Genomic DNA, 56775 nt, shown 5'->3' on the forward strand with positions numbered 1-56775 from the left:
GAGCGCGGGCGCACCATGACTTCGAACTCGGCAATGCGGCCGGCGTCGTCGAAGCGGATCATGTCGATGCCCTTGAGCGCCTTGCCATCCACGGCGGCGCTGAACTCCAGCACCACGCTATGGCCATCGTCGCTGACAAAGCTGCGGTGGTAGCGAAAGTCCTGGAACACCTGGTTCACCGTGGTCAGCACCAGCGCGATCGCGGCGCGGCCGGGATACGCGGTGTGCGCGACCGGGGAGCGGAACACCACCTCATCGGCCACGATGGCATCGAGCCCGGCCATGGAATGCGTGGCGATCATCTGGTGCCAGGCGTCGAGCGACGCCTGGGCGGCGGGAATCAGATTGGCGGTGGTGGTCACGGGGTCTCCTGGGCCGGCGCCGGTGCGCGGGCGTCTGATCTGGTTATCTGGTATCTCGTTTTATGCAACCAGTTGCATAGTGAGTCGAAAGGTAGCACGCTCCGCGGCACCATGCAAGGCATGCCCGTTCCCATCTGCCGCGCAGTGACGCGTTGTCTACAATAGGCGGGATTGCCCCCCAGGCCGCCGCCCCAACGCAGGAGAGTCAGTGATCACTAAGCCCAGCGCCGCCCATCCTGAGCAGGCGGCTTTGTTCGATGCCGACCTGGCCGCCTGGCGCGACCACCCGGAACGCGCGTTCGACGGCTGGCTGGCGCAGCATGGCTTTCGCCACGGCACCAGCGTGGTGTACCGCGCCATGTGGGGCAAGCTGCTGCGCTGGTCGGCCGAACGCGGCCTGCCGCCGCTGAGCTGGTCGGCCGAGCAGATCGGCGAGTTCCTGGACGCGCAGCAGTTGCACAAATCGCACCGCTATCGCTATACGCGGCTGATAGAACGGGTATTCCACCACCTTTCCCGGCTGCGCGAGGGCCTGCACAACCCCGGCAGCCAGGCGGTGCGCGCCCACTTGGCCGAGGGCGAGAACGATCCCACGGCGTTCCTGCTGCCCGGCGAGCGCGACCTGCTGGTGGCGCGCATCCTCGGCCCTGCCGGACTGCCAGGGGGGGATGCGGGCGGTGCGGCATCCCCCACGCAATGGAAGCGCGCGCGTGACGCGGCGCTGCTGGCCGTGCTGCTTGGCGGCGGGCTGAAGGTTGCAGAAGCCCGGGCACTGCGGGTCGACGTGATCGAGGATGGCGCCCCCGGCCGGATGGCGCTGCGCATGGTGCGCGCGGACAACGGCCGGGCCTATACCGTGCCGCTGTTCCCGCTGGCCCATGCGCCGCTGCGGGCCTGGCTGGCGCTGCGCGAAGCCTCGGGCACGCTCGGCAGCCTGGTGTTCCCGGCGATGCCGGCGGGGCGGCCGATGCATGCCGCCTCGGTCTACCGGCGCGTGGAGATCCTGCTGGACGAGGCCGGCGTGCTGGCCGGGCGCAGCGAGCGCGCGTCGCCACAGACGCTGCGCAATACCTGCGCGGCCATGCATTTCGAGGCCGGCACGGCGCCGGGTGAGGTGGCCCAGTGCCTGGGCATGCGCGACCTGGAATCGGGCTGGCGGCTGCGCGCCGCCTACGAGGCCTGGCAGCAGCGGGCGGGGCTGGTGGCCGAGGCGGCCGTGCGCGCCTGACATCACGTGCGCCGTCTGGCTGAGCGCTGCGGCACATCGTGGATAATAGGCAGTTGCGGCCGCCCGGCGCGGCAAGTGGTGTTCAAAGTATCAGTTGACACCGATGCCGGCCATGGCCTGCCCCTGAATCAGTGAATCAAATCCACGACGCCATTCTCCATGCCTGAAACCTTGCTCCTGACCGGTGCCACCGGCTATATCGCCTCGCATACCTGGGTCGCGCTGCTCAATGCCGGCTATCACGTGATCGGCCTGGATAATCTGTGCAACAGCAGTCCGGCGGTGGTCGACCGGCTGGCCACCATTACCGGGCAGACCCCGCATTTTGTGCGGGGCGATGTGCGCGACCGCGCGCTGCTGGACCGGCTCTTTGCCGAGCACCGTATCAGCGCGGTGATTCATTTTGCCGCGCTTAAAGCCGTGGGCGAATCCGTGAGCCAGCCGCTGGAGTATTACAGCAACAACCTGGATGGCTTGCTGACGGTCTGCGCGGCAATGGGCGCGGCCGGGGTGAAACAACTGGTGTTCAGTTCCTCGGCCACGGTTTATGGCAATCCGCATGCCGTGCCGATCCTGGAGGATTTCCCGCTGTCGGCGACCAACCCGTATGGCCAGACCAAGCTGATGGGGGAGCAAATCCTGCGCGACCTGGAAAAATCGGATCCGGCGTGGCGCATCGCCTACCTGCGTTATTTCAATCCGGTCGGCGCGCATGAAAGCGGGCTGATCGGCGAAGATCCGCAGGGTATCCCGAACAACCTGATGCCCTTTGTGGCGCAGGTGGCGGGCGGGCGCCGTGAAAAGCTGATGGTTTTCGGCGGCGATTACCCGACGGTGGACGGCACCGGCGTGCGCGACTATATCCATGTCTGCGACCTGGCCGACGGCCACCTGGCGGCGCTGGGCTATCTGCGTGAGCAGGGCCAGGGCATGACCGTGAACCTGGGCACGGGCCGTGGCTACAGCGTGCTGGAAGTGATACAGGCCTACCAGCGTGCCAGCGGCAGGCCGGTGCCGCATGAAATTGCGGCGCGGCGCCCCGGCGATATCGCCGCTTGCTACGCCGATCCGGCGCTGGCCAACCAGCTGCTGGGCTGGCGCGCGCGACATGATATCGACCGCATGTGCCAGGACTCCTGGCGCTGGCAGTCAATGAACCCGCAGGGGTTTGAGGCCTGACGGCCGACCGGGCTCACCGGTACCGCAAACAAAAAACGCCACGGATGGAATCCGTGGCGTTTTTTGTTTGCCGGAGCGCGCGTTTCAGCGGATCAGGAAGTCCTCGACCGATTTGCCCTGGGCCAGGGCCTGGGTCAGCCAGCCCGGACGCTTGCCGCGGCCGGTCCAGGTATTGCCGGCGCTGTCGCGATAGCGCACCGGCACCTTGCGGTTGGCCGCCTTCTTGCCGGCCGGCGCCTTGGCGCCAAAACCGAGGTCTTCCGCGGTCAGGCCATATTGCTCGATTTTCTCGCGAATATCCGCGATCACGGTGGACTGTTCACGCGCCTTGATTTCCTCGGCTTGCTTCTGCAGTTCGCTGATTTTCTGAACGATTTCCTGATACGTCGCCATTGCGTCCTCGGTTTCCGGTGGGTGAATTGCGCAGGAGTGCGCTGGTGTGCGGGGAGGTGAAAATACTGAAAACAATTATAACGAGGTCGCAGCCCGCTGCAAATCCTGGCGGCGTTATCCGTACCGGTTTTTGCGAAAATTCTTAGGCCCGGTAATTGTGTGAACTTTTGGTGTTGCTTCCGGTCGGCGCCGGATTTGCTGTTTGCGGGGGTTGGCCGGCGCCGGCCCACGGCCTGGGCACATAATTGGTGCAGTCTTACTCAATCCACGCGGGGCCGTCCACGAGATTGCCGGGAAATCGAATGCCAATAATCGGCCCGGCTAATCCATAAGGGATTTCCCCGGTACCACGGCAAGCGCGTGGCCTGTATCCGACATGGCGGTCAGTGCGGGGTGATTTGTCGCGCCAGCCGCCGCGACGGCTCAAGGAAGGGAGGGGCGCGCCGTTATCCGGGCAGGGCGGATCATCTCGGTATCGATCCTGCCGGACCGGGGCAAGGGGTGTGTCCCGCGGATTGCCAAAGTCTTCTTTCATCATGTCCTTGCACAACAATATTCAGATCAAGACCCTGTTACGGGGCGCCATGGGAATGCTGTCCCTGCTGCTGCTGCTGGTCGGCAGTGCCGGCCTGTACGGCATCTCGCAGAGCAATGAGGCACTCAAGGAGACTTACTCCAACCAGCTTGGCTCCACCATTGCGCTCAGCGAGGCCATGCTGGCCACCACGCGCATGCGCCTGGCGCTGGACCGCAACGTGATGCAGGGCGAGCCGGACGATCCCAAGGTCAACGTGGACCGCTCCAGGTTGTTCATGGAGGCGTCGGAGGCGGCATGGAAGCGCTATATGGGCCTGCCGCAGAATCCCGAGGAAAAGGCGCTCGCCGCGGAACTGGGCAAGCAGCGCCAGGCCTTCATGGAGCAAGGCGTGCTGCCGTTGCAAGCGGCCTCGCTGGCGGGCAACCAGGAAGAGGCGGTGCGGCTGGCGAAAAAGGTGTTGCCTGACCTGCAGCGCGCCATGGCGAGCGCACACGAGAATCTGCAGAAATTCCAGATGATCGCAGGGCAGGGCAACTTCGACGCTTCGCAGGCCGGCTTTGCGCGCATCCGCATGATGTCGATCGCGCTGATCGTGCTGGGCCTGGCGGTCGCCGTGCTGTGCACGTTCACGCTGAACCGCGCCATTGTCACGCCGGTGCAGGAGGCACTGGCCGTCTTTGAGCGCATCGCGCGCGGCGACCTGAGCTCGCGCATCACCAGCATCTCGAAGAACGAGATCGGCCGCATGATGCAGGCACTGGCCGCGATGCAGTCGAGCCTGTCGGGCATCGTTGCCGAAGTGCGCACCGGCGCCGATTCGATGGCGTCGGCCACGCAGCAGATTTCCACCGGCAACCTGGACTTGTCGCAGCGCACCGAGGAACAGGCCTCGTCGCTGGAGCAGACCGCCGCCAGCATGGAAGAGCTGACCACGGTGGTGCGCCAGAACGCGGACAACGCGCGCCAGGCCGGGGTGCTGGCCGGCGAGGCTTCGCAGATCGCGCTCAAGGGCGGCGACGTGGTGGGCCGCGTGGTCGAAACCATGAACGAGATCAACGGCGCCTCGCGCAAGGTGGTGGAAATCATCAGCGTGATCGAGGGCATTGCCTTCCAGACCAATATCCTGGCGCTCAACGCCGCCGTGGAAGCCGCGCGCGCCGGCGAGCAGGGGCGCGGCTTTGCCGTGGTGGCGGGCGAGGTGCGCAGCCTGGCGCAGCGCTCGGCCTCGGCCGCCAAGGAAATCGAGGCGCTGATCAGCGAGTCGGGCCAGCGCGTGGAGACCGGCACCAGGCTGGTGGCCGAAGCCGGCCAGACCATGGGCGAGATCGTCCAGGCCGTGCGCCGCGTGACGGACATCATGAACGAGATCGGTGCCGCGTCGCAGGAGCAGAGCAGCGGCATCGAGCAGGTCAACCGGGCGGTGACCCAGATGGACGAGGTGACGCAGCAGAACGCCGCGCTGGTCGAAGAGGCCGCCGCCGCCGCTGGTGCGCTGGAAGAACAGGCGCAGAAGCTCAAGAACGTGGTCTCGGTGTTCAACCTTGGTTCGGGCGCGCAAGCCATGCCGGCAACGGCGGCAGCGGCGGCGCCGGCCAGGGCCGCCGCCGCCGCTGGCCGGGTCGCGCGCCCCACGCCGGTGCTTGCCTCGGCGAAACCGGCCGTGTCGGCGCAGTCGTCTGCTCCGCCCGCCGCAGCGCGTGGCGAGGGCATTCGCCAGCCCGCAGCCGTGTCGGCAAACCGTCCGGCAACCAGGCCGGCAGCGCGGCCGGCGCTGGCCGCTGCCGGTGGCGAAGATGACTGGAGCGCGTTCTAAACCACTGTCCGGGACATTGTCTTGTTCACACGGCGACTGCAAGATGCCATGATGCGGGGTTTGACCCGCGTCCTGACCTTCTTCGCGCATTCTCTTTATCATCGCGCAGCCTAATGATTGCCCTGAGTTCCGTCCTGTTGCTGCTGGCTGCCCTGTTGGGCGTGGCCGCCGCCCTTGGCGTTCGCGCCGGGCGCGCGGACCAGTCAGCCGGCGGCCGCTCCCTGCGCGCACTGGCCTGGTCGGCCGCGCTGCTGTCGCAGTTGAGCATCGGCCTGCCGGTGCTGGTGGTGGCGCTGTCGGGCAGCGTCCCCGCCGTGAACGACTCGGCGCAGCTGGCGGCCAGTTTTGCCGCCGCGGCCGCCGCCACCACGTCGGTCAAGCTGCTGATGCAGTGGGTGCGCCAGGGCGTGCGGCTGTGGCGCGGCGCGGCGATCATGGCGGTCATTGCCGGCGCCGGGCTGGTGGCCGCGGCCGGCACGCATCTGGGCCGGACCTGTGGCGCCGGCACGGTCAGCGCGCGCGATTGCATCAACGCCGCCGGCCTGCCGCATCCCGCCTGGCTGGCGGGTGGGCTGACCGCCCTGTGCGCGCTGCTGTTCGCCATCCAACGGGCGCAGTCGCGCGGCTGGCTGCCGGCGCGCAGTGAATCGGGCCTGGCCGACGACCTGGCCGACGATCTGCCTGGCCTGCACCGCGCCGCCGAGCCGCGGCCATCGCGGCGCGGCGCCCGCATTCCCGGCCGCCCGGGCCGCCTGACCGTGCGCGCCGCCGCGCGCGGGCAGGGCACGGTAGGCGAGTACAGCGTGGCGACGGTGATGCCCGACCGCGTGGCGTTCGGCCGCTGGCTGGACCAGGCCATCGCGCAGGCCCGGCTGGCCGAGACCGGATGCGCCGTGCTGCTGATCCACATTGCCGATTACCGCGAGGTCGACGAGGTCTTCGAGATCCGCGCCGACGACATCCTGGCCCAGGACGCCGGCGCGCTGGCGCAGGCCGTGCTGGAGCCGCATGACTTCCTGGCCCGGCTGGCGCGCGACGAGTTTGCCGTGGGCGTGCCCGAACTGGTTCACCACGGCCGCGCGCAGGAACTGGGCTCGCGCATGCTGGGCTCGCTGGCGGAATTCATTGCCGCGCGCGGCCTGCAGATGCAGATCGGCGTGAATATCGGCATCGCCATCTATCCGCGCGACGCGCAGACCTCAGAGGCTCTGATGCAGGCCGCCCGCGTCAGCCTGGCCGAAGCCCGCGAGAGCGGCTCGAACCAGGTGCGCCTGTTCAATAGCGCCGCCGGCGAACGCGCGCGCCGCACCCGCGTGATCCGGCGCGACTTGTGGCTGGCGATTCAGGACGACACCCTGTCGCTGCAGTTCCAGCCCAAGTACGACGCGCGCCGCCGCACCGTGGTTGGCGCCGAGGCGCTTTGCCGCTGGCGCCACCCCGCGCTGGGCCAGGTCAGCCCCGCCGAGTTCATCGCCGTGGCCGAGCAGTCGGGCCAGATCGACAAGCTCGACGACTGGGTCCTGACCAGCGTTTGCCGCCACGTGCGCCAGTGGCGCGACGCGGGCGTGCCGACCGTGCCGGTGGCGATCAATGTCTCGGGGCTGCGGTTTGCCAGCCGCAATTTCCCGCAATACCTGCTGGAGCAGATCCACCAGCACGACATCCCGCCGTCGGCGATCACGCTGGAGATCACCGAGACCGCGGCGATGAAGGACATCGGCAAGTCGCTGGAGACGCTGGCCGAGCTGCAGTCGCTCGGCATCCAGGTGGCGCTGGACGATTTCGGCAGCGGCTACTCGAGCCTGGGCTACCTCAAGCGCCTGCGCGTGGGCACGCTCAAGATCGACCGCACGCTGATCGGCGGGCTCGATACCGATGCGCAGGGCCGCGCCATCGTCGGTTCGATGGTGGCCCTGGCGCATGAGCTGCGCATGAAGGTGGTGGCCGAGGGCGTGGAGTCGGCTTCGCAGTTGGAGATCCTTAATGAAATGGGGTGTGATGAGGTGCAGGGCTATCTGCTGTCCTTGCCGCTGGATGCTGCGAGTTTTGCTGAGGCATTGGGGGAGCGGGGGGAGGGGTGATGGCTTGGTTATGTCGGTCGGGTTTGATGTTGTCGTAGGTTTTGCGGCCTGGTTCCGCCCTGCTGGGCGGAACCGGGCCGTCGACCTACGACAACATTGACCCCGCCCTACATAACCAAGCCAACGAGCAGGAAGCCCGCCGGCTACGCCGGCCAATCAGCCCACGCCTGCCAAGCGCAACAACGGAACGCATGGCGCCAAGATCCCCCCATAAAGTCTCCCCGCAACCCTGCCGATAACTCCCTCTGGCAGACCGCCCGCACAGACGCCGCAGCCCCGTGCCGTCCTGTCCGTCGCCGGCCGCGCCACCCATGCTGTCCATCTCCCTGGCGGACCAACCAAGTTCCTGCAAACCGGAGGCGCCCATGTCATCGCCCAGCATCCTCGTCGTCGACGATTCCCCCTCGCTACGCCGCATGATCGGCGCCTGCCTGCGCGCGGGAGGGTTCGACGTGACCGAGGCCGCCGACGGCGACCAGGCGCACGCGCTGGCCGCCGGCTCCAGCTTCGGCATGCTGGTGACGGACCAGGTCATGCCCGGCATGGATGGCCTCACGCTGATCCGCAGCCTGCGCGCCAACGAGCGCTATGCGCGCATTCCCATCCTGATGCTGACCACCGAGCAGGACGGCAGCATCCGCGAACAGGCCCGCGCGGCGGGCGCGTCGGGTTTCCTGCCCAAGCCTTTCGATCCGGACGAGCTGATGCAGGCCGTGACCGCGCTGCTGCCGCCGGCGCCCCCTACCTCGGAAGGGTAGGCAGGGCCCGGCGTCGCCCTTCAGTCACGCCAATTCCTGCCGTAAACACTGGTGGGCGAGGTCATGCCCCGGTGCCAGCCAGCGGCCCTCGGCCGCTGCAGCGCCAGCAAATCAGCATGAGCCAAATTTGGGGGGCTAGACGATGAAGCACATCGACAAGGCAGACGGCACGGTAGAGGAGTTCCTGGCCTTTACGCTGGGCCGGGAGGAATACGGCGTCGATATCCTGAAGGTGCAGGAGATCCGCGGCTACGAGTCGGTCACCCAGATTGCCAACGCACCGGACTACATCAAGGGCGTGATCAACCTGCGCGGCATCATCGTCCCGATCATCGACCTGCGCATCAAGTTCCGCCAGCCGAATGTCAGCTACGACCAGTACACGGTCGTGATCATCGTCGACCTGAACGACCGCACCACCGGCATCGTGGTGGACGGCGTCTCCGACGTGCTGACGCTGACCGCCGCGCAGATCAAGCCCACGCCGCACTTCACAGGCGAGGTGGCGACGGACTATATCCGCGGGCTGGGCTCGGTCGAGCAACGCATGCTGATCCTGGTCGACATCGAGAAGCTGCTCAACACCGAAGAACTGGCCGCGCTGGAAGCGGTGTCCTGATTCCGCGGCCACGCCAACACCGTCCGGTGGGCGCACCATGCCTGCCGGACCGAACCCCGCCCGGGTGCCGCGCACATTGCCGCGCCACGGGCACGCAGTATTGTCATTGATGCGAAACAACCAACCCGTTACGCAGCGCGAGTACAAGCTCTCCCCATCGGATTACCTGATCTCGCGCACGGACCTCAAGGGCCGTATCACCTTTGCCAACCGCGCCTTTATCGAGGCCAGCGGCTTTGCGGCGGAGGAATTGCTGGGCGCGCCGCATAACCTGGTGCGCCACCCCGACATGCCGCCCGAGGCGTTTTCCGACCTGTGGCAGGACCTGCAGGCCGGCCGTACCTGGATGGGCGTGGTCAAGAACCGCCGCAAGGACGGCGACTTCTACTGGGTCAATGCGACCGTGACGCCCACGCGCGTCGATGGCCGCGTGGTCGGCTACACCTCGGTGCGCTCGATGGCGACGCGCGAGCAGGTGGAAGCCGCCGGCGCCGCCTATGCGCGATTCCGGGCAGGCCACGCCGACGGGCTGGCGATCCGCCACGGCGCCGTGGCGCGCACCGGGCTGCGCGGCCTGGTGCAGGGCCTGCTGCGCCTGAACCTGAAGCGCCGCATCCTGTGGGCGCAGGCTGGCGGCCTGGTGTGGTTCCTGGCCGCGCTTGTTGCAGTGGAAGCACTGGGCGGAGAAGCCACGGCCGCGCTGCGCCCGTGGCTGTGGGGCGGTTTTGCACTGGCGCTGGCGTCGTCATTCACGGCCGGCACCATACTGCTGGCACGCGTGAACCGGCCGGTGCGCGACATGCTGGACTTTGCGCTGCGCATGGGCGCGGGCGACCTGACCACGGGCTTCGAGCACCGCAGCGCGGACGAGATCGGCGCGCTGGCGCAGGCCATGCAGACCATGCAGCGCAGCCTGCTGTCGGTGGTGCATGAGATCCAGGAAGGCATGGCCAGCATCTCGACGGCGACGCGCCAGGTGGCCGCGGGCAACAACGACCTGTCGCAACGCACGGAGCAACAGGCGGCGTCGCTGGAACAGACCGCTTCGAGCATGGAAGAGCTGACCAGCACGGTGCGCCAGAACGCGGACAACGCGCGCCAGGCCAGCGGGCTGGCGGCGAACGCGTCGGAGACGGCGCTGCGCGGCGGCGAGGTGGTGGGCCGGGTGGTGCAGACCATGGACGAGATCAACGATGCGTCGAAGAAGATCGTCGACATTATCGGCGTGATCGAAGGCATTGCGTTCCAGACCAACATCCTGGCGCTGAACGCGGCGGTGGAAGCGGCGCGGGCCGGCGAGCAGGGCCGGGGCTTCGCGGTGGTGGCGGGCGAGGTGCGCAGCCTGGCGCAGCGCAGCGCCAATGCGGCCAAGGAGATCAAGGGCCTGATCGGCGACACGGTGGAGCGGGTGGACAACGGCTCGGCGCTGGTGGGCCAGGCGGGCAAGACCATGGACGAGATCGTGCAGGCGGTCAGGCGCGTGACCGACATCATGGGCGAGATCAGTTCGGCGTCGGCCGAGCAGAGCTCGGGCATCGAGCAGGTGAACCAGGCCGTGGCGCAGATGGACGAGGTCACGCAGCAGAACGCGGCACTGGTGGAAGAGGCCGCGGCCGCAGCGGGCTCGCTGGAAGAGCAGGCGATGCGGCTGCGCGATGCCATTGCCACCTTCCGCGTCAGCATGCAGGCCGAGGTGCGGCCGCAGCGCCAGCCCGCGCACGTGCGCGACGATGCCGTGCGGCCGCTGGCACGGGTCTAGGCCGCGCATCAGGCCAGTTCGAATCAGAAAGCGAAGGCAGGGGCGGAGCACCGCCCTGCATGCGTACAGAAGGGCGCGGCATGCCGCGCCCGAGGCTTCAGTTACAAAGGGGAGTTGCTATGCATTGGTTCAATCAATTGCGCGTCACGACCAGGCTGGTTGCCGGATTCCTGGTCGTTGCCGTGATCGGCGCCGTAATGGGGCTGCTGGGCGTCGTCAACATGGGGCGCATGGCGGACTGGACCGGCAAGATTTACAACGATGACTTGCAGGCGCTGAAGGCGGTGCAGGACGCCAACATCAACCTGGTCTATGCCAGCCGCGCGCAGATCGGGCTGCTGTCGGCATCGACCATGGGCGAGCGTTCGGCCGAGAAGGACCAGATCGTGAAGTCCCTCGGCACGATGGACGAGCGCATCCGTCAGGTGGCGGGCGCATTCGAGAAGCCAGAGGGCAAGGCCCTGGTCAGGCAGTACCAGGAACTGTCGCCGGCCTTCCGCGCGCGCATGGAAAAGTATGTCGAGCTGGTCGGCAAGCAGCCGCTGGATACCTCGCAGTTTGAAAGCCAGGTGTTCTCCGAGAGCGCCGAACTGCTCAAGGACAGCCATGCGCTGGAAGCGGTGATGTTCAAGATGGTCAAGCGCCGCGACGCCCGTGCCCGCGACAACATGGAAGAAGCACGCAGCGTCTACCACGCATCGCGCCTGTGGATGCTGGGGCTGGTGCTGGGCGGGCTGGCGCTGTCGGTGCTGCTGGGGGTGTTGCTGGCGCGCGCGCTGTCGCGCCAGTTGGGCGGCGAGCCGGGCTATGCGGCCGCGATCGCCGCGCGTATCGCCGAAGGCGATTTCTCGTCGCCGGTGAAGACGCGCGCGGGCGACAAGAGCAGTCTGGTCTTTGCGATGCAGCAGATGCAGCAGCAGCTGTCGCGCATGGTGCGCGATTTCAAGGCGTCGGCCGAATCGATCGGCAGCGCTTCACGCGAAATTGCCGCGGGCAACAACGACCTGTCGCAACGCACGGAGCAGCAGGCGGCGTCGCTGGAGCAGACCGCTTCGAGCATGGAAGAGCTGACCAGCACGGTGCGCCAGAACGCGGACAACGCGCGCCAGGCCAGCGGGCTGGCGGCGAACGCGTCGGAGACGGCGCTGCGCGGCGGCGAGGTGGTGGGCCGGGTGGTGCAGACCATGGACGAGATCAACGATGCGTCGAAGAAGATCGTCGACATTATCGGCGTGATCGAAGGCATTGCGTTCCAGACCAACATCCTGGCGCTGAACGCGGCGGTGGAAGCGGCGCGGGCCGGCGAGCAGGGCCGGGGCTTCGCGGTGGTGGCGGGCGAGGTGCGCAGCCTGGCGCAGCGCAGCGCCAATGCGGCCAAGGAGATCAAGGGCCTGATCGGCGACACGGTGGAGCGGGTGGACAACGGCTCGGCGCTGGTGGGCCAGGCGGGCAAGACCATGGACGAGATCGTGCAGGCGGTCAAGCGCGTGACCGACATCATGGGCGAGATCAGCGCGGCGTCGGCAGAGCAGAGCTCGGGCATCGAGCAGGTGAACCAGGCCGTGGCGCAGATGGACGAGGTCACGCAGCAGAACGCGGCACTGGTGGAAGAGGCCGCGGCCGCCGCGGGTGCGCTGGAAGAACAGGCCGGCCGCCTGCAAGCCGCCGTGGCTACGTTCCGCCTGGCGGCCGAGGATGCGCGCGCGGAGCGCTTCGACGTACTGCCGGCGGCGGTTGCGGCGCCGGTGCCGGGCAAGGTCGCCCGTGCCGCGGGCGCGGCGCGTGCCATGGCTTCCGCCAAGACCGCCGCCAAGGCATTGCCGGCGGCCAGGGCAGTGGACCCCGAAGCCCCGCGCGATGCGGCCGGGCCAACGGCCGGGCAGCCAGCGCGACTGACTCCGGCCAGGACGCCGCGGCCCGCGCTGGCAGCCGCTGACAACGGCGACTGGAGCGCTTTCTGATCCCAATGCCATGACGACCGACATCACCCTGGCGCTGCCGCAAGAGGATGCGGCCAGGCTGCGCAAGGAATTCGACCAGTTCATCGGGGTCTCGACCGGCCTGGACCGCGAGTTTTTGCCGCCCGGGTTCAATGACTTCCTGCGCGCGCGGCTGCTGCAGCACGACGGTCCGCTCACTGAGCGCGCGGTGTCGCGGCTGCTGTCCGGGGGCGAATATGGCTGGGCGCGCCGCGTGTTCGACAAACAGCTGCCCAATGCGCTGGCGGCGCTGATGCGCGATGCCCAGCGCTTTGGCTTCGGGCTGGCGGTCCAGCCAGGCTGGACCGCCGAGCAGCGCCTAGGGCATGCGCGCGAATGGGCTGCACAGGTGCTGGCCGAGTGCGGCGCCGACACGGCCTTTACCGAAGCCCTGGCCACGCAGGTGGCGGCATCGGCGGAAGACATGCGCGTGCTGGAACAGCGCATGCGCACGCCGGCATGGCGCCTGGCGGAAAGCCTGCGCCAGCGGGCCTATGACCTGATGTACGCGCTGCAGACCGAAGACGACGAAGCCACCGGCCGCGCGCGCGTGGGCGAGTTGCGCGGCATGCTGGGGCTGGCGCTGGAGTACGGATCAGTGCTGCCGGAAGAGGCGTCGCGCGTGCTGGAGCAAGTGGAGCGCGTCCGTCCCGCACTATTTCGTGAAGCGCGTGATGACGTGTTCGCCCGGCTCGCGGCATGGCTGCGGCGGATGTTCGGTCATTGAGCCGCGCAGGACCGCTGCAGCGCCGAACCACGCGCTGATTTGCTCGCCGGATTTCGTGCACATTACGGACGGCGCATGCCGGAAGCACTGCGCCCGGCGCTCGTCAATAGAGGAAATCAGCAGGCTACCGAAGGTGCCGCTGCGCGTTGGATGCAAATGACGTTTGCTGAGCTGCCTCGAGCAAGATCAAACGTCAGGGATGTGAATTGTTACAAAATGCGCACCGTCATGTATGTTTCATACGACATTTGCTTCCCCCCCGCGTAAGTAGGGATTGGCATTGCAGGTCGATTGCCGATATAAACGTAACAGTCTTACTTACACTCTGTAACACTTGTAACGGAGCGGATAACGGTTTGACACGGGCGTAGTTCCTTAGTCGTACGTTGTACCCGCCCAGCCGCACAGCAACGATCTGGTCGCCGGGCCCGCAAGGGCAACGGTAAGCGCCGGACAAGCGGCCACGGTGGGTTTTTGGTAGCGGGGATAAATTGGAAAGCAGTGAAGTTCTCCAGGAGATCAGGGAGGTTAACCTCGCCTATCTGCTGCTAGCGCAACGCCTGGTGCGCGAAAACCAGGTCGAAGCCATGTTCCGGCTCGGGGTCAGCAAGGAAATTGCGGATATTCTTGCCAAGCTGACTTCTGCGCAACTCGTCAAGCTGGCGGCATCCAACATGGTGCTGTGCAGGTTCCGCTTCGACGACCACGCGCTTCTGTCGACTCTCACCCACACGGCCAAAAGTCATGACATGCAGCAGATCCACGCCGCGATCCTGCTTGCACGTCAGCCTGTGGAGTCGCTCAATTGACCGCGCTCCTGCAGGCAGAGCCAGCCCGGAGTTACACGGCCACCTCCGTTCCCAGCCGCAAGAGCGTGCTCCAGGACGCCAACCAGACCCAGCTCGCCATCGAGCTGATCGGACTGGGTGCGCGCCTGCAAGTGCTTGAAGCCGAGACCACGCTGTCGCGTGACCGGCTCATCCGCCTGTACAAGGAGCTGCGCGGCGTCTCGCCCCCCAAGGGCATGCTCCCCTTCTCGACGGACTGGTTCACCACCTGGCTGCCGAATATCCACTCGTCGCTGTTCTTCTCTGCTTACCAGTTCATGGTGCAGGAAGGCGAGACTGTGGGCATTCGCGCGGTGGTGGCTGCCTACCGCCTGTACCTTGAGCATGTTTCGCTGCTCGGCGGCGAAATTGTCTTAAGTTTCACGCGGGCCTGGACGTTAGTACGGTTCTTCGAGAGCAATATGCTGCAGCTGTCCCGGTGCACGTGTTGCGGCGGACAGTTCGTCACGCACGCGTATGAGCCGCACGCGAATTTTGTGTGCAGCCTGTGCCGTCCGCCGTCACGCGCAGGGAAGGTGAAAAAGCTCTCGAAAGACGCCGCCGCCGTGCAGACCAACGCCTGATCCTGGTCAAGGTCCGCCGGCTGGCAAGCTTGCTGCGCTGGCGGACGGATTCTCTCCGTGCGCCCGTGCAATGGGCAAATGAGCGTGGCTGACGCGCGTTTTTAGACGGGGATCCGATCGTGCTAGTAGTTCTTGGCTATGTCGTCGTGGTAGCGGCGGTGCTTGGCGGTTACGCCATGACCGGCGGCCATATGGGCGCGCTTTATCAACCTGCGGAAGTGGTGATCATCGCGGGCGCCGCCATCGGCGCCTTTATCGCCACCAATACCGGCAAGGCCATCAAGGCCACCGCGCGCGCGTTGCCGGGCCTGTTCAAGAGTTCCAAATACAAGAAAGAGCTGTACCTGGACGTCATGTCGCTGCTGTATGTGCTGCTGTCCAAGGCACGGCGCGAGGGCATCCTGTTCCTGGAAAAGGAAATCGCGGACCCCGCCGCCAGCAGCGTCTTCAGCCAGTACCCGCGCATCCTGACCGATCCGGTGGTGATGGAATTCCTCACCGACTACCTGCGCATGATGGTCAACGGCAACATGAACGCGTTCGAGATCGAGGCCCTGATGGACCACGAGATCGAGACCTTCCGCCATGAAGCCGAGATCCCCGCTCATGCGCTGTCGCGCGTCGGCGATGGCCTGCCGGCCTTCGGCATCGTCGCCGCGGTGATGGGCGTGGTGCATGCGCTGGGTTCGGCCGACCTGCCGCCGGCTGAGCTTGGCGCGCTGATCGCGCACGCCATGGTCGGCACCTTCCTGGGCATCTTGCTGGCCTACGGCTTTATCTCGCCGCTGGCCGCGCGCATCGAGCTGCAGGTGTCAGAGAACGTCAAGGTCTACGAGTGCATCAAGGTCGTGCTGCTGGCCTCGCTCAATGGCTATGCGCCGCTGGTGGCGGTTGAGTTCGGCCGCAAGGTGCTGTTCTCCACGGTGCGCCCGTCGTTCCTTGAGCTCGACGACCACGTGCGTGAAGTCAAGAGCCTGAGCTAAGGCGCAAGCAGCAAGGGGCACCCTCATGAGCAGCGCACACGATATGCGTCCGATCATCGTCCGCCGGGCGAAGTCGCAAGCCAGGCCGCATGGCAACCACAGCTGGAAGATCGCCTACGCCGACTTCATGACGGCGATGATGGCGCTGTTCCTGGTGCTGTGGCTGCTGTCCAGCGCCAACAAGAAGACGCTGGAAGGCATTGCCGAGTACTTCCGCATGCCGCTCAAGGTCGCCATCGTCGGTGGCGAGAAGAGCAGCCAGACCCCCAGCGTGATCCCGGGCGGCGGCCAGGAGGCGCTGCGCAAGGACGGCGACACCATGCGCGCGCGCACCAATGAACCCAGCGACGAGCAGCGCAGCAACGAACAGCAGGAAGCACAGCGCCTGCGCGCGCTCAAGCAGCGGCTCGAGCAGATTATCGAGAACAACCCGGTGTTGCGCCAGTTCCGGCCGCAACTGCTGCTGGACATCACCAGCGAAGGGCTGCGCATCCAGATCCTGGATACCCAGAACCGGCCGATGTTCCGCACCGGCAGCGCCGCGGTCGAAAGCTATATGCGCACCATCCTGCGCGAGATCGGCCCGGTGCTGAACGAGCTGCCCAACAAGGTCAGCCTGTCGGGCCATACCGACGCGGCCAACTATTCCAACGGCGAGCGCACCTACAGCAACTGGGAACTGTCCGCCGACCGTGCCAACGCCTCGCGCCGCGAGCTGATCGCAGGCGGCATGCAGGAGGGCAAGGTGCTGCGCGTGCTGGGCCTGGCCGCGACCATGCCGCTGGACAAGGCAGACCTGCTGGCACCGGTGAACCGCCGCATCAGCATCGTGGTGCTCAACCATAAGGCGCAGGCGCGCTTCGAGGCCGAGAACGCCAGCGCCGCCGAGGTCACGGTGGCGGCGCAGGCCGGCAAGGCCGCGCAGGAGACGCAGGCAGGACTGGCGGGGGCGTCGGCGCCTGCGGCGCCCGCAAAAGACAAGTCACCATGAAGCACGATGTTTGTCGTTCCCGCGCAGGCGGGAACCCAGTGGCTTTAACGACGCTGGATTCCCGCCTGCGCGGGAATGACGGTGATTGTTGCGCCGTCATCAGGAACAACCGCAAGTGACTCAGGACGCCATGTCTGTCGATATCGATATCACTCAGTTTTACCAGACCTTCTTCGAGGAAGCGGAAGAGCTGCTCGTCGAAATGGAGCAGCTGCTGCTCGGCCTGGACGTCGAGTCGCCCGATCCCGAACATCTGAACGCGATCTTCCGGGCGGCGCACTCGATCAAGGGCGGGGCCGCCACCTTCGGCTTCGCGGCGCTGACCGAGACCACCCATATTTTCGAGAACCTGCTGGACCGCACGCGCCGGCAGGAACTGGCGTTGACCAGGACCATCATCGACACTTTTCTGGAAACCAAGGACGTGTTGCAAGATCAGCTCAACGCCTACCGCAACGGCACCGAACCCGATCCGGAAACGCTGGCGCGCATCTGTGCCGTGCTGCAGCAGCTGGCGCAGGAAGCCGCCGGCCATGCCGGGGCGCCCGCCCCCGCCGCGGCACCGGCCCCCGCGCCTGTCGCGGCCCCCGCAGCCGCGCCCGCGGGCGGCGGCCTGAAGATCCGCCTGATCAAGGTCTCGGCCGCCGACCAGGCGCTGCTGCGCGAAGAGCTGGCCAACCTGGGCGAGATCACCGGGCAAGAGGAGGTGAACGGCGAGCTGGTGGTGTGGCTCAACACGCAATGCAGCGCCGACGACATCATCGCGGTGTGCTGCTTCGTGATCGACATGGACCAGATCGCGATCGAAACCGCGGCCGAAGCATCGGCCGACACAGCGGCCGCCGCACCGGCGGTGGTCGAGGCTCCCGCGCCGGCGCCCGCCCCGGTGGCCGCGGCTGCCGGGGCGGCACCGGCCGCACCCACCGCCGCGCGCGAGAAGGCCAGGCCCGCGCCGGCCGCCGCGCACGCGCAGGGCGAAGGCTCGATCCGCGTGCCCACGGAGAAGGTTGACCAGATCATCAACCTGGTGGGCGAGCTGGTGATCACGCAGTCGATGCTGGCGCAGACCGCCTCGTCGCTGGACCCGGTGCTGTTCGACCGCCTGTTCTCCGGCATGGGCCAGCTCGAGCGCAATGCGCGCGACCTGCAGGAAGCGGTGATGTCGATCCGCATGATGCCGATGGACTATGTGTTCTCGCGCTTCCCACGCCTGGTGCGCGACCTGGCCAGCAAGCTCGGCAAGCAGATCGACCTGGTCACCTTCGGCAAGGCCACCGAGCTGGACAAGAGCCTGATCGAACGCATCATCGATCCGCTCACGCACCTGGTGCGCAACAGTCTGGACCACGGCATCGAGACCCCCGACAAGCGCGTGGCCGCCGGCAAGGACGCGACCGGCCAGCTGATCCTGTCCGCGCAGCACCACGGCGGCAACATCGTCATTGAAGTCAGCGACGACGGCGGCGGCCTGAACCGCGAGCGCATCCTGGCCAAGGCCATCCAGAACGGCCTGCCGGTGTCGGAGACCATCACCGACGAGGAAGTCTGGCAGCTGATCTTCGCGCCGGGCTTTTCCACCGCCGAGGTCATCACCGACGTGTCCGGCCGCGGCGTGGGCATGGACGTGGTCAAGCGCAACATCCAGGAAATGGGCGGCCATGTCGAGATCAGCTCGCGCCCGGGCCTGGGCACCACCATCCGCATCGTGCTGCCGCTGACGCTGGCGATCCTGGACGGCATGTCGGTCAAGGTGGGTGAAGAGACCTTCATCCTGCCGCTGAACTGCGTGATGGAGTCGCTCCAGCCCAAGGCCGAGGATGTCCACACCGCCGCCAACTCGGACCGCGTCATGCATGTGCGCGGCGAATACCTGCCGCTGCTGGAAATGCACCGCGTGTTTAACGTGGCTGGCGCGCTGCAGGAGCCCACCCAGGGCATCGCCGTGATCCTGCAGGCCGAAGGCAAGCGCTTCGCGCTGCTGGTGGACCAGTTGATCGGCCAGCACCAGGTGGTGCTGAAGAACCTGGAGACCAACTACCGCAAGGTGCCGTGCATTTCCGCGGCGACTATCCTGGGCGACGGCAGTGTGGCGCTGATCGTCGATGTCGGCGCGCTGCAGCGCACCGGCGTGCGCCGGCAGGAGCCGGCGCTGGCGCAGTAAGCCGCCAACAACCATCGTCCATTTACAGGAGAACTAGACATCATGGCCGGCATCGGACACATCGATCCCCCCGGAAGCGACGCTTCGGGCCAGGAGTTCCTGGTCTTCACGCTGGGGTCGGAGGAATACGGCATCGACATCCTCAAGGTGCAGGAAATCCGCAGCTACGAGACCGTGACGCGCATTTCCAGCGCACCGGATTTCATCAAGGGCGTGACCAACCTGCGCGGCGTGATCGTGCCGATCGTCGACCTGCGCCTGAAGTTCCGCCTGGGCAACGTGCGCTACGACCACCAGACCGTGGTCATCATCCTGAACGTGGCCGGCCGCGTGGTCGGCATCGTGGTGGATGGCGTGTCGGATGTGCTGACCCTGACGGGGGATGCGATCAAGCCGGCGCCCGAGTTCGGCGTGTCGATCTCGACCGAGCACCTGACCGGCCTGGGCACGATCGACGGCCGCATGCTGGTGCTGATCGACATCGAGCGCCTGATGACCAGCCCCGAGATGGCACTGGTCGAGGCCGAGTACGCCTGACCTGGCATCGCTGAAGCAACCCATGACGCCGTACCGCACTGCCGCCAGCGTACCCGGTCAAGCCGGGCAGGTTCCCGCGCCGGCCGCCCTCTTGCGGCGCGACGAGGCACGCGACTTCCTGCTGACCGAGCGCGACTTCGAAAAGATCCGCGCGCTGATCCACCGCCGCGCGGGGATTTCGCTGGGCAGCCACAAGCGCGAGATGGTGTACAGCCGGCTGGCGCGCCGGCTGCGCACGCTGCAACTGTCGGACTTTGCCTCATACCTGGCGCTGCTGGAAGCGGATGACCGGTCGCCGGAGTGGGAATTCTTCACCAACGCGCTGACGACCAACCTGACCTCGTTCTTCCGCGAGTCGCACCACTTCCCGCTGCTGGCCGAGCATGCAAAGAAGACCGGGCGCCCCTACAGCGTCTGGTGTTCGGCCGCCTCCACCGGCGAAGAGCCGTACTCGATCGCCATCACGCTGGCCGAGGCACTGGGCGACCGCGCCGGCACGGTGCTGGCCACCGATATCGACACCCAGGTGCTGGCCAAGGCCCGCAGCGGCGTCTATTCGGCCGACCAGGCCGCGCGGCTGTCGCCGGAGCGGCTCAAGCGATTTTTCCTGAAGGGCACGGGGCCGCGCACCGGCTCGGTCAAGGTCAAGCCGGAGCTGGCCGCCACCATCGCGTTCGAGCCGCTGAACCTGCTTGCGCCCGACTGGGGCATTCGCGAGCAGTTCGACGCCATCTTCTGCCGCAACGTGATGATCTACTTCGACAAGCCGACCCAGGGACGCATCCTGGAGCGCTTTGTGCCGCTGCTCAAGCCGCACGGGCTGCTGTTCGCCGGCCATTCGGAGAACTTCTCCTATGTCACGCGCGCCTTCCAGCTGCGCGGGCAGACCGTCTATGAACTGGCGCCGGATGCGGCCAGAGCGGGAAGGCCGTGATGCGCACGCCCCATCTGCCCGAAGCCCTCGCCACGCGCACGTACTTCGACCGCGAGTTCGGCAAGCAGGCGATCAAGCTGCTGCCCAACGAGTATTACGTGACCCGCGAGGATGTGGTGCTGACCACCGTGCTGGGCTCTTGCGTGGCCGCCTGTATCCGCGACGAGACCGCCGGCGTGGGCGGCATGAACCATTTCATGCTGCCCGATGACGACGGCAACGCCGACCGCATGCTGTCGGCGTCGATGCGCTACGGCAGCTATGCGCTGGAAGTCCTGATCAACGAGCTGCTGAAGATGGGCGCGCGTCGCGAACGGCTGGAGGCCAAGGTCTTTGGCGGCGGCGCGGTGCTGGCCAATATGACCACGCTGAATATCGGCGACCGCAATGCGGATTTCGTGCTGCGCTACCTGAAGACCGAAGAGGTCCGCGTCGCGGCGCAGGACTTGCGCGGCCCGCATGCGCGCCGGGTCAGCTACTTCCCCGTCGGCGGGCTGGCGCTGGTGCGCCGCCTGACGCGGCAGGACGACCAGGTCTCGGTGGCGCGCGAGGAACGCGCGCTGGCGCGGGCCATTGCCACTTCGGCACGCGAGCCGGCGCGCACGCCTGAACTGTTTGCGCGGCAGCCTTACCCGCGCCAGCTTCCCTGAACCCATTACAAGCACGACCAATCATGACTGCCGCCAAGATCAAGGTGCTCTGCGTGGACGACTCCGCGCTGATCCGCAGCCTGATGACGGAGATCATCAACAGCCAGCCCGACATGGAAGTGGTGGGCACCGCGCCGGACCCGCTGGTGGCGCGCGACCTGATCAAGCGCCTGAACCCGGACGTGCTGACGCTGGACGTCGAAATGCCGCGCATGGACGGCCTGGACTTCCTGGAGCGGCTGATGCGGCTGCGGCCGATGCCGGTGCTGATGGTGTCGTCGCTGACCGAGCGCGGCTCGGAGATCACCATGCGCGCGCTGGAGCTGGGCGCGGTGGACTTTGTCACCAAGCCCAAGCTGGGCATCCGCGACGGGCTGCTGGAGTACACCGACACCATTGCCGACAAGCTGCGCGCCGCGTCGCGCGCCCGCGTGCGCGCGGCGGCGCAGCCGGCCTCGCCGTCGGCCACCGGCACCGCGCCCGTGCCGATGCTGCGCAGCCCGCTGCTGTCGACCGAGAAGCTGATCATCCTGGGCGCCTCCACCGGCGGCACCGAGGCCATCAAGGAATTCCTGATGCCGCTGCCGCCCGACAGCCCCGCGGTGATGATCGTGCAGCATATGCCGGCCGGCTTCACGCGTTCGTTCGCGCAGCGGCTGGACGGGCTGTGCCGCATCACCGTCAAGGAGGCCGTGCACGGCGAGCGCGTATTGCCGGGCCACGCGTATATCGCGCCGGGCGACTCGCATCTGCTGCTGGCGCGCAGCGGCGCCAACTATGTGGCGCACCTGTCGCAGGAAGCGCCGGTCAACCGCCACCGGCCGTCGGTCGACGTGCTGTTCGATTCCGCCGCGCAGCATGGCGGCAAGAACGTGATCGGCGTGATCCTGACCGGCATGGGCCGCGACGGCGCGCGCGGCATGCTGCGCATGCGCGAGGCCGGCGCCTACAACCTGGCCCAGGACGAGCACACATGCATCGTGTTTGGCATGCCGAAGGAGGCGATTGCCGCCGGCGGCGTGCATGAAGTCGTGCCCTTGCCGGCGATGACCCAGCGCGTGATGGCGCGGCTGGCCACGTACGGCACGCGCGCGCAGCGGGTGTAAACAAATCGGGCCGAGCGGCGCGAACATGCCTGCGCGCGGCGCTGGACCTGGCAACAAGCCATAACTGCATTAACTGGAGCCGTCAAAGTGGACAAGAGCATCAAGATCCTGGTCGTGGATGATTTCCCGACCATGCGCCGGATCATCCGCAACCTGCTCAAGGAGCTGGGTTTCGCCAACGTCGAGGAAGCCGAGGACGGCGCCGCCGGCCTGGAGAAGGCAAAGGACGGCAGCTTCCATTTCGTGATCTCGGACTGGAACATGCCCAATATGGACGGCCTGTCGATGCTGCAGGCGATCCGCGCCGACGCCAATATCGGCAAGGTACCGGTGCTGATGGTGACCGCCGAGGCCAAGAAGGAGAACATCATCGCGGCCGCCCAGGCCGGCGCCAACGGCTACGTGGTCAAGCCGTTCACGGCCGCGACGCTGGACGAGAAGATCACCAAGATCTTCGAAAAGCTCGGCGGCTGAGGCGGAGGCGCGTTTGTCATGACCCCGACCCTGAGCAACGATTCCGCCGAGCAACTGATCATCCGCATCGGCAACCTGACCCGGATGCTGCGCGACAACATGCGCGAGCTTGGCCTGGACAAGGAGATCGAGCGCGCCGCGCAGGCCATCCCCGATGCGCGCGACCGGCTGAACTACATCGCCGCGATGACCGAGCAGGCCGCCGAGCGCACGCTGAACGCGGTCGAACTGGCGCAGCCGATCCAGTCCGACATCGAACAGCAGGCCGAAACCCTGGACAAGCGCTGGGAGGCCTGGTTCGAGACCCCGGTGGAACTGGCCGACGCCCGTTCGCTGGTGCTCGATACCCGCGCCTTCCTGTCCGAGGTGCCCGGCCAGGCCCGCGCCACCAACAGCCACCTGCTCGACATCATGATGGCGCAGGACTTCCAGGACCTGACCGGCCAGGTCATCAAGAAGATGATGGACATGATCCGCGCGCTGGAGCAGGAGCTGCTGCAGGTGCTGATCGACAATGTGCCGTCAGAGCGGCGCGTGGAGGCCCCGTCCGCCACGCTGATGAACGGGCCGCAGATCAGTCCGGAAGGCAAGCCGGATGTGGTCTCGGACCAGGCGCAGGTGGATGATCTGCTGGCGAGTTTGGGGTTCTGACGTCCCGTTTGGAGTTCTTGCAACGTCGGTAGGGGCCTGGCGCAAGCGGGCGATCGGTCCCTGCTGACCGCTGTCCGCGCTCGTTTTTGAGAGTCGCCCCATACTCGCACCTTTGGCCGGACGCCGACGGGCGACTGGTTGACGAGGTCGGGGTTCCGAGGCGCGATCCGGCCAGAACGATAACAGGTGAGCGCTCATAGGAAAGCTCGCTGTCACGGGCACGTTTGCTGGTGGGCGCCAGATGGGAGAACAGAGGCCGGTTATCGCCAGCGGTCCTGGTTATTCTCTCGAGAAAAGGACGTTCATCGCCGATCTGTGGGGGGACTGAGGGTCGCAGAACGACCCCAGAGCCGACCAATGGTCTGCCGCCACCAAATTGGCCGCTTCGGTGGTACATCAGTCATTCCCGCTGCTGGGCAGACGGGGAAACCGCGGACGACTGTGGGTCGGAACAGTGGCTTCCCTCTGGCGGTCCCACGCTATTGCGCCTCCTTGCCATGTACGGCAAGAAGCACTGTAAGTCCGATTTAGGCCGATTCGTGCACTGCGAGTGTGAAGGTTGCGGTCAGAGTCAGCTGCCATTTAACAGCTAAATTGAACACGTATATTAGATGCTCTAATATAGATCCATTCTTATTGGCCATATTTCCCTCATAAATTAGGATTCCTTCAAATTCATGAGGAGACAGTCAGTGAACGAGTTGCAGCGCCTCGAAGTCCGCTCGTTGCGCGTATTCGAGGCAGTGGCCGCGGAAGGAAGCGTCTCACAAGCCGCCATCAAGCTCGGCGTGACACAGTCGGCGGTGTCGCAGGCCATTGCGCAGATCGAGGAAATCCTTGGTACCAAGGTGCTCGATAGAAGTCGCCGGCCCATGAAGCTGACACCGACCGGCATTGCCCTGCGCCGCAATGCGCACAGTGTGGTGGACGAGATGGACCGGCTGCTCGCGCAGGTCCGTGAAGCGGATCTCGCCAACCGGCCTGAAGTCCGCATCGGCATGATCGATTCGTATGCCGCCACGGTGGGTCCCGCCGTCGTCAAAGACGCCATCAAGAAGGGCAATCAGGTCCTGCTGTGGTCGGGGCTGGCATACAGCCACGCCCAGGCGCTGCTGCAACGGCAGCTCGACATCATCATCACCTCCGACCCGATGGAGGACATGGACAAGCTGGTGCGGCGCCCGCTGTTCACGGAGCCGTTCCTGATGGTGCTGCCGGCCGGACGGCGCGACCAGTTCGCCCAGAGCGACCTGCACGACATTGCGCGCGAATTTCCGCTGGTGCGCTTCAGCACGCGCTCGCACTATGGCGCGCTCACCGAGCGGTACCTGCGGCGCTGCGGCATCTCGGCGAAGCGCCACCTTGAAATCGACTCATCGGATGTGGTGCTTGCCATGGTCGCTGCCGACCTCGGCTGGGCCATCACGTCGCCGCTGGTGCTGCTGCAGAGCCGCGCCTACCTTGGCGATGTGCAGGTACTGCCAATTCCTGGGCCGGCCCTGACGCGGACCGTGTACCAGATCTCGCGCGCCGGCGAGTACGCCGAGACCGCCGAGTATTTCTACCAGACCAGCCGCCGCGTCCTGGACACCACCGTTTTTGCCGAGATCCGGGCACTATTGCCCGAGGTCGGCGCCACGCTGCATCTCAACTAAAACCCACCAGATCCACGCAGGAGACAAGCATGAAGTTGCGACGCCGGACTTTCCTTCTGGCGGCGGCCTCGGCCGCCCTCGAGTTACAGTTGACCAGGCTTGCGCACGCGCAACAGAGTACGGTCATCAACTATGGCGGGTCCGCATGGCTGGGGCACTATCCCGCCTACGTGGCGATCAAGAGCGGCATGTTCGCGGCCAACGGCCTGGACGTGAAATGGCAGTCCTTCGGGACCTCGTCGGCGCGTCTCGGCGGCATGCTGGCCGGGGGCGTCGATATCGCGGGCACGGGCATCGTCTCCGCACTGGCGCTGATGGCGCGCGGCTCGAAGCACCTGTCCGTGATCGGCGCGGCGGAAGACTTCGGCAAGGTCGAAGGCCTGTTCGTGCGTAACGACGTCAAGTCCGTAGGCGACCTCAAGGGCAAGAAGATCGGCGTGACGTTCGCCTCAAGCGCCCACCTGCTGGTGCTCGATCTGCTGGCCGGGGCGGGCCTTAACCCGGAGCGCGACGTCAATCTCGTCAACGTCCCCGCGCCCGAACTGACCGCCGCGCTGCAGGGCCGGCAGGTGGACGCGGCCGCGGCATGGACGCCGTACTTCAGCAAGATCCGCTCGCTGCCGGATGTCCGCCTGCTGGCCGACGACACCAGCTTCAGCCTGCACAAGCAGTTCGGCGTCACGCCGGGTCCCGACGTGCTGGTGGTGCGGCACGCGTTCGGCGAGAAGAATCCCGACGCGGTGCGCAAGTTCCTGCAGGCCTACTTCAAGGCCTCCGTGATGCTGCGCGACAAGCCCGAGGAGGCGGCGCGGTTCCTCACCGAGCTGACCAGCCTGTCCATGCCGGACCAGGTCGCGACGATCAAGGAAGCGAGCTGGTACGACCTGAGCCAGCAGAAGGCGCTGCTCGATCCGTCGTCGAAGTTTGCCACCGGCCTGCAGAAGCTGTCCGACCTCCTGGCCACGCACAAGCAGTTCGACAAGTCTCCGGCCGTGCGCGACTGGATCGATACCTCCTATCTCTGACCATGCGTCCATCGAATGCTTCCCCGGAAACTGTCATGTCACAGTCCGTACCTTCCTCTCCTCCGATAGTCCAACCGGCAAAGGGCCGCCGCGCCTCGGCGCGTCTGCTTCCCGTCAGCATCGCTTCGGTCATCGCCCTCCTGCTGGTGTGGGAGACGGCCTGCCGGATGGAGCTGATCGACTCGATCTTCCTGCCCGCCCCCAGCCAGATCCTGGAACTCGGCATGAAGATGTTTGCCGAGGGAACTCTGCTCGGACACGTGCTTGCCTCCACGCGGCGCGTGATGGTCGGCTTCCTCTGCGCCGCGCTGATCGCCGTGCCGCTGGGCATCTTCCTTGGCACTTCGCCGCGTGCGCGCGCCGCGTTCGACCCCATCCTGTCGTTCCTGCGGCCGCTGCCTTCCATGAGCTGGATTCCGCTGTCGCTGCTCTGGTTCGGCATTACCGAGACGCAGAAATACAGCATCGTCTTCATGGGCACCTTCGCCCCGGCGCTGCTGTACGTGATGGACGCCACGCGCAGTATCGACCCACTGCTGGTCCGTGCCGCGCGCAACCTTGGCGCGAACAGGTGGCAGGTCATGCGCGAAGTCATCCTGCCAGGCAGCCTTGCGCAGATCATCTCGGGGTTCAAGGTCATCCTTGGCCTGTCGTGGACTTGTGTCATCTCCGCCGAACTGGTGGCAGCCAAGGAGGGCCTGGGTTTTCTCATCATGAACGGCAAGGAGTTCTTCCAGACCGATGCCGTCATGCTCGGCATGGCCATGATCAGCATCACCGTGCTGCTGATCGATGTGGTGTCCCGCAAGCTTGAATCGAGGATCCTGAAATGGCAGAAGTAAGCATGGCAGACGCGAGCCAACCGATGATCTCCATCGAACATGTCACGAAGTCCTTTGGCGACTTCAAGGCGCTGGACGGCGTGCACCTGCGGGTGCGCAAGGGCGAGTTCCTGGTCATCCTGGGTGCCTCGGGCTGCGGCAAGTCCACTATGCTGAACATGATAGCCGGGTTCGAGCAGCCGACCACCGGCCGCGTCGTGGTCAACGGCAGACAGGTGACGGATGTCGACCCGCACTGCGGCATGGTGTTCCAGCAATACGCGCTCTTTCCCTGGCTCACGGTGCTCGACAATGTCGCCTTCGGCCTGAAGATGAAGGGCATGGGGGCCGTCGAGCGCCGCGCGGTGGCACGGCGCTACATCGAGATGGTCGGTCTGAAGGACTTCGCCGGACACTATCCCAAGGCGCTTTCCGGCGGTATGCGGCAGCGTGTTTCCATTGCGCGTGTGCTGGCGAACGACCCCGATGTCATCCTGCTCGACGAGCCGTTCGCGGCGCTGGATGCCATGACGCGCCAGGTCCTGCAGGAAGAGCTGCTGCAGATATACCAGAAGAGCGGCAAGACCATCGTGTTCATCACGCACTCGATCGACGAGGCGCTGATGCTGTCGACGCGCATGGTCATCATGGGCGCGCGGCCCGGACGCGTGGTGTGCGATATCGAGAACGACCTGCCGCTGCCACGCGACGCCGCGGTGCAGCTCTCGCCGCGCTTCAACGAGTTGAAGTCGCAGATCTGGAACACGGTACAGGCAGAAGTCATGAAGGCCCTCGGCACGCCGGCCGCCCACTGAGGCTAGGCACCGCCCAACAAGACCATGAACAAGCAATCACTGACCGCCGCGGGCAATCTTCCCGCAGGCGCTGGCCCGGCTTTTGCCGGAAATCCGACCTATCCGACGTATCAGCAGCGCTCCGGCTGGAACGCCATGCTGCCGGAGCGGCCCGTGAAGCCGATGCCGCGTGGCACCCGCTTCGGCACCGTCGTCATTGGCGGCGGCTACACCGGCCTGGCTGCGGCCCGGCGCATTGCGGAACTACGTCCTGCGGAGGAAGTGCTGATACTGGAAGCTTCCACAATCGGCGAGGGTTCTTCCGGGCGGAATTCCGGTTTCATCATTGACCTTCCCCACAACACAAAGATGGGGGGGCACACCAGTCCGCTGGAGGTGGCACGCAAGCAGATCCGGATGTATGACGCGGGCCTTCGCTGGCTCGAGCACCTGGTACGTGAGAATGGCATCGATTGCGGCTGGAATCCAGTTGGAAAGTACCACGCCGCCGCCAGCGACGCCGGCGTTCAGAACTTGCGCAAGGTACTGGACCAATATCGCGAGTGGGGCATTTCCTATACGGAATTCGACAGCGATGGACTGCAACAGAAGCTGGGCACCGGGTACTACAAGTACGGCTATCACTCGCCGAACAACGTCTTCGTCCAGCCTGCGGCACTGATCCGTGGCCTGGCCGATGCATTACCGCCCAACGTTACTATCGTGGAAAACGAGCCCGTTATCTCCTTGTCGGAGGCCACGCCGTTTCGCATCATCACTGCCCGCGGCACCTTTGTCGCCGACCGCGTGATCCTAGCAAACAATGGCTTCGCCAAGGCGCTCGGTGCTTTGCGCGACCGGCTGATCACGATCTTCACGTACGCCGCGGTCACGCCACGCCTGGCCGAGTCGGAACTGGCAAAGCTCGGCGATTCCCCGGAATGGGGCGTAATACCGGCGAACCGACTGGGAACTACGCTGCGGCGCATTCAGGGCGGTCGCTTCATGGTCCGCAGCGCCTACTCGTACGAGCGCGAGCAGACTGCCGACAAGACGCTGGCACTCCTGACCGATTGCTACAAGCGCCGCTATCCAAACATGAAATCCCACCAGTTCGAGTACGTGTGGGGCGGTACGACCGCGCTTACGCGCAACGGCGCGAGCTTTTTCGGCCAACTCCAGCCGGGACTCTACGCATCGCTGGGCTGCAACGGTGCCGGCGTGCTTAAGGGCAGCATGTTCGGCAAGCTGCTTGGCGAGATGGCGGTGGGTGCCGACTCCTCATACCTGAGCGACGCACTCAGCCTCGAACAGCCTAGTTGGCTTCCACCAGAGCCTTTCCGCCGCATTGGTGTCGTATCTGCCATCAAGTACCAGGCAGCGCTCGCAGGTACGGAGCGTTGAAATTTGCCTATCATTGCAAGGATCAAAATGTCTGACATTCAACGTAGTCACATTGGAAAGCGGTTGTCGCAGGCCGCATCGCATCAAGGTGTCCTGTATCTCGCCGGACAGGTGGCAGGCGACGTCACGCAGGACATGGCAGGGCAGACCCGACAAGTGCTGGCATCTGTCGACGCATTACTGACCGAGCATGGATCGGACAAGGCGAACATTCTGTTCTGCCAGATTTATTTGTCTGACATATCACAGATCGCCGCCATGAACGAGGTGTGGGACGCGTGGGTCGTGCCAGGTCATACGCCTCCGAGGGCTACTGTCGGCGCACCCTTAGCGTCGGCGGAGAAGTTGATTGAAGTGGTTGTCACCGCAGCGCGAACGAATCGCGATTGATCGCTGCGGCCAATTGCACGACGCGCTTGGTTCCCCTGGGCCGAGCGCATTTCTTATAGCTGCAGACCGAATAGTGGGTTTCTACCGATCTGCGTATGCATTCGAAAAAGCTGCTCGCGAAGGGCGGCTTATTGGTGCGGTGCCGATGTTTGAATGTCCGAGTGCCGTCATGAGTGGTTGTCCTTAGATGGCCGAACGCGGCCGACAGTCCACCGCCAGCCCACAACAGCCTCTGACCGACCCCTCTCGGACATTCGTCATATCGATCTAAATGGCCGGTCGGGTTCGCTACACCTCTCATCATGATGGCGCAGGACTTCCAGGACCTGACCGGCCAGGTCATCAAGCAGATGATGGACATGATCCGCGCGCTGGAGCAGGAGTTGCTGCAGGTGTTGATCGACAATGTCCCGTCCGAGCAGGTCCGTCGCTACCCTCGCGGCAACCGGTGAAACGTTTCTTCTTTGGCGGTCCTGCCCAGTTGAACCGCGGATCTTGCTTCATCATGCCCAGGGCATGCATAAGCCTCCGCCTGTAGCGATCTCTACAACGTTGCAGTAGTCCGTACGGCACCCTATGCTGCCGTCATGACTACCAAAACCAACGCCTGGCTTCTGCTGATCGTCAGCCTGCCGACGGCCGGCGCCACCGCGCGCATGCGCATCTGGCGTGCGGTCAAGGCGCTCGGCTGCGCGGCCTTGCGTGACGGCGCCTATCTTCTGCCTGAAAATGCGGAGCAAGCCGCACAATTGCGTGAGCTGGCCGACGAAACGCAGCAGGAAGACGGCAAGGCCTGGCTACTACGCGTCCAGGCTCAGGGGGTGGACGACATGACCGCCTACCAGGCCTTGTTCGATCGCACTGCAGACTACACCGAGTGGCTGGCCGAACTGTCGGAGGCACGCAAGACGTTGACCGGGCTTGCCACGACCGAGCTCAATCGACTGTATCGGCGCCATAGCCGAGCCTATGAGGCCATTCGCAAGATCGATTTCTTCCCCAATGAGGCGTCCATCCGGGCGGAAGCTCAATGGCGAGATTTTTCTGGTGCGATCGAGGCCATTTTGTCACCCGGCGAACCGCGTGCCGCCGCTGGCAGCATTCCCCGGCGCGACCCTGCCCAATATCAAGGCCGCCTGTGGGCGACTCGCCGCCACTTGTGGGTCGACCGCGTCGCTTGCGCCTGGCTGATCCAGCGGTTCATCGATCCGCACGCCCGTTTCCTGTGGCTGGAAAGCCTGACGGACTGTCCGCCGGATGCGCTTGGCTTCGACTTCGACGGCGCAACCTTCACGCATGTCGACGGCCGCGTGTCGTTCGAGGTGCTGCTCGCGGGCTTTGGCCTTGACGACAACCACGGATTGTCCCGGCTCGGCGCGATGGTCCATGCGCTGGACGTGGGCGGCTCGACGGTTCCCGAGGCCGGCGGATTCGAAGCCGTTCTCGCTGGCGCGCGCAAGCGGTTGGCCGATGACGATGCGCTCCTCGATGAGATCGGAGGCGTCCTGGATTCTCTCTACACGCATTTCTCCAGCGGCCGGAAGTCAAGTTAACTCAACCAAAAAGTCAATGAACTCGCCCCAACCAGCTGATACGGCACCGCCGCCCTCATCCCACGAACGCCCGGCCTACACGCTGTGGCAAATCGTTCTGTACTTCCTGCGGCTTGGCACCCTCGGCTTCGGTGGCCCGGTGGCCCTGGCCGGCTATATGCATCGCGACCTGGTCGAGGCGCGGCGCTGGATCACCGACGGCGACTACAAGGAAGGCCTCGCGCTGGCGCAACTGGCGCCCGGACCGCTGGCAGCGCAACTGGCCATCTATCTCGGCTACGTGCATTACCGCATCCTGGGCGCAACGCTCGTCGGCATCGCCTTTGTGCTGCCGTCGTTCCTGATGGTGGTGGCGCTTGGCTGGGCCTATGTGCGCTTCGGTGGACTGACCTGGATGCAGTCGGTGTTCTACGGCGTGGGTGCCGCCGTGATCGGCATCATCGCAATCAGCGCCTACAAGCTCACTAACAAGAGCGTGGGCAAAGACAAGCTGCTCTGGTTTGTCTATCTGGTCCTCGCTGCCGTGACAGTGATCACCGAGTCGGAAGTGGCGTGGCTGTTCCTTGCGGGCGGTGTCCTGGTGTGGTTCTGGCGCGCGCCACCCAAATGGCTACGCCAGGGCAAGGTGAGCGCACTGGCGGCAACACCTCTGCCGGCGGCAAGCGGCATGCTGAGCACGATTGACTGGCCGCTGCTGGCGCAGATCGGCGTCTTCTTCGCCAAGGCCGGTGCCTTTGTCTTCGGCTCGGGCCTGGCCATCGTTCCCTTCCTCTACGGTGGCGTGGTGACCGAACACCATTGGTTGAACGACAAGCAGTTTGTCGATGCGGTCGCGGTCGCCATGATCACGCCTGGGCCGGTGGTCATCACCGTTGGATTCATCGGCTACCTGGTCGCCGGTCTGCCTGGTGCCTGCGTGGCGGCGGCCGGTACCTTCCTGCCGTGCTACCTGTTCACCATTCTGCCGGCGCCGTACTTCAAGAAGTACGGCAAGCTGCCCGCGATCCTGGCCTTCGTGGATGGCGTCACGGCGGCCGCGGTCGGCGCCATCACCGGCGCGGTCATCGTGCTGGCCAAGCGCTCGATTGTCGATATTCCCACAGCGCTGCTGGCGCTGGTCACCGTCGCATTGCTGCTGAAGTTCAAGAAGCTGTCGGAGCCCGTGATCGTTGTCGGTGCCGCCTTGATCGGGCTGGCCGCGTATCCGTTGTTGCACCATTGAGTTGCGGGAGGAAAACCCATGGCCTGTCAAATGAAGCCGCTGGCATGCGATCCGGCCAGCCTGCCAGGTTAACCATCACGGAGCGAATGATGAAATGGATTACGCGCGAGCGTCCCAAGATCGACCGGATCGCTTGCCCATGGCTGGTTGCCCGGTTCATCGATGAGCGGCCGGAATTCCTGTACGTGCCCACTGGCGATGTCTTGCGCATTGCCGGCGAGACCGGTGCGATTCCGTATGACATTCCCGGCGTCGAGCTGTCGCATGTCGGCGACTTGTGCAGCTTCGATGCCTTCCTCGGCAAGTACGATCTTGGCGGCGACGCCGCCCTGCAGCTGGTGGCCGGCATCGTGCGCGGCGCGGATACCTCACGACTGGACCTGACCCCTCAGTCAGGCGGGCTCTACGCGATCTCCCTCGGCTTGTCCCACGTCTTCGCCGATGACCATGAAATGCTCGAACATGGCATGGTGATGTACGACGCGCTGTATGCGTGGTGTCAAAGCTGCCAGGCGGAAACGCATCGGTGGCCACCCAGGATGCCGGAATGAACGCTGGGGAGTAAGCGTTTGAATCGGCCCCTGTTCATACCAGCGCTGCGCACGTGTCTGCACGCCGAGCGCGTCCGGATGCGCGACAATAACGGGGGTGCTCCTGCAAGCGACAGGCGACATGTCCATCCGATCCGCTGCTCCCGCCTTGGCTGCTGCGCTGCTGTTCGGCGCAAGCACACCCTTGGCCAAGACTTTGACTGGTGCGATTCCACCGATTCTTCTTGCAGGCCTCCTGTACCTGGGAAGTGGCCTTGGCTTGACGGCCGTGCTGCTCGCCAGGCGGCTGATTGCGAGAACGGGAGATCCCGCTCCTGCCGCCTCGTCAATCCCGCGACGCGAAATCCCTTGGCTGCTTGGCGCGATCCTCGCCGGCGGCGTGGCTGGTCCGGCACTTCTATTGACTGCCCTCGCAACGACAGGCGCGGCGGCAGCCTCGCTCCTGTTGAATGTCGAGGGCGTGTTCACGGCGCTCATCGCCTGGGTTGTGTTCAAGGAAAATGCCGACCGGCAGATTGTGCTCGGCATGGTCGCCATTGTTGCAGGGGGCGCACTACTTTCCTGGCAACCAAACGCGGCAGCATTGTCCCCTGGGGCATTGCTGATTGTAGCCGCCTGCGCATGCTGGGCAATCGACAATAATCTCACCCGAAAGGTGTCGTCAAATGACGCGGTAATGATTGCCTGCCTGAAGGGCCTGGTCGCCGGGACATGCAATACAGGGCTCGCAATGGCGGCAGGTAATGCGCTGCCCGCCGCACTGCCATTGATCTGGGCAATGGTGGTCGGCTTCGTCGGCTACGGTGTCAGCCTGGCGCTCTTTGTGATTGCGCTTCGTCATCTCGGGACGGCACGAACGGGAGCGTATTTCTCTGTGGCGCCACTCTTTGGCGTCGTGATTTCGTTTGCCCTGTGGCCTGAGATGCCGGGCATTCTGTTCTGGCTCGCCGCGGTGCTTATGGCGCTTGGCGTGTGGCTTCACCTGCGCGAGCGGCACGAACACGAGCATACGCATGAGGCGACGGAGCACACGCATCCACACCGTCACGACGAGCATCATCAACACACGCATGATTTCCCTTGGGATGGCAAAGAGCCGCATGTCCATGCCCACGTGCATCAACCCCTGGTTCACGAGCTCCCGCACTACCCTGACATTCACCACCGGCATTCGCACTAACCCCGGGACTCTGGCGGGAGATTCCCCCTAAAGTCTCCCAACCCCCCCGCCGTTAACCCCCCAGGCACCCCCCATTTCCTGAACAACACCCAATTCCCCCGCCTTTTCCCATGAATGGGAAGGCTGTCCCGCTTCGATAATCCCTGCTGACGAATAGCGGCCTGCCGCTTCGCACGGAGCGTGGATGTCCGAAGAAAGCGACCTCGAGAAAACCGAACCCGCCTCACCCCGGCGCCTGGAAAAGGCGCGCGAGGAGGGGCAGGTGGTGCGTTCGCGCGAGCTGGCCACGTTCGTCATGCTGATCGCCGGCGTCACCGGCCTGTGGACGCTGGGCGGCCAGCTGGGCCGCAGCCTGAACCAGGTGATGCAGGGCGCGCTGCGCTTCGAGCCGGCGACGGCATTCGATCCCTCGCGCATGCTGTCGCGCTTCGGCCTGATGGTGTGGGACAGCCTGCTCGCCTTCCTGCCCCTGCTGCTGCTGTTCGGCGTGGCCGCGCTGGCCGCGCCGCTGCCGCTGGGCGGCTGGGTGTTCTCGACCAAGTCGTTCGCGCCGCAGTTCTCGCGCCTGTCGCCGCTGGCGGGGCTGGGCCGGATGTTCTCCGCGCATTCGCTGGTGGAGCTGCTCAAGGCCGTGGCCAAGTCGCTGCTGGTGGGCAGCGTGGGCGCCTGGGTACTGTGGAAGCGCCTGCCGGAGGCCATCGCGCTGATGAATGCGCCGGTGCAGGAGGCGCTGCTGCATATGGTCGACCTGGTGCTGCACTGCTGCCTGGTGGTGTCGTTGTCGCTGCTGGTGGTGGCGGCCATCGACGTGCCGTGGCAGTACTGGGAGTTCTTCAAGAAGCTGCGCATGACCAAGGAAGAGGTCAAGCAGGAGTTCAAGGAGAACGAGGGCGACCCCCATATCAAGAACCGCATCCGCCAGCAGCAGCGCGCCATGGCGCGCCGCCGCATGATGACCGAGGTGCCCAAGGCCGACGTGGTGGTGACCAACCCGACCCACTTTGCGGTGGCGCTGCGCTATGAGGAAGGGCGCATGGGTGCGCCGCGCGTGGTGGCCAAGGGCACCGGCGATATCGCCGTCCGCATCCGCGCGCTGGCCGCCGAGCACCGCGTGCCGCTGATGTCGGCGCCGCCGCTGGCGCGCGCGCTGCACCGCCACGTGGAGCTGGGCCAGGAAATCCCCGCCGGACTGTATACCGCCGTGGCCGAAGTGCTGGCCTGGGTCTATCAACTGAAGCACTGGCACTACTCGCAGGGCCCGCAGCCGCAGGCGCCCGCCGACCTGCCGGTGCCCGATGAACTCGCCGTACCGGAAATGCGCGAATGAACGCTCTGAGCAACCTGTTCAACCTGCCCGGCCTGCGCGCCGCCGGCCAGCTGAAGGCCATGACCGGGCCGCTGCTGATCATCATGATCCTCGGGATGATGATCCTGCCGCTGCCGGCCTTTGTGCTGGACCTGCTGTTCACCTTCAATATCGCGCTGGCGATCATGGTGCTGCTGGTCAGCATGTACACGCAGAAGGCGCTGGACTTTGCCGCCTTCCCGGCGGTGCTGCTGTTCACCACGCTGCTGCGCCTGTCGCTCAACGTCGCGTCCACGCGCGTGGTGCTGCTCGAAGGCCATACCGGGCCGGACGCCGCGGGCAAGGTGGTGGAGGCCTTCGGCCACTTCCTGGTGGGCGGCAACTTCGCCGTGGGCATCGTGGTGTTCGCGATCCTGGTGGTGATCAACTTCATGGTGATTACCAAGGGCGCCGGCCGTATTGCCGAAGTCGGCGCGCGCTTCATGCTGGATTCGATGCCCGGCAAGCAGATGGCGATCGATGCCGACCTGAACGCGGGCCTGATCAACGAAGAGGGCGCCAAGAAGCGCCGCGCCGAAGTGGCGCAGGAATCCGACTTCTACGGCGCCATGGACGGTGCCAGCAAGTTCGTGCGCGGCGATGCCGTGGCGGGCCTGCTGATCATGTTCATCAACGTCGCCGCCGGCATGGTGGTGGGCATGATGCAGCACGACCTGGACTTTGGCACCGCCGTGCACAACTACACGCTGCTGACCATCGGCGACGGCCTGGTGGCGCAGATCCCGGCGCTGGTGATCTCCACCGCGGCGGGCGTGATCGTATCGCGGGTGTCGAACGAGCAGGACGTGGGCGAGCAGCTCACCGGCCAGCTCTTTGCCAACCCGCGCGTGCTGTACCTGACCGCGGGCATCATCGGCATGATGGGCATCATCCCGGGCATGCCGCATTTTGCCTTCCTGCTGCTGGCAGGCGTGCTGGTGTGGATGGGCCGCTATATGTCGCGCCGCGCGGCCACGCAGGCGCAAGTCAGGCAGCGCGAGGAGCGCACCCCGGCGGTGGCGCCGGAATCCACCGAAGCCAGCTGGGACGATGTCACGCTGGTCGACCCGCTCGGCATGGAAGTGGGCTACCGCCTGATCACGCTGGTGGACCGCGCGCAGGACGGCGAGCTGCTGGGCCGCATCAAGAGCATCCGCAAGAAGGTGGCGCAGGAGATCGGCTTCCTGGTGCCGGTGGTGCATATCCGCGACAACCTGGAGCTCAAGCCCAACGCCTACCGCATCACGCTCAAGGGCGTGGAGATCGGCCGCGGCGAAGCCATGCCGGGCCAGTGGATGGCAATCAACCCCGGCCAGGTCAGCGGCACGCTGCCGGGCGCGGCCACGCGCGATCCCGCCTTCGGTCTGCCGGCGGTGTGGATCGACGCGGGCATCAAGGAGCAGGCGCAGTCCTTCGGCTATACCGTGGTCGATGCCAGCACGGTGGTGGCCACGCACCTGAACCACGTGATCCACATGCACGCCGCCGAGCTGCTGGGCCGCCAGGAAGTGCAGGCGCTGCTGGACCGCATCGCCAAGGACTCGCCCAAGCTGACCGAGGACCTGGTGCCGAAGACCATTTCGCTGACCGCGCTGCAGAAGATCCTGCAGAACCTGCTGGACGAAGGCGTGCCCATCCGCGACATGCGCACCATCCTGGATGTGGTGGCCGAGCATGCGCCCAAGATCAGCGACCCGAACGAGCTGACGGCGATGGTGCGCGTGGCGCTGGGCCGCGCGATCACGCAGCAGCTGTTCCCGAACAACGCCGACCTGCAGGTGATCGGCCTCGATGCCGGCCTGGAGCGCGTGCTGTCGCAGGCGCTGACCAACGGCGGCGGGATCGAGCCGGGCCTGGCCGATGCGCTGCTGCAGCAGACCCAGGGCGCGGTCACGCGCCAGGAGCAGATGGGCATGGACCCGGTGCTGCTGGTGCCGTCGCAGCTGCGCCCGCTGATGGCGCGCTTCCTGCGGCGCACCATGCCGCAGCTGAGGGTGCTGTCGCATGCCGAGGTCCCGGACAACCGCAATATCCGCATCACCGCCATGATCGGCGCGTGAGGAGTCAAAGATGAGCGTAGCCAAGTTTGTCGCGGCCAATGGCCGCGAAGCCATGCGCCAGGTGCGCGAAGCCATGGGCCCGGACGCGGTGGTGCTGTCCAACCGCACCGTCGAGGGTGGCGTGGAGATCGTCGCCATGCGCGATACGGATCTGGGCAGCGTGCAGGCCACGGCGCAGGTCTACGTGCCGTCCGCGCCGGCGGTCGATCCCGCCGCCATCGGCGACCTGCGCGGCGAGCTGCAATCGATGCGCGCGATGATCGAGCGCCAGCTGGCCGGGATCAATCCTGCCCCTGGCGTGGTTGCCAGCGCAGCAGCGCACGGCGTGGCCGCCAGCGACCCGCTGCGCGAATCGCTGTTTGAATGGATGGTCGGCGCCGGCTTTTCCGGACAGCTGGCGCGCACGCTGCTGGCGCGGTTGCCGCTGGGCTACGACCGCCCCGCGGCCATGGGCTGGATCCGCGCCGAGCTGGCCAGCAAGCTGCCGGTGCTGGGCGACGAGAACAGCCTCTTTGCGCAAGGCGGCGTGCTGGCGCTGGTGGGTCCCACCGGCGTGGGCAAGACCACCACCACGGCCAAGCTGGCGGCGCGCTTCGTGCTGCGCCACGGTGCCGACAAGCTGGCGCTGCTGACCACCGACAGCTTCCGTATCGGCGCCCATGAGCAGCTGCGCATCTACGGCGACATCCTGGGCGTGCCGGTGCATGCGGTGAAGGACGCCGCCGACCTGCGCTTCGCGCTGGCGGCGATGAAGGACAAGCACCTGGTGATCATCGACACCGTCGGCATGAGCCAGCGCGACCGCAGCCTGTCGGAACAGATCGCCATGCTGGCCGGCGTGCCCGCGCCGGTGCAGCGCGTGCTGCTGCTCAACGGCGCCAGCCACGGCGATACCCTCAATGAGGTGGTGCACGCCTACCGCCATGACGCCGCGCCTGACGGCGGCGGCATCGACGGCTGCATCATCAGCAAGCTGGATGAAGCCACCCACCTGGGCTCGGTGCTGGACGTGGTGATCCGCCACCGCCTGCCGGTGTTCTACGCCTCCACCGGCCAGCGCGTGCCCGAGCATCTTGAGCTGGCCAACGGCACCACGCTGGTCGAGCGCGCCTTCCTGACGCCGCGCCGCGGTTCGGTGTTTGCCGATGCCGACGCCGCGCGCCGGCGCGCCGCCGGCGCTGATGACGAGGCGCCCGCGCGTGGCGGCGCCGACGAGGTGCTGCGCTCGCTGACCGACAGCGCCGACGCGCTGAGCCAGTGCGTGTCCGAGCTGAATGGCGCGGGCCTGGGTTTTGACCTGGCCCGCTCGCTGTGGCAACAGCGCAGCGCCGGCGCCCCGGCCCTGCGCGCCATGTCGCAGCAGGTGCGTGAAGCGGTCTGCCGCGACGTGACCGGCCAGTGCGAGCAGTATGTGCTCGCCGTCGCCGCCACGCTGCAAGTGGCTGTGCCCGGGCGCCGCGCGCCGCAGCCGATGCAGCATACGCTGTGGCTGGCCGACCGCAACGGCATGCCGCTGGCCGCCACCGTGACCCCGGCCGGCCGGGGTCACTATGCGGGCCAGCCGCTGGGCGAAGCCGAATCCGATGCCGCCAACCTGCGCGCCGCCATGAGCGCCGCGCGCAAGGTGGTCAACCTGCTTGACGCCGTGCCCGCCGCCGCCACGCTGGCGCGCTGGCAGCAGGCCGGCGAGCGCTGGGCGGCCGGCGCGCGCAAGACCGCGCGCGTGGTCAGCGCCGGCGCCGCCTGGAAGCTCGATGCACTGGCCGATACGCTGACCTTCCATGCCGTGGGCGAGGACACCGTGCGCGAGCGTGACGCCGTGCGCTGGCTGGCCAGCGTCGACGTGCGCGTGCCGGACAGCCCGGTGCGCGGCAAGGGCACGCCAGAAGGCGGCATCGACGCCTGCCTGGTGGTGGCCCGCCTGGCCGACCGCGCCACCGGTGAACTGCTCGATACCCGTTACCTGCTGTGCGATCCGGCGCTGACGCAGGATGCCGCGCAGGTGGCGCGCTGGGCCCTGTGGACCGACGCGGCCGATGCGCGCCTGCGCACGCTGCGCCACGCCATCGACCACTTCGCCCAGGACGCTGAAAGCGGCCACGCCGCCGGCGCCGCCCTGGCCGCGCTGCAGCTCGGATTGTCGGTGCTGCGCCTGGAACACGCGCCGACCGCGGCCGCGCCCGCCTTCCTCGCGCGCCTGGCCGGCCGCACGGTGCGCGAGGGCGTGCCGGTGCCGGGCCCGGTGCTCAACGAGGGCATGGGCCGCGTGCTGGCGCTGCTCGACGTGCTGGAAAACTATCCGGGCCGCGGCGCTGCCGTGCCGGCTGCAGCGATGGAGGTGCTGCCGTGAGCGGCCTCGCCATGGACCAGGCCGAGAGCCTGCGCCGGATGCTGGCGCCGCGCACGACACGCCGTATCGCGGTGGTCGCCAGCGAATGCGGTGCCGGCGCGACTACCGTGGCCCTGGGTTTGTCGAACGCGCTGGCCATGCAGGGCGAGCGCGTGCTGCTGGTCGATGAAGACGCCGCCGCGGCGCGCGCCACGCGGCTGTCCGGCACCAGGCCCGCCGGCACGCTGGCCGGTGTCAACGCAGGCCGCCTGTCGCTGGAAGCTGCTGCCGGCACTGGCCCGGGTGGCGTGCTGTCGGTGCTGCCGGCAGGCCGGCCCGTGCCGGGAAACACCTTGCCGGCCGCGGGTGGCTTTCGCAGCGTGGTGGTGGATGCCGCCATCGATGCCGACGGCGTGCTGTCGCCGCTTGCGGGTGGTGCGCACAACGTGCTGGTGGTGATGCGGCAGGAGCTGGCGTCGATCACCGATGCCTACGCCTGCATCAAGCGCCTGCACCACCTGTATGCCTGGCGCCAGTTCCACCTGATCGTCAACATGGCGGCCAGCGAGGCCACGGTGCAGGCGATCCTGCGCAACCTGGCGCGCACCGCCAGCCAGTATCTCGGCGTCGAGGTGCTGTGCGCGGGCTGGCTGCCGTGCGACCCGCTGGTGGCGCGCGGCGTGCAGCTGGGCCGCTGCGTGGTCGAGGCGTTTCCGGCGGCGCCGGCCACCACGGCACTGCGCCGCACCGCCGGCGGCATCGGCGCCTGGCCGCTGCGTGCCGATGCCGCTGCGCCGGCCGCAACCCCCGCGATGGCCTGAGCCTGCCAGCCATGCCAACTTACCGAACTGCACCCTGAGCCAGCCGGCCGCCGCAAGGCGTGCCGGACCAGCAATCCAGCATTCACGAGAATTGCACCATGTACACGATCCAGGGAAAGCTCGAACAGGCCGACGTGGTCAAGGCGCACGCGCAACTGGTGCGCCGCATCGCGCTGCAACTGGCCGCCAGGCTGCCCGCCAGCGTGCAGATCGACGACCTGATCCAGGCCGGCATGATCGGCCTGCTCGACGCCGCCAAGCGCTATGAAGACACCCATGGCGCGCGCTTCGAGACCTACGCCAGCCAGCGCATCCGCGGCGCCATGCTGGACGAGGTGCGTGCCAACGACTGGCAGTCGCGCAGCCTGCGCCAGTTCACCCGCCGCATCGAACGCACGCAGCGCAACCTGGAGCAGAAGCTCGGGCGCACGCCGATCGATTCCGAGGTGGCCGAGGCCATGGAGATGCCGCTGGACGAATACCAGCTGCTGCTCAACGAGGTCTATGGCTGCCAGCTGCTGCACTACGAGGATTTCGAGCGCTCCGGCGAAGAAGACTTCCTGGACCGCCACCTCGGCGGCAGCGATGACGGCAACCCGCTGACCGTGCTGATGGAAAGCGGCATGCGCGAGGCGCTGATCCGCGCCATCGAGCGGCTGCCCGAGCGCGAGAAGCTGGTGCTGTCGCTGTGCTACGACCAGGAGCTGAACCTGCGCGAGATTGGCGCGGTGCTCGATGTGACCGAGTCGCGCGTGTGCCAGATCCGCGGCCAGGCGATTACCCGGCTGCGCAACCAGTTGCGCGGCTTGCTGTGATGCGCAGGGCGGGCCGCGCCGCACAGGGCGCCTGCTGGATGCTGGTGGCAGTATCGGCCTGCGCCTGGGCGGCGTTCGACGCCGGCACCCGCCACGCGTGGACCGGCTCGGTCAACGGGCCGGCCCTGTACGGCCGCGGCCAGCGCGCGGTGTCGCCGCCGATCCTGCCCGCCAGCGTCCTGCCGCAGTCAGAAGGGGTCATTACCTCGGTGCGCTGGCGCTACAGCTTCGCCAGGACCCCACCGGCGGAGCTGCAAGCCTATCTCTGCAACGCCCGGCGCTGCGTGCTGCTGCTGGAGGCCGAAGGCAAGACCGATGCGTTCGTTGGGGATGACGCCACCAAGGGCTTCGTGTTCGCGTTCCGGGTGCCGGGGCAGGGCAGCCTGGTGCCGGTGTTGCAGGGGCGCAGCAATGAGGTGGTGGTGGGGTTCAGGTAGGGTCGGAGGCCGGCGTGGTCAGCGCCGATGATCTGTCAGTGCGTTGGCGCGAAACAGCACAGGCTCCAGGATCGTTCGCAACGCTGCAACGGTGCCTGGCAGCGCCTGCCATGTGAGTTCGTTCTTCCTGAGAAACGCATGCCACACCGCCTGCCGCGACGGGTCCGTGGCGAATTCGTCGGTAAGGCCCACCGGCAGTGAAGCGGGGACAGTCATGCCGCGCCTTGCGAAGGTTGCCGCGACTGCAGTGGCCAACATCTCCGCATCCAGGATTTCGCGGTCCAGCAAAATCGCCAGGTCGAAATAGTCCTTCAGACGGCTGTTCGCCATGCCCAGCAATGCAATGGCATGCAGCTTTTCGGAAACGACGGTATAGACCGGGTATGTGCGCAACCGCGGGGCTGGCAAATCATTGAGCAGGACGGGGTAGGTGGCGTCCACGGGTCCCGGCGTCACGGCATCGCCGAACCCGATATCGACCTGGACCCTGCATCTTGCCCGGGCGAGCTCGCCGGTGAGCACGACGCGTGCGCCGGCGTATCCCGCATCCTTGCGGATTTCCTCGGTGGCGACCGATGCCGGATCGAATGTGATGCCATCATCGACATGGACACAGACAATGTCGCGGAAGGTCTTGGCGATCGACGCCAGATCGCTCGTCCCGAATCCAAGCATGTCGGCATCGCGGGTAGCGCGGTGCGGCATGTCATACCAGAGCGTGAACAGCAGGGCACCTTTCAGCACGAAGTGCTCGGCATGTGGCGACTGGCATAGCCGATAAAGCATGCGTTCAAGAGCAAAACGCACCAGCACCTGGTTGAAGTCCACCCCTTGCGATTTTGCAATGTTCAACAGGCGTGCCCGAACCGACGCAGCGAGATCGTTGCTCATTCGACCAGTTCAAGATAGGGGCGCATGACGTTGGCGACGCGGCAAATCTTGGCATAGCGCCAGAGGTCGTCAGCGGATGCCTTCCGTTGTGCCCGCGCATCTTTAAGCGCTTCCAGTGCGACGTCCAGCCCTACCTTGTTGCGATGCTTGAAGCAATCGGCCACTGTCCTGGCGGCGCTGTAGATCCGCAGGGGCACACCATCGCGTTCGATCACCTCAATCCCTGCGGAATAGGCATCTTCGGCAACCTGGATCATCTTGATCGGTGGGAACTCGATCCTTGGTACATGACTGCCTCGCGGCATCGCAATCCAGATTTCGCGCGGCAGTTGGGTGGTCAGTCCGTGGAACTGAAGCGCTGTCAGCACGCAGAAGACAGCCTGGGGTGCCCTGGTGGCAATGGCGATCAGGCTCTCGTGCTCTGAACCCGGATTATTGGGAAGCCGGTAGATGCCACGATCGACTTTCTCGAGCAGGCCGGCGCCGACCATGCGGGTCAGGACTATCCGTGGGACCTCGATATTGTCGAGATCACCAGGTCGCAGCATGCCTTTCCTGGAGATCAGGTCGAGGACGCGTTGGGCTTGGGTGTTGGGCGGCATGATGCCCAAAGTATGTTCCGTTTTTTCGTCAGTTTCAAGTAAGTGACGAAAAAATGGAACATTTTTGTGACTGGCGTCGGGGGACTTCCGGCATGCTCAAAACGTCGCTTGCGAAGAAAGCCGGCCGTCAGAACATGCTCAACCCGCCGCCAGGCTCACCCCACCCACCCCAGCCGCCGCCTTCCCATCCTTCCCATACAACCCCGCATCACCACCGCTATGCTGGCGCAGCGCCTGGATGGCTTCGCGGGTGAAATCGAGGTGGGCGTTGACGACGGCGCCATTCAGGGCGTTGCCGTCGCGCGCGGTGCGGGCGGCGAAGACCAGCTGGCGCCAGGCGTCGGCCACGGCCGGGTCGACCTGGCGGCCAAGCAGCTGGCCTTCGGGGCCGGCGCGCAGGCCGAGCGCGCCCATCTGGGCTTCGCGGGCCTTGAGTTGGCGGGACAGGGTCTGGCCCAGTTCGACCTTGCGCGTCAGCAGTCCGCTCAGGGACTGGAAGTCGCCCCGCTTGAGGGCGTCGCGCTCTTCGGCGAGGAGTTGGCCGAAGGCCTGGATGCCTTCGGTTTCGCGCTGCAGGGACTGGATCAGGCTCTGGCTCATGATGGCTATCTGGGGTCGGCCTGGCCAAGCTCGCGCAGGGTGGCGAGCAGGCCGTCGGCAATCTTGCCCGGGTCGATCCTGATCTTGCCTTCGGCGATGGCCTGGCGGATCTCTTCGACCTTGGCGGTATCGATATCGTCGTCGGTGGGCTGGACCAGGCGGGCGCTGATGTCGCGCACCTGGGCGGCCAGCGGGCTGACGCTCAGGCCGGCGGCCGGCGCGGCCGTATCGGCCGATGCGGCCGGCGCGGCCTGGGGCCGGGCCGCGGCGTCGGCGGGCCGGGACGAGGTGGAGTGGTTGATCTTCACGGGGCGTTCCTTGCTGGTTTCCTATGGCATTACGGACGCGCCGGCGAATTCTTTAGGGCGCCAGGCCCGGATTCGCCGCGCGGCGGCTTCGGCGGCATTTTCGCACGCCGGTTGCCCCGGATTTCCAGACTTTCTGGCCATGATTACAGCACTTGGCGCAGGACTATTGCAGCACGACGGTGTCGCCGCTGCGCACCAGTCCGTTGACCACCTGGCCGCTGCGCAGGCGCACCTGCACGGTGTTGCCGGTGGCGGCGTCGGCCAGCACCTTGCCCTCGCTGGTGATCTGGAAGGCCTCGCCTTCCACGGCCACGGTGACGGTCTGGCCCTGGCGCACGGCGATGGCCTTGCGCAGCAGGTCGCTGCGCAGCGGCGAGCCGGCGGCGATCCGGTTGACGGTGACCGCGCCGGCAAGCTGGGCCGGGTCGGTGACCACCGCACGCGGCAGCATGCCCAGGTCGCCCTGACGCACTTCAATATCCGCCTGACCGACCGGCTCGCCCGGGCCCAGCGCGCGCGCAGCCACGTAATAGTCGGTCAGCACCGCTACGCGCGCCTGCATGTAGCGCACCCAGGGCCGCTCGCCGCCGCAGCGCACGCCGACCGAGACGCGCCCCCACGGCGAAGCGCCGGCGGGCAGGAACGGGTCGGGCGCGACGCATTCGGGCGCGCGGCCGCCCGACGGCGGCGCGACCTGCACGCTGACCTTGCCCGGCAGGCCGGCGGTCTGCTGCAGCAGGAAGCGTTCGACCGCCACGCGCGCGGGGTCTTCGGCAAAGGGGCTGGCGGCCGCAGCGGGACTGGCGGCGGGGTTGGCAGCATAAGCCGCCTGCTGCTGGCCGTGCGCGGCCGGCGCCTGCATGGCGACGGGCATGACCTGCGCCGGCGCGGCACCGGCGGCGGCCGGGCCAAGCAGGCAGACGCCCAGCAGGGCGTGCGCCAGGCTGCGGGCGGTGCGGCGATTCGGTTTCATCTGGACTTCCCGGCAAGGACGGGACGGCATGCAGGGCATGCCTGGCGCACCGCCCCGTGACTGGCTGCGCGCCCCGTTTACATCTGTCATCGGGGTCCCATTGTAGGCAGGCCCTCGCGCGCGGGCGGCCCGAAATACATGGATTTCCCGTCCCTATTCATCCGATTGGCGTGACAGGTCCCCGCCTAAGATGCCAACCCTGAAGAAGGTCGTTCGCTCCGCTTCTGTGAGCGATCTCGTGAGCGTTTTCGTGAGCAGGGAGATGCCAGATGATTGACAGACTCGACGCGGCGCTACGTTTCCAGCAGGAAGCGTTGAGCCTGCGCAACCAGCGGCAGTCGGTGATTGCCTCCAACATCGCGCACGCGGACACGCCCGGCTACAAGGCGCGCGACTTTGATTTCTCCAGCACGCTGGCGCAGAGCGTCGAGCGCGGCCATCGCAATGAAGGCGTGTCGCTGTCCACCACCTCGGCGCGCCACATGCCCGCGCAGGCGCCGGGCCGCGAGGAATTCGACCTGGCCTACCGCATCCCGCTGCAGTCCAGCGTGGACGGCAACACCGTGGAAATGAACACTGAACGCGTGGCCTTTGCCGACAACACGGTGCATTTCGAATCCGGCCTTGCGGTGATGAGCGCCAAGATCAAGACCATGCTGGCCGCAATCCAGCAATGAGGCCAGCATGCCAGCCATGAATATCTTCGACGTCGCCGGTTCCGCCATGGCGGCGCAGTCGCAGCGGATGAACGTGACCGCGTCCAACCTGGCCAACGCGGACAGCATCGTGAGCCCCAACGGGCAGGCCTACCGCGCCAAGCAGGTGATCTTCGGCCTGGCGCCCACGCCCGGCCAGAGCGACCTGGGCGGCGTGCAGGTCGAAGGCGTGATGGAAGACCCGTCGCCGCCGCGCATGGTGCACAACCCCACGCATCCGCTGGCCAATGCCGAGGGCTACGTGATGATGCCCAACGTGAATCCGGTGGAGGAGATGGTCAACATGATCTCGGCCTCGCGCTCGTACCAGGCCAACGTGGAGGTGCTCAACACCGCCAAGACCATGATGCTCAAGACGCTGACGATCGGTCAGTGATGACAAACGGAACCGCCGGATAGCGATATGACCTCCACCACTTCAGTCAGCAGCAATACCCAGGGCACGCAGGGCATCAACGATGCCCTCAAGAGCGGCAGCGCCAGCGCCGCCGACCTGCAGAACAACTTCCTCAAGATGCTTGTGACGCAGATGAACAACCAGGATCCGCTCAACCCGATGGACAACTCCCAGCTCACTTCGCAGCTGGCGCAGATCAGCACGGTGAGCAGCATGCAGACCATGAACACCACGCTCAACCAGCTGCTGGGCCAGGTGAGCGCAAGCCGCGCGATGGATTCCGCCGCGCTGATCGGCCGCACGGTGATGGTGCCGGGTTCCCACGTGGCATTGAAGGACGGCGTGGCCGGCGGCTTCGGGCTGGACCTGCCTTCGACCGCGGACGCGGTGACAGTGAGCGTGATCGACAAGGACGGCAACGTGGTGCGCACCATCGACATGAAAGGCCAGGTGGCCGGCGTGCACGACATCGCCTGGGACGGCAAGAACGACGCCGGCGTGGCCGTTGCCGACGGCGACTACACCTTCAAGGTCAACGCCACCGCCAACGGCACCTCGGTGCAGCCGGTTGCGCTGGTCTACGGCAAGGTGCAGAGCATCAGCGGCGACTCGAACGGCGTGCTGGTCGATATCGGCAACGGCCAGAGCGCGGGCGTGGATGACGTCCGCCGCATTCTCTAACCACTGCGTCACCCGCGCCGGTGTGCACGGGCCTGCATGTACAACAGCTAGTCAGAGGAAAAAACCATGGGTTTCGGTCAAGGGGTCAGCGGCCTTAACGCCGCAGCGTCCAATCTGGACGTGATTGGCAACAATATTGCCAACGCCAACACGGTTGGCTTCAAGCAATCCACCGCGCAGTTCGCGGATGTCTACGCCGGCACCAAGATCGGCCTGGGCACGCGCGTGAACTCGGTGGTGCAGTCGTTCAACCAGGGCAATATCGAAGCCTCCGGCCGTTCGCTGGACGTTGCCATCACCAACGGCAACGGCTTCTTCCGCATGACCAGCCCGGACGGCGCGGTCTACTACTCGCGCAACGGCCAGTTCCAGCGCCAGGAAGATGGCCGCATCACCAATATGCAGGGCCTGCAGGTGACCGGCTATCCGCCGGGCGTGGCCGGCGGCGCCGGCGTGCAGCCGCAGCCGCTGGTGATCAGCAATGCGCAGATGGCGCCGCAGGCCACCAGCACCATCACCGCCAAGTTCCAGCTGGATTCGCGCAGCACGGTGCCGCCCACGGCCTTCGCCAGCGTGCCGGGCACGCCGCCGACCAGCAATATGTTCAACTACAGCACGGCGATCAACGTCTATGATTCGCTGGGCAACAAGCAGCAGCTGACGGCGTACTTCGCCAAGGTGGCCAATGCTCCCGCTCCGGCCGTTCCGGTCCATCCGACGGTAGCGGGCGGCACTGACTGGAACATGTACGTGACCGACGCCAGCGGCAACGTGGTGGGCGGTGCGCCGGTCGCCATGGCCTTCGACAACGCTGGCGCGCTGCAGTCGCCGGCTGCCGGCGCCATCACGCTGACCCAGCCGGCCGCCAACGGCGCCCAGCCCATGGCGATGAAACTGGACCTGACCGGCACCACGCAGTTCGGTGCCGACAACGACGTCAAACAGCTGAGCCAGAACGGCTACACCTCGGGCAGCTTGCTGGGCTTCTCGGTGGATTCGAAGGGCACCATCACCGGCAGCTATTCCAACGAACAGACCAAGCCGCTGGGCCAGATCGTGATGGCCGCCTTCGGCAACGTCGAGGGCCTGAAGCCGGAAGGCGACAACGTGTGGTCGGCCACCGGCGCGTCGGGCCAGGCGCTGCTGGGCACGGCCGGAGGCAGCATGGGCACGCTGCGCTCCAACGCGGTGGAAGCGTCCAACGTCGACCTGTCGGGCCAGCTGGTGAACCTGATCGTCGCGCAGCGCAACTACCAGGCCAATGCGCAGACCATCAAGGCGCAGGACACGGTCATGCAGACCCTGGTCAACCTGTAATGCCTGCGCTGAGCTGAGCCGCCGCCATGGACCGCATGATCTACACCGCCCTGTCGGGCGCCAAGCAGATACTCGACCAGCAAGCGGCGGTATCGAACAACCTCGCCAATGTGTCGACGCCGGGCTTCCGCGCGCAGATCAACCTGTACCGCGCGGTGCCGGTGACCGGCCAGGAGTCGCCCACGCGCGCCTTCACGCTGGCGTCCACGCCGGGCGCGGACATGCGCGCGGGTCCGCTGACCTACACCGGCCGCGCGCTGGACGTGGCCCTGCAGGGCAACGGCTGGCTGGTGGTGCAGGCGCCGGACGGCAGCGAGGCTTATACCCGTGCCGGCGCCCTGCAGGTGGCGCAGGACGGGCAGGTGCAGACCCTCTCCGGCCTGCCGGTGATGGGCGACGGCGGCCCGCTCTCGGTGCCGCCGGGCTCGCAGGTGACCATCGGCAGCGACGGCACCATCACCGCGCGCGGCCCGGGTGAAGCTTCCGCGGGCCTGGCCCAGGTGGGCAAGCTGCGCGTGGTGAATCCGCCCAACGACGCCATCGCGCGCGGGGATGACGGCCTGTTCCGGCTGCGCCCCGGCGCGCAGCCGCTGGCCGCCGATCCCGCCGTGCGCGTGGTCTCGGGCGCGCTGGAAGGCAGCAACGTCAATCCGACCGAAGCCATGGTCGACATGATCGCCAATGCCCGCCGCTTCGAGATGCAGATGAAGATGATCCAGGGCACGGACGGCAACGAGCAGCGCGCCAACCAGCTGCTCTCGACCAACTGACCCGACTGAACGAACGAACTAGCAAGGACCCCATGATCCGCTCACTCTGGATTGCCAAGACCGGCCTCGATGCGCAGCAGACGCAGATGGACGTGATCTCGAACAACCTCGCCAACGTCTCCACCAACGGCTTCAAGCGTGGACGCGCGGTGTTCGAGGACCTGATGTACCAGACCATCCGCCAGCCCGGCGCGCTGTCTTCGGACCAGACTACGCTGCCGTCAGGCATGCAGCTGGGCACCGGCGTGCGTCCGGTTGCGACCGAGCGCATCCACACGCAAGGCAATCCCCAGCAGACCGGCAACTCGAAGGACGTGGCCATCCTTGGCCAGGGCTTCTTCCAGGTGGCGCTGCCTGACGGCACCACCGCCTACACGCGCGACGGTTCCTTCCAGGTGGACCAGAACGGCCAGCTGGTCACGTCGAGCGGCTTCGTGGTCCAGCCCGCCGTCACCATCCCCGCCAACACGCTGTCGCTGACCATTGCCCGCGACGGCACGGTGTCGGTGACGCAACCCGGTTCCAGCAACAACGTGCAGGTCGGCCAGCTCCAGCTTGCCACCTTCATGAACCCGGCCGGCCTGCAGAGCATGGGCGAGAACCTATACGTGCAGACCGATGCCTCGGGCGCGCCCAATACCACGGTGCCCGGCCTGAACGGCGCTGGCACGCTGCAGCAGAACTATGTGGAAGCATCCAATGTGAACGTGGTGGAAGAGCTGGTGAGCATGATCCAGACCCAGCGCGCCTACGAAATCAACAGCAAGGCAGTGCAGACCTCCGACCAGATGCTGCAGCGCCTGTCGCAGATGGGATGAACGAAGTGAACTTGGCCGCCTCGCTGTCCCGCTTCGGGGCGCTCGCGCTGCATTGTCTGGCTGGCCTTGCCGTGCTGGCCACCGGCGGCTGCGCGCTGGTGCCGCGCGAGCCGCTGGTGCAATTGCCCACCACCGCGCGCGCGGAGCCGCGGCCGATGGGGCCCGCCTCGGGCTCGATCTACCAGTCATCGTACGCCGGCAACCCGCTGTTCGAGGACCGGCGTCCGCGCAATGTGGGCGATATCCTGACGATCCTGATCACCGAGAACGTCAACGCCACCAAGAATTCCGGCACCAACACCAGCCGCACCGGCAACGCCGCGCTGGCGTTCGATGCCGTGCCGCGCGCGCTTGGCGGCCTGTTCGGCAGCAGCCAGAACGCCAACATCAACGGCGCCAACACCATGAAGGCCAGCGGCGGCGCCAGCGCGGCCAATACCTTCAACGGCACCATCACCGTCACGGTGCTGGAGGTGCTGACCAACGGCAACCTGGTGGTCTCCGGCGAAAAGCAGATGGCCATCAACCAGGGTGCGGAGTTCATCCGCTTCTCCGGCGTGGTCAACCCGCGCACGATCACCGGCGACAACGCCGTGCTGTCGACGCAGGTGGCCGACGCGCGCATCGAATACACCGCCAAGGGCGTGATCGACGAAGCGCAGAACATGGGCTGGCTGCAGCGCTTCTTCCTCAATGTTTCTCCGTTCTGACCGCGCCATGTCTGCTCCCATGCTCGCCCGTTTCCTGTCCCGCCTGCTGCGCCTGAGCGTGATCAGCCTGGCGCTTGGCGTGGCCTTCGGCGCCTTTGCCACTGTCGCCAAGGCCGAGCGCCTGAAGAACCTGGCCACCTTCCAGGGCGTGCGCGAGAACCCGCTGGTGGGCTACGGCCTGGTGGTGGGCCTGGACAATACCGGCGACCAGACCATGCAGACGCCGTTCACCACGCAGAGCCTGACCAATATGCTCTCGCAGCTGGGGATCACATTGCCGGCCGGCAAGAACATGCAGCTCAAGAACGTGGCGGCGGTGATGGTGACCGCTTCGCTGCCCGCGTTCGCGCAGCCCGGCAGCCAGCTCGACATCGTGGTGTCATCGATGGGCAATGCCAAGAGCCTGCGCGGCGGCACGCTGCTGATGACCCCGCTCAAGGGGGCCGACGGCCAGGTCTATGCCATCGCCCAGGGCAATATGCTGGTGGGCGGCGCGGGCGCATCGGCCAACGGCAGCAAGGTGCAGATCAACCAGCTGGCAGTGGGCCGCATCGCCAATGGCGCCATCGTGGAGCGCGCCGTGGCGCCGTTCCAGCCCGATGGCGGCGTGCTCAACCTGGAACTGAAGGACACCGATTTCGGCACCGCCGAGCGCGTGGTGGAGGCCATCAACCGCGCCATGGGCGGCGGTGTTGCCGCGGCGCTGGATGGCCGCGTGGTGCAGGTGCGCGCGCCGGCGTCGGCGGGCGCGCGGGTGGGCTTCCTGGCCCGCATCGAGAACATCGACGTGACCCCGGCCAAGGCCGCCGCCAAGGTGATCCTGAACGCCCGCACCGGTTCCATCGTGATGAACCAGGCCGTGACCGTGGAAGACTGCGCGGTGGCGCACGGCAACCTGTCGGTGGTGATCAACACGCAGCCCGTGATCAGCCAGCCCGCGCCGTTCAGCGGCGGGCAGACCGTGGTGGCGCCGGTGTCGCAGATCGACATGAAGCAACAGGGCGGCTCGCTGCAGATCGTCAAGGCGGGCGCCTCGCTGGCCGCCGTGGTCAAGGGGCTGAATGCGCTGGGCGCAACCCCGGCCGACCTGCAGACCATCCTGGAAGCCATGCGCGCGGCCGGGGCGCTGCGCGCCGAGCTGGAAGTGATCTGAGCATGAGCGCCGCACTATCGCCGCAAGGCGCCGACCTGACCCAGCGCTTTGCGCTGGACACGCAGGGCTTTGAGGCGCTCAAGCACAGCGCGCGCGGCGGCGCCGACGCCAATACGCTGCAGGCCGCCGCCAGGCAGTTCGAGGCGGTGTTCACGCAGATGGTGCTCAAGAGCATGCGCGACGCCACGCCGCACGACGGCCTGTTCGACAGCGAGCAGAGCAAGCTCTACATGTCGATGATGGACCAGCAGCTCGCCCAGCAGATGTCGTCGCGCGGGATCGGCCTGGCCGATGTGATGGTGCGCCAGCTGGCACGCGCCACCGGCACGCCGATGCCGGCCGGCATGAACGCCTTGAGCCCGGCCGAATCCGGCAAGGCGGCGGATGCCGGGATGGCAAGGCTGCTTGACAGCCGTGGCGCCGGGGCTATGCCGGCGGACGCCGGCGAGCTGGCCGACCTGCCGGCCATCGGCACCGTGGTGCCCGGGCAGAGCTGGAACCCCACTGCCGGCCTGCGGCAGTACCAGCCGCAGCCGTACGCGGACCGCGGCCAGGGTGACGACCGGGTAGGAAGGCTGCCGGACGACGCGCCGGCCCACGTCAGCGCCTTTGTTGCGCGCATGGCCGGCCCCGCTGAAGCCGCCGCGCGTGCCAGCGGTGTGCCGGCCCGGCTGATCGTCGGGCAGGCCGCGCTGGAGTCCGGCTGGGGCCAGCGCGAGATTGCGCACGCAGACGGCTCCACCACGTTCAACGTCTTCGGCATCAAGGCCGGCCCGAACTGGAAGGGCCGCGTCGCGGAGGTCACCACCACCGAATACATCGACGGGCAGCCGCAGAAGGTGCGGGCCAGATTCCGCGCCTATGGCTCGTATGACGAAGCCTGTGCCGACTATGCCCGCTTGCTGACCACCAACCCGCGCTACGCGGGCGTGGTTGGCGCGGCGTCCGCCGAAGACGCGGCACACGGCCTGCAGCGCGCGGGTTATGCGACCGATCCGGCGTACGGGCACAAGCTGGTGCGGATCATGAAGAAGGTGGCGGCCTGAGGGCGTTCTGTGTTCCCCTCTCCCCTCAGGGGACCTCAGGGGAGAGGGTAGGGTGAGGGGTGGTTTGGCAAGGAGCCACGCCAGTAGAACCGCCTACCCTCACCCCTGCCCCTCTCCCGCCGGCGGGAGAGGGGAGCAAACCGCCGCGCAGCGTGCGGCAGTGCACTAGAACTATCTCTTAGCCTAAAGTCCCGCCCCCAACCAGCCGATATCTTTCACATCCACACCGCCGGCCCATGCCGCGGCAGTCCTACAAATCCGGGGTCAGAGCACCATGTCTCTCTTCAGTATTGGCCTTTCCGGCCTGAACACCGCGCAGAACGCGCTGACGACGACGGGCCACAACTTTGCCAACTCGGCGACCGAAGGCTACTCGCGCCAGAACACCATCGTGGCGTCGGCCGGCGGCCAGTACACCAGCCAGGGCTTCTTTGGCTACGGCTCGAACACCACCACGGTGATCCGCGTCTATGACGAGTTCCTGACCGGCCAGCTGCGCGGCGCTACCTCGGCCGGCTCGGCGCTGTCGACGTACTCCGACCAGATCAGCCAGATCGACAACCTGCTGGCCGACCAGAAGGGCGGGCTGGCGCCGCTGATGCAGAAGTTCTTTGCCGCGGTGCAGGCGGTTGCCGATACCCCGGCCGACCCGGCTGCGCGCCAGGGCATGCTTTCCGCCGGACAGGCGCTGGTGGGCCAGGTCCGTTCGGCCAGCAACTACTTCAAGCAGCTGCAGTCGGGCGTCAATGACCAGGTCGGCACGGCCGTCACCCAGGTCAATGCCTATACCAGGCAGATCGCCAACCTGAACCAGGAAATCACCAAGCTCAAGGCCGCGTCGGGCGGCCAGCCGCCCAATGACCTGCTGGACCAGCGCGACCAGGCCGTGGCCGACCTGACCAAGCTGGTCGGTGCCAAGGTGGTGGTGCAGGATGGCGGCACCTACAACGTGTTCGTCGGCAATGGTCAGCCGCTGGTGATGGGCAGCGACTCGTACGACCTGAAGGCCGTGCCCTCGGCCGCCGACCCGAACCGTACCGCGGTTGCCTACACGCTGCCCAATGGCAGCGTCTTCGAGAGCGAGCCCGGTGCCATCACGGGCGGCTCCCTCGGCGGCCTGCTCCAGTTCCGCTCCGAGACGCTCGATGCCGCGCAAAGCGCGATCGGCAGGCTGTCGCTGGCGATCGGGCAGAGCTTCAACGACCAGCACAAGCTGGGCGTGGACCTGAACGGCGCCATCGGCACCGACATGTTCCAGCTGGGCACCGCGACCGTGCTGCCCAATGCCAACAACAGCGTCAAGACCACGGTTGCCACCGCCAGCATCACCAATACGTCGGCGCTCACCACCAGCGATTATTCGCTGCACTTCGACGGCACCAACTACACGCTGACGCGCCTGTCCGACAACAAGCAGGTCACCGCCGCCGTGCCGGCCGCGGGGGCCACCTATCCGCTGAGCTTCAGCGCGGACGGCTTCAGCGTGCAGATCAATGCGGCGATGGGCGCCAACGACTCGTTCACGATCCAGCCGACGCGCAATGCCGCGACCGGCTTCGACATGGCGATCACGGATCCGGCCAAGGTGGCTGCGGCTTCGCCGGCGCGCGCCGATGCCGCAGCGTCCAACACCGGCAGCGGCACGGCTTCGCTCAGCAACGTTGCGCCAAGCTTCAGCCTGCCGGCAGGGAAGATCACGGCCACCTATGGCGCCGGAGGATATACCTTCAAGGACGCGAGCAGCGGCGCGACCATTACGCCGAGCAGCACGGTCGTCAACGGCTCGAATACCGAGTACACCATCAACGGCCTGACGTTCAGCTTTGGCGGAGCGCCCAAAGTTGGCGATACGTTCACGCTGTCGGGCAATGCCGGCGCGGTCTCCAACAACGGCAATGCGCTGGCACTGGCCAAGCTGCAGACGGCCAAGACCATTGGCGGCGTGTCGAGCTATAGCGACGCCTATGCCCAGCTGGTGAACGATGTCGGCACGCGCGCCAAGTCGCTCAAGATTGCCTCGTCCTCGCAGGACAGCATTACCACGCAGATCAAGACCGCCCAGCAGTCGGTGTCGGGCGTGAACATGGATGAGGAGACGGTCTCCATGCTGAAGTTCCAGCAGCTCTACCAGGCCAATGCCCGCGTCATCCAGACCGCCGGCACGCTGTTCGACACGATCATCGGCATCGGCAGGTAAGCGCCGTCTGCCAACAGAACCGAGAGGGAATACGAAATGCGCGTCGCAAGCTCAACCCTGTACCAGCAAGGCCTGGCCTCGATGAACCTCCAGCAGGGCTCCCTGCTGCATATCCAGCAACAGCTCGGCACTGGCCGCAGCATACTGACCCCGTCCGACGACCCGGTCGCCGCCACGCGCGCACTGGGCGTTTCGCAGGCGCAGGCCGTCAATGGCCAGTACGCCACGTCGCGCAAGCAGACCAACAATGCGCTGTCCGCCGAAGAAAACGCGCTGCAGTCCGTGACCACCGTCACGCAGAATATCCAGACGCTGCTGGTCCAGGCCGGCAACGGCACCATGAGCGACAGCGACCGTGCCTCGGTCGCCACCGCCCTGCAGGGCCTGTACAACCAGCTACTGGGCCTGGCCAACTCCGACGACGGCAACGGCCAGTACCTGTTCGGCGGCACGCAGACGGGGTCGGCGCCGTTCTCGGATAACGCGGGCGGTGCGTCTTACGTGGGCGATACCGGCCACCAGATGATGCAGGTGGACGTGTCGCGGCAGATGGCCGGCGGCGACAATGGCCGTGACATATTCCAGAGCGTGCAGAGCACTTCAGGCTATGTGCTCAGGGGCAGCAGCACAAACAAGGGCACCGCAACGTACGGCCAGGTATCGACGACCGATCCGTCCGACCCGCTCTATGGCAAGCCGCTGAAGCTGACGTTTCAGGCCAATGGGGGTACGATGCAGTACACCATCACCGACGAGAGCACCAAGCCGGCAACGCCGGTCGGCGGTGTGGTCAACTTCAGCTCGCCATCGCAGATCCAGGTGGCAGGCGTCAGCTTCACGGTGAGCGGCACGCCCCAGAATGGCGACACCATCAGCGTCGAGCCAGCGAAGCAGGGCAGCACCGACATGTTCGCCAATCTGAAGTCGGTCATCAACGCACTCAATGCTCCGCTTGCCACCGACACCGATCGCGCCAATTTCAGCAACGCCCTTGCCACCGGCATCCGCCAGTTCGCCAACTCGCTGGACAACGTGCTGACGGTGCGCGCATCGGTCGGCTCGCGCATGCAGGAACTGGATGCGCTCAATACCGTCGGCACCAACCGTGACCTGACCTACTCGCAGACGCTTTCGGGCCTGCAGGACCTGGATTACGCCTCGGCGATTACCGAGTACCATCAGCGGCAGACGGCGTTGCAAGGGGCGCAGCAATCGTTTATGCAGATTCAGGGGATGAATTTGTTTAAGTATCTGTAGGGCGATTTGGTGCCCGTTGCGGTCGCACCGTGCCCGTAAACAATAAACTGTGTCAAAACGGCCCAATATAGTTGGGCAGTTTGCGCAATGATGTGCCCGCAAAACGTTTTCCGGTAAGGAATTGCCCAACTCTATTATGTTGGGCAATTCCCCTACATCTGCTACCACCCACGTTCATTTGCTGAAGCAATTTTGCCCTTTGCTGCGGTGTGAGCCAAGGGGGAGCGTTGGCTCGTCTGCATGACCGATCCTGATTCACGAACTTCGCAGAGGCTTGCGGCAACCTTTGCAATTTCGTCATAGACCGCGCGTCGGCTATCCGGGCCTGTGCACGTAATCCACTTGGCATCACGGGCACGCGACCCAAGTGGAAAGAATTCGAAGGCCATTCCCGGCTCCCATGCTGGATGGTGTCTCAAAGCTTCGTTCAGAACCTCAAGATACTGAATCCTACTAAAAACTTGCCTAGCCATGGTCGTCTCCTACAACAACGGACGGTAGACAGTCTAAGCATAGCTTGCCTCGGTGGTACGTAGGTCGGAATCACATCGGATGTCGTCGCGCCATTTGGGACCGGACGATTGGGCTCTGTCGCTCTGGCTG

General features: G+C 66.2%; 54 protein-coding genes and 1 pseudogene (1 of these 55 cut by a window edge). 48 read left to right on the forward strand and 7 right to left on the reverse strand.

Annotation, left to right across the window (positions count from 1 at the left end; translation table 11 throughout):
• A protein-coding gene (locus ACREYQ_RS18635) for a nuclear transport factor 2 family protein (protein ID WP_432262588.1) crosses the window boundary here: on the reverse strand, nucleotides 1-302 show its 5' portion. It extends 76 nt beyond the left edge of the window; 302 of the gene's 378 nt are visible here — the first part of the coding sequence; its start codon is at nucleotides 300-302; its stop codon lies off the left edge, out of view.
• Nucleotides 303-570: 268 nt separating this feature from the next.
• Between ACREYQ_RS18635 and ACREYQ_RS18640 the strand changes: the two genes are divergently transcribed.
• Complete coding sequence (locus ACREYQ_RS18640; protein WP_432261681.1) at nucleotides 571-1590, forward strand: tyrosine-type recombinase/integrase; 1020 nt, start codon at nucleotides 571-573, stop codon at nucleotides 1588-1590.
• A gap of 159 nt (nucleotides 1591-1749) precedes the next feature.
• Nucleotides 1750-2769, forward strand: coding sequence for a UDP-glucose 4-epimerase GalE (gene galE, locus ACREYQ_RS18645; protein ID WP_432261682.1), 1020 nt, complete (start codon nucleotides 1750-1752; stop codon nucleotides 2767-2769).
• Between the two features lie 84 nt (nucleotides 2770-2853).
• Here galE and ACREYQ_RS18650 read toward each other — a convergent pair whose 3' ends face one another.
• Entirely contained in the window at nucleotides 2854-3162 is a 309-nt protein-coding gene (locus ACREYQ_RS18650; protein ID WP_115699493.1) for an H-NS family nucleoid-associated regulatory protein, read from the reverse strand.
• A 536-nt stretch (nucleotides 3163-3698) separates the two neighbouring features.
• Between ACREYQ_RS18650 and ACREYQ_RS18655 the strand changes: the two genes are divergently transcribed.
• The 35 genes and pseudogenes from ACREYQ_RS18655 (at nucleotide 3699) to ACREYQ_RS18825 (ending at nucleotide 41736) form a co-directional block, all read left to right on the forward strand.
• Entirely contained in the window at nucleotides 3699-5513 is a 1815-nt protein-coding gene (locus tag ACREYQ_RS18655) for a methyl-accepting chemotaxis protein (protein ID WP_432261683.1), read from the forward strand.
• Nucleotides 5514-5626: 113 nt separating this feature from the next.
• Complete coding sequence (locus tag ACREYQ_RS18660; protein ID WP_432261684.1) at nucleotides 5627-7594, forward strand: putative bifunctional diguanylate cyclase/phosphodiesterase; 1968 nt, start codon at nucleotides 5627-5629, stop codon at nucleotides 7592-7594.
• Between the two features lie 365 nt (nucleotides 7595-7959).
• A complete protein-coding gene (locus ACREYQ_RS18665; protein ID WP_432261685.1) occupies nucleotides 7960-8352 on the forward strand; it encodes a response regulator in 393 nt (130 codons plus the stop codon).
• A gap of 142 nt (nucleotides 8353-8494) precedes the next feature.
• Nucleotides 8495-8971: a chemotaxis protein CheW gene (locus ACREYQ_RS18670; protein WP_078198976.1), complete on the forward strand. Its 477-nt coding sequence runs from the start codon at nucleotides 8495-8497 to the stop codon at nucleotides 8969-8971.
• Nucleotides 8972-9080: 109 nt separating this feature from the next.
• Nucleotides 9081-10730, forward strand: coding sequence for a methyl-accepting chemotaxis protein (locus ACREYQ_RS18675; RefSeq protein ID WP_432261686.1), 1650 nt, complete (start codon nucleotides 9081-9083; stop codon nucleotides 10728-10730).
• Nucleotides 10731-10849: 119 nt separating this feature from the next.
• Entirely contained in the window at nucleotides 10850-12691 is a 1842-nt protein-coding gene (locus ACREYQ_RS18680) for a methyl-accepting chemotaxis protein (protein ID WP_432261687.1), read from the forward strand.
• A 10-nt stretch (nucleotides 12692-12701) separates the two neighbouring features.
• Nucleotides 12702-13436, forward strand: coding sequence for a DUF4088 family protein (locus tag ACREYQ_RS18685; RefSeq protein WP_432261688.1), 735 nt, complete (start codon nucleotides 12702-12704; stop codon nucleotides 13434-13436).
• A 491-nt stretch (nucleotides 13437-13927) separates the two neighbouring features.
• Nucleotides 13928-14245, forward strand: coding sequence for a flagellar transcriptional regulator FlhD (gene flhD / locus ACREYQ_RS18690; protein WP_010812713.1), 318 nt, complete (start codon nucleotides 13928-13930; stop codon nucleotides 14243-14245).
• Nucleotides 14242-14847 (forward strand): flagellar transcriptional regulator FlhC, encoded by a 606-nt coding sequence (flhC, locus tag ACREYQ_RS18695; RefSeq protein ID WP_078198980.1) that lies wholly within the window; start codon nucleotides 14242-14244, stop codon nucleotides 14845-14847. Before flhD ends, flhC begins: the two co-directional genes overlap by 4 nt.
• Nucleotides 14848-14966: 119 nt before the next feature.
• A complete protein-coding gene (gene motA / locus ACREYQ_RS18700; RefSeq protein WP_432261689.1) occupies nucleotides 14967-15830 on the forward strand; it encodes a flagellar motor stator protein MotA in 864 nt (287 codons plus the stop codon).
• 25 nt (nucleotides 15831-15855) lie between these two features.
• Nucleotides 15856-16821 (forward strand): flagellar motor protein MotB, encoded by a 966-nt coding sequence (motB, locus tag ACREYQ_RS18705; protein ID WP_432261690.1) that lies wholly within the window; start codon nucleotides 15856-15858, stop codon nucleotides 16819-16821.
• A 130-nt stretch (nucleotides 16822-16951) separates the two neighbouring features.
• Nucleotides 16952-18982 carry a chemotaxis protein CheA gene (cheA, locus tag ACREYQ_RS18710; RefSeq protein WP_432262589.1) on the forward strand — a complete coding sequence of 677 codons (2031 nt, stop codon included), beginning with the start codon at nucleotides 16952-16954 and terminating at the stop codon, nucleotides 18980-18982.
• Between the two features lie 42 nt (nucleotides 18983-19024).
• Complete coding sequence (locus ACREYQ_RS18715; protein WP_432261691.1) at nucleotides 19025-19519, forward strand: chemotaxis protein CheW; 495 nt, start codon at nucleotides 19025-19027, stop codon at nucleotides 19517-19519.
• Between the two features lie 22 nt (nucleotides 19520-19541).
• Nucleotides 19542-20453, forward strand: coding sequence for a CheR family methyltransferase (locus ACREYQ_RS18720; protein ID WP_432261692.1), 912 nt, complete (start codon nucleotides 19542-19544; stop codon nucleotides 20451-20453).
• Nucleotides 20453-21103: a chemoreceptor glutamine deamidase CheD gene (gene cheD, locus ACREYQ_RS18725; RefSeq protein WP_432261693.1), complete on the forward strand. Its 651-nt coding sequence runs from the start codon at nucleotides 20453-20455 to the stop codon at nucleotides 21101-21103. Before ACREYQ_RS18720 ends, cheD begins: the two co-directional genes overlap by 1 nt.
• A gap of 23 nt (nucleotides 21104-21126) precedes the next feature.
• A complete protein-coding gene (locus ACREYQ_RS18730) occupies nucleotides 21127-22209 on the forward strand; it encodes a protein-glutamate methylesterase/protein-glutamine glutaminase (protein ID WP_432261694.1) in 1083 nt (360 codons plus the stop codon).
• An 87-nt stretch (nucleotides 22210-22296) separates the two neighbouring features.
• The gene (cheY, locus tag ACREYQ_RS18735) at nucleotides 22297-22683 is read left to right on the forward strand and encodes a chemotaxis response regulator CheY (RefSeq protein WP_432261695.1); all 387 of its coding nucleotides are present in this window, start codon (nucleotides 22297-22299) and stop codon (nucleotides 22681-22683) included.
• A gap of 18 nt (nucleotides 22684-22701) precedes the next feature.
• On the forward strand, nucleotides 22702-23334 hold the full coding sequence (cheZ, locus tag ACREYQ_RS18740; protein WP_432261696.1) for a protein phosphatase CheZ: 633 nt from the start codon (nucleotides 22702-22704) through the stop codon (nucleotides 23332-23334).
• A 692-nt stretch (nucleotides 23335-24026) separates the two neighbouring features.
• Nucleotides 24027-24989: a LysR family transcriptional regulator gene (locus ACREYQ_RS18745; RefSeq protein ID WP_432261697.1), complete on the forward strand. Its 963-nt coding sequence runs from the start codon at nucleotides 24027-24029 to the stop codon at nucleotides 24987-24989.
• Between the two features lie 29 nt (nucleotides 24990-25018).
• Nucleotides 25019-26014 carry an ABC transporter substrate-binding protein gene (locus ACREYQ_RS18750; protein ID WP_432261698.1) on the forward strand — a complete coding sequence of 332 codons (996 nt, stop codon included), beginning with the start codon at nucleotides 25019-25021 and terminating at the stop codon, nucleotides 26012-26014.
• A 35-nt stretch (nucleotides 26015-26049) separates the two neighbouring features.
• Nucleotides 26050-26856: an ABC transporter permease gene (locus tag ACREYQ_RS18755; protein WP_432261699.1), complete on the forward strand. Its 807-nt coding sequence runs from the start codon at nucleotides 26050-26052 to the stop codon at nucleotides 26854-26856.
• A gap of 23 nt (nucleotides 26857-26879) precedes the next feature.
• Nucleotides 26880-27650, forward strand: coding sequence for an ABC transporter ATP-binding protein (locus tag ACREYQ_RS18760; RefSeq protein WP_432262590.1), 771 nt, complete (start codon nucleotides 26880-26882; stop codon nucleotides 27648-27650).
• A gap of 135 nt (nucleotides 27651-27785) precedes the next feature.
• Complete coding sequence (locus tag ACREYQ_RS18765; RefSeq protein ID WP_432262591.1) at nucleotides 27786-29033, forward strand: NAD(P)/FAD-dependent oxidoreductase; 1248 nt, start codon at nucleotides 27786-27788, stop codon at nucleotides 29031-29033.
• 27 nt (nucleotides 29034-29060) lie between these two features.
• Nucleotides 29061-29423, forward strand: coding sequence for a RidA family protein (locus tag ACREYQ_RS18770; protein WP_432261700.1), 363 nt, complete (start codon nucleotides 29061-29063; stop codon nucleotides 29421-29423).
• A gap of 299 nt (nucleotides 29424-29722) precedes the next feature.
• Nucleotides 29723-29845 (forward strand): annotated as a pseudogene (locus ACREYQ_RS18775) (protein phosphatase CheZ); the annotation flags it as partial.
• A gap of 165 nt (nucleotides 29846-30010) precedes the next feature.
• On the forward strand, nucleotides 30011-30976 hold the full coding sequence (locus ACREYQ_RS18780; RefSeq protein WP_432261701.1) for a chromate resistance protein ChrB domain-containing protein: 966 nt from the start codon (nucleotides 30011-30013) through the stop codon (nucleotides 30974-30976).
• A gap of 16 nt (nucleotides 30977-30992) precedes the next feature.
• On the forward strand, nucleotides 30993-32198 hold the full coding sequence (locus tag ACREYQ_RS18785) for a chromate transporter (protein WP_432261702.1): 1206 nt from the start codon (nucleotides 30993-30995) through the stop codon (nucleotides 32196-32198).
• An 89-nt stretch (nucleotides 32199-32287) separates the two neighbouring features.
• Nucleotides 32288-32749 (forward strand): chromate resistance protein ChrB domain-containing protein, encoded by a 462-nt coding sequence (locus tag ACREYQ_RS18790; protein ID WP_432262592.1) that lies wholly within the window; start codon nucleotides 32288-32290, stop codon nucleotides 32747-32749.
• A gap of 121 nt (nucleotides 32750-32870) precedes the next feature.
• Complete coding sequence (locus ACREYQ_RS18795; RefSeq protein WP_432261703.1) at nucleotides 32871-33929, forward strand: DMT family transporter; 1059 nt, start codon at nucleotides 32871-32873, stop codon at nucleotides 33927-33929.
• A 184-nt stretch (nucleotides 33930-34113) separates the two neighbouring features.
• On the forward strand, nucleotides 34114-35256 hold the full coding sequence (gene flhB / locus ACREYQ_RS18800) for a flagellar biosynthesis protein FlhB (RefSeq protein ID WP_432261704.1): 1143 nt from the start codon (nucleotides 34114-34116) through the stop codon (nucleotides 35254-35256).
• Nucleotides 35253-37334, forward strand: a complete 2082-nt coding sequence (gene flhA, locus ACREYQ_RS18805; RefSeq protein ID WP_432261705.1) for a flagellar biosynthesis protein FlhA — start codon at nucleotides 35253-35255, stop codon at nucleotides 37332-37334. Before flhB ends, flhA begins: the two co-directional genes overlap by 4 nt.
• A 10-nt stretch (nucleotides 37335-37344) precedes the next feature.
• Nucleotides 37345-39684, forward strand: a complete 2340-nt coding sequence (gene flhF, locus ACREYQ_RS18810; RefSeq protein ID WP_432261706.1) for a flagellar biosynthesis protein FlhF — start codon at nucleotides 37345-37347, stop codon at nucleotides 39682-39684.
• 11 nt (nucleotides 39685-39695) lie between these two features.
• A complete protein-coding gene (locus tag ACREYQ_RS18815; protein WP_432262593.1) occupies nucleotides 39696-40484 on the forward strand; it encodes a MinD/ParA family ATP-binding protein in 789 nt (262 codons plus the stop codon).
• A gap of 98 nt (nucleotides 40485-40582) precedes the next feature.
• The gene (locus ACREYQ_RS18820) at nucleotides 40583-41299 is read left to right on the forward strand and encodes an RNA polymerase sigma factor FliA (protein WP_432261707.1); all 717 of its coding nucleotides are present in this window, start codon (nucleotides 40583-40585) and stop codon (nucleotides 41297-41299) included.
• Nucleotides 41299-41736, forward strand: a complete 438-nt coding sequence (locus ACREYQ_RS18825) for a flagellar protein FlhE (RefSeq protein ID WP_432261708.1) — start codon at nucleotides 41299-41301, stop codon at nucleotides 41734-41736. Before ACREYQ_RS18820 ends, ACREYQ_RS18825 begins: the two co-directional genes overlap by 1 nt.
• An 18-nt stretch (nucleotides 41737-41754) precedes the next feature.
• Here the strand turns inward: ACREYQ_RS18825 and ACREYQ_RS18830 are convergent, their stop codons facing one another.
• The 5 genes from ACREYQ_RS18830 to flgA form a co-directional block, all read right to left on the reverse strand.
• Nucleotides 41755-42627 (reverse strand): nucleotidyl transferase AbiEii/AbiGii toxin family protein, encoded by an 873-nt coding sequence (locus ACREYQ_RS18830; RefSeq protein WP_432261709.1) that lies wholly within the window; start codon nucleotides 42625-42627, stop codon nucleotides 41755-41757.
• Nucleotides 42624-43229 carry a type IV toxin-antitoxin system AbiEi family antitoxin domain-containing protein gene (locus ACREYQ_RS18835; protein ID WP_432261710.1) on the reverse strand — a complete coding sequence of 202 codons (606 nt, stop codon included), beginning with the start codon at nucleotides 43227-43229 and terminating at the stop codon, nucleotides 42624-42626. The genes ACREYQ_RS18830 and ACREYQ_RS18835 overlap by 4 nt, the downstream gene beginning before the upstream one ends.
• 138 nt (nucleotides 43230-43367) lie before the next feature.
• Entirely contained in the window at nucleotides 43368-43829 is a 462-nt protein-coding gene (locus tag ACREYQ_RS18840; RefSeq protein ID WP_432261711.1) for a flagellar protein FlgN, read from the reverse strand.
• A gap of 5 nt (nucleotides 43830-43834) precedes the next feature.
• On the reverse strand, nucleotides 43835-44137 hold the full coding sequence (gene flgM / locus ACREYQ_RS18845; RefSeq protein ID WP_432261712.1) for a flagellar biosynthesis anti-sigma factor FlgM: 303 nt from the start codon (nucleotides 44135-44137) through the stop codon (nucleotides 43835-43837).
• A 163-nt stretch (nucleotides 44138-44300) separates the two neighbouring features.
• Nucleotides 44301-45110, reverse strand: coding sequence for a flagellar basal body P-ring formation chaperone FlgA (flgA, locus tag ACREYQ_RS18850; protein WP_432261713.1), 810 nt, complete (start codon nucleotides 45108-45110; stop codon nucleotides 44301-44303).
• A gap of 269 nt (nucleotides 45111-45379) precedes the next feature.
• Between flgA and flgB the strand changes: the two genes are divergently transcribed.
• From flgB to flgL, 11 genes are all read left to right on the forward strand, one after another.
• Nucleotides 45380-45787: a flagellar basal body rod protein FlgB gene (gene flgB, locus ACREYQ_RS18855; RefSeq protein WP_432261714.1), complete on the forward strand. Its 408-nt coding sequence runs from the start codon at nucleotides 45380-45382 to the stop codon at nucleotides 45785-45787.
• Nucleotides 45788-45794: 7 nt separating this feature from the next.
• Nucleotides 45795-46202 carry a flagellar basal body rod protein FlgC gene (gene flgC / locus ACREYQ_RS18860; RefSeq protein WP_432261715.1) on the forward strand — a complete coding sequence of 136 codons (408 nt, stop codon included), beginning with the start codon at nucleotides 45795-45797 and terminating at the stop codon, nucleotides 46200-46202.
• A 27-nt stretch (nucleotides 46203-46229) separates the two neighbouring features.
• Nucleotides 46230-46904, forward strand: a complete 675-nt coding sequence (gene flgD, locus ACREYQ_RS18865) for a flagellar hook assembly protein FlgD (RefSeq protein ID WP_432261716.1) — start codon at nucleotides 46230-46232, stop codon at nucleotides 46902-46904.
• A gap of 66 nt (nucleotides 46905-46970) precedes the next feature.
• Nucleotides 46971-48221, forward strand: a complete 1251-nt coding sequence (gene flgE, locus ACREYQ_RS18870) for a flagellar hook protein FlgE (RefSeq protein ID WP_432261717.1) — start codon at nucleotides 46971-46973, stop codon at nucleotides 48219-48221.
• 26 nt (nucleotides 48222-48247) lie between these two features.
• Complete coding sequence (gene flgF, locus ACREYQ_RS18875) at nucleotides 48248-48991, forward strand: flagellar basal-body rod protein FlgF (protein WP_432261718.1); 744 nt, start codon at nucleotides 48248-48250, stop codon at nucleotides 48989-48991.
• Nucleotides 48992-49023: 32 nt separating this feature from the next.
• Nucleotides 49024-49809: a flagellar basal-body rod protein FlgG gene (gene flgG / locus ACREYQ_RS18880; protein WP_432261719.1), complete on the forward strand. Its 786-nt coding sequence runs from the start codon at nucleotides 49024-49026 to the stop codon at nucleotides 49807-49809.
• Entirely contained in the window at nucleotides 49806-50519 is a 714-nt protein-coding gene (flgH, locus tag ACREYQ_RS18885) for a flagellar basal body L-ring protein FlgH (protein WP_432261720.1), read from the forward strand. The genes flgG and flgH overlap by 4 nt, the downstream gene beginning before the upstream one ends.
• Entirely contained in the window at nucleotides 50503-51672 is a 1170-nt protein-coding gene (locus tag ACREYQ_RS18890; protein WP_432261721.1) for a flagellar basal body P-ring protein FlgI, read from the forward strand. The genes flgH and ACREYQ_RS18890 overlap by 17 nt, the downstream gene beginning before the upstream one ends.
• A 2-nt stretch (nucleotides 51673-51674) precedes the next feature.
• Nucleotides 51675-52718: a flagellar assembly peptidoglycan hydrolase FlgJ gene (gene flgJ, locus ACREYQ_RS18895; RefSeq protein ID WP_432261722.1), complete on the forward strand. Its 1044-nt coding sequence runs from the start codon at nucleotides 51675-51677 to the stop codon at nucleotides 52716-52718.
• A gap of 274 nt (nucleotides 52719-52992) precedes the next feature.
• Nucleotides 52993-54915 (forward strand): flagellar hook-associated protein FlgK, encoded by a 1923-nt coding sequence (gene flgK, locus ACREYQ_RS18900; protein WP_432261723.1) that lies wholly within the window; start codon nucleotides 52993-52995, stop codon nucleotides 54913-54915.
• Between the two features lie 36 nt (nucleotides 54916-54951).
• Nucleotides 54952-56172, forward strand: a complete 1221-nt coding sequence (gene flgL / locus ACREYQ_RS18905) for a flagellar hook-associated protein FlgL (protein WP_432261724.1) — start codon at nucleotides 54952-54954, stop codon at nucleotides 56170-56172.
• Nucleotides 56173-56775 lie beyond the last annotated feature (603 nt).

It is taken from the genome of Cupriavidus sp. TMH.W2 (genome assembly GCF_050847365.1).
Taxonomy (GTDB): Bacteria; Pseudomonadota; Gammaproteobacteria; order Burkholderiales; family Burkholderiaceae; genus Cupriavidus.

What these genes read in the sequence shown, in the direction of transcription:
- galE (WP_432261682.1), top strand. Translation starts at nt 1,750, where the DNA reads ATGCCTGAAACCTTGCTCCTGACCGGTGCCACCGGCTATATCGCCTCG.
- ACREYQ_RS18650 (WP_115699493.1), bottom strand. Translation starts at nt 3,162, where the DNA reads ATGGCGACGTATCAGGAAATCGTTCAGAAAATCAGCGAACTGCAGAAG.
- ACREYQ_RS18655 (WP_432261683.1), top strand. Translation starts at nt 3,699, where the DNA reads ATGTCCTTGCACAACAATATTCAGATCAAGACCCTGTTACGGGGCGCC.
- ACREYQ_RS18660 (WP_432261684.1), top strand. Translation starts at nt 5,627, where the DNA reads ATGATTGCCCTGAGTTCCGTCCTGTTGCTGCTGGCTGCCCTGTTGGGC.
- ACREYQ_RS18665 (WP_432261685.1), top strand. Translation starts at nt 7,960, where the DNA reads ATGTCATCGCCCAGCATCCTCGTCGTCGACGATTCCCCCTCGCTACGC.
- ACREYQ_RS18670 (WP_078198976.1), top strand. Translation starts at nt 8,495, where the DNA reads ATGAAGCACATCGACAAGGCAGACGGCACGGTAGAGGAGTTCCTGGCC.
- ACREYQ_RS18675 (WP_432261686.1), top strand. Translation starts at nt 9,081, where the DNA reads ATGCGAAACAACCAACCCGTTACGCAGCGCGAGTACAAGCTCTCCCCA.
- ACREYQ_RS18680 (WP_432261687.1), top strand. Translation starts at nt 10,850, where the DNA reads ATGCATTGGTTCAATCAATTGCGCGTCACGACCAGGCTGGTTGCCGGA.
- ACREYQ_RS18685 (WP_432261688.1), top strand. Translation starts at nt 12,702, where the DNA reads ATGACGACCGACATCACCCTGGCGCTGCCGCAAGAGGATGCGGCCAGG.
- motB (WP_432261690.1), top strand. Translation starts at nt 15,856, where the DNA reads ATGAGCAGCGCACACGATATGCGTCCGATCATCGTCCGCCGGGCGAAG.
- cheA (WP_432262589.1), top strand. Translation starts at nt 16,952, where the DNA reads ATGTCTGTCGATATCGATATCACTCAGTTTTACCAGACCTTCTTCGAG.
- ACREYQ_RS18715 (WP_432261691.1), top strand. Translation starts at nt 19,025, where the DNA reads ATGGCCGGCATCGGACACATCGATCCCCCCGGAAGCGACGCTTCGGGC.
- ACREYQ_RS18720 (WP_432261692.1), top strand. Translation starts at nt 19,542, where the DNA reads ATGACGCCGTACCGCACTGCCGCCAGCGTACCCGGTCAAGCCGGGCAG.
- cheD (WP_432261693.1), top strand. Translation starts at nt 20,453, where the DNA reads ATGCGCACGCCCCATCTGCCCGAAGCCCTCGCCACGCGCACGTACTTC.
- ACREYQ_RS18730 (WP_432261694.1), top strand. Translation starts at nt 21,127, where the DNA reads ATGACTGCCGCCAAGATCAAGGTGCTCTGCGTGGACGACTCCGCGCTG.
- cheZ (WP_432261696.1), top strand. Translation starts at nt 22,702, where the DNA reads ATGACCCCGACCCTGAGCAACGATTCCGCCGAGCAACTGATCATCCGC.
- ACREYQ_RS18750 (WP_432261698.1), top strand. Translation starts at nt 25,019, where the DNA reads ATGAAGTTGCGACGCCGGACTTTCCTTCTGGCGGCGGCCTCGGCCGCC.
- ACREYQ_RS18755 (WP_432261699.1), top strand. Translation starts at nt 26,050, where the DNA reads ATGTCACAGTCCGTACCTTCCTCTCCTCCGATAGTCCAACCGGCAAAG.
- ACREYQ_RS18760 (WP_432262590.1), top strand. Translation starts at nt 26,880, where the DNA reads ATGATCTCCATCGAACATGTCACGAAGTCCTTTGGCGACTTCAAGGCG.
- ACREYQ_RS18765 (WP_432262591.1), top strand. Translation starts at nt 27,786, where the DNA reads ATGCTGCCGGAGCGGCCCGTGAAGCCGATGCCGCGTGGCACCCGCTTC.
- ACREYQ_RS18770 (WP_432261700.1), top strand. Translation starts at nt 29,061, where the DNA reads ATGTCTGACATTCAACGTAGTCACATTGGAAAGCGGTTGTCGCAGGCC.
- ACREYQ_RS18780 (WP_432261701.1), top strand. Translation starts at nt 30,011, where the DNA reads ATGACTACCAAAACCAACGCCTGGCTTCTGCTGATCGTCAGCCTGCCG.
- ACREYQ_RS18785 (WP_432261702.1), top strand. Translation starts at nt 30,993, where the DNA reads ATGAACTCGCCCCAACCAGCTGATACGGCACCGCCGCCCTCATCCCAC.
- ACREYQ_RS18790 (WP_432262592.1), top strand. Translation starts at nt 32,288, where the DNA reads ATGAAATGGATTACGCGCGAGCGTCCCAAGATCGACCGGATCGCTTGC.
- ACREYQ_RS18795 (WP_432261703.1), top strand. Translation starts at nt 32,871, where the DNA reads ATGTCCATCCGATCCGCTGCTCCCGCCTTGGCTGCTGCGCTGCTGTTC.
- flhB (WP_432261704.1), top strand. Translation starts at nt 34,114, where the DNA reads ATGTCCGAAGAAAGCGACCTCGAGAAAACCGAACCCGCCTCACCCCGG.
- flhA (WP_432261705.1), top strand. Translation starts at nt 35,253, where the DNA reads ATGAACGCTCTGAGCAACCTGTTCAACCTGCCCGGCCTGCGCGCCGCC.
- flhF (WP_432261706.1), top strand. Translation starts at nt 37,345, where the DNA reads ATGAGCGTAGCCAAGTTTGTCGCGGCCAATGGCCGCGAAGCCATGCGC.
- ACREYQ_RS18815 (WP_432262593.1), top strand. Translation starts at nt 39,696, where the DNA reads ATGGACCAGGCCGAGAGCCTGCGCCGGATGCTGGCGCCGCGCACGACA.
- ACREYQ_RS18820 (WP_432261707.1), top strand. Translation starts at nt 40,583, where the DNA reads ATGTACACGATCCAGGGAAAGCTCGAACAGGCCGACGTGGTCAAGGCG.
- ACREYQ_RS18825 (WP_432261708.1), top strand. Translation starts at nt 41,299, where the DNA reads ATGCGCAGGGCGGGCCGCGCCGCACAGGGCGCCTGCTGGATGCTGGTG.
- ACREYQ_RS18830 (WP_432261709.1), bottom strand. Translation starts at nt 42,627, where the DNA reads ATGAGCAACGATCTCGCTGCGTCGGTTCGGGCACGCCTGTTGAACATT.
- ACREYQ_RS18835 (WP_432261710.1), bottom strand. Translation starts at nt 43,229, where the DNA reads ATGCCGCCCAACACCCAAGCCCAACGCGTCCTCGACCTGATCTCCAGG.
- ACREYQ_RS18840 (WP_432261711.1), bottom strand. Translation starts at nt 43,829, where the DNA reads ATGAGCCAGAGCCTGATCCAGTCCCTGCAGCGCGAAACCGAAGGCATC.
- flgA (WP_432261713.1), bottom strand. Translation starts at nt 45,110, where the DNA reads ATGAAACCGAATCGCCGCACCGCCCGCAGCCTGGCGCACGCCCTGCTG.
- flgB (WP_432261714.1), top strand. Translation starts at nt 45,380, where the DNA reads ATGATTGACAGACTCGACGCGGCGCTACGTTTCCAGCAGGAAGCGTTG.
- flgC (WP_432261715.1), top strand. Translation starts at nt 45,795, where the DNA reads ATGCCAGCCATGAATATCTTCGACGTCGCCGGTTCCGCCATGGCGGCG.
- flgD (WP_432261716.1), top strand. Translation starts at nt 46,230, where the DNA reads ATGACCTCCACCACTTCAGTCAGCAGCAATACCCAGGGCACGCAGGGC.
- flgE (WP_432261717.1), top strand. Translation starts at nt 46,971, where the DNA reads ATGGGTTTCGGTCAAGGGGTCAGCGGCCTTAACGCCGCAGCGTCCAAT.
- flgF (WP_432261718.1), top strand. Translation starts at nt 48,248, where the DNA reads ATGGACCGCATGATCTACACCGCCCTGTCGGGCGCCAAGCAGATACTC.
- flgG (WP_432261719.1), top strand. Translation starts at nt 49,024, where the DNA reads ATGATCCGCTCACTCTGGATTGCCAAGACCGGCCTCGATGCGCAGCAG.
- flgH (WP_432261720.1), top strand. Translation starts at nt 49,806, where the DNA reads ATGAACGAAGTGAACTTGGCCGCCTCGCTGTCCCGCTTCGGGGCGCTC.
- ACREYQ_RS18890 (WP_432261721.1), top strand. Translation starts at nt 50,503, where the DNA reads ATGTTTCTCCGTTCTGACCGCGCCATGTCTGCTCCCATGCTCGCCCGT.
- flgJ (WP_432261722.1), top strand. Translation starts at nt 51,675, where the DNA reads ATGAGCGCCGCACTATCGCCGCAAGGCGCCGACCTGACCCAGCGCTTT.
- flgK (WP_432261723.1), top strand. Translation starts at nt 52,993, where the DNA reads ATGTCTCTCTTCAGTATTGGCCTTTCCGGCCTGAACACCGCGCAGAAC.
- flgL (WP_432261724.1), top strand. Translation starts at nt 54,952, where the DNA reads ATGCGCGTCGCAAGCTCAACCCTGTACCAGCAAGGCCTGGCCTCGATG.